The 57,087-nt window shown below is 71.3% G+C and carries 56 protein-coding genes (2 of these 56 cut by a window edge); 14 read left to right on the plus strand and 42 right to left on the minus strand.

Annotated elements, in window-relative coordinates; all coding sequences use genetic code 11:
* Together fmt and ggt are read right to left on the minus strand one after the other, a co-directional pair.
* On the minus strand, window positions 1-722 hold the 5' portion of the coding sequence (gene fmt / locus OG494_RS21695) for a methionyl-tRNA formyltransferase (RefSeq protein ID WP_328458487.1). 205 nt of this gene lie to the left of the window's left edge; the window shows 722 of its 927 coding nt (coding positions 1-722); the start codon lies at window positions 720-722; its stop codon lies off the left edge, out of view.
* A 372-nt stretch (window positions 723-1,094) separates the two neighbouring features.
* A complete protein-coding gene (gene ggt / locus OG494_RS21700) occupies window positions 1,095-2,894 on the minus strand; it encodes a gamma-glutamyltransferase (RefSeq protein WP_328458489.1) in 1,800 nt (599 codons plus the stop codon).
* Window positions 2,895-3,106: 212 nt separating this feature from the next.
* Between ggt and OG494_RS21705 the strand changes: the two genes are divergently transcribed.
* Window positions 3,107-3,931, plus strand: a complete 825-nt coding sequence (locus tag OG494_RS21705) for a lysozyme (protein ID WP_328458491.1) — start codon at window positions 3,107-3,109, stop codon at window positions 3,929-3,931.
* A 49-nt stretch (window positions 3,932-3,980) separates the two neighbouring features.
* Here OG494_RS21705 and OG494_RS21710 read toward each other — a convergent pair whose 3' ends face one another.
* Window positions 3,981-4,268 (minus strand): hypothetical protein, encoded by a 288-nt coding sequence (locus OG494_RS21710; RefSeq protein WP_328458493.1) that lies wholly within the window; start codon window positions 4,266-4,268, stop codon window positions 3,981-3,983.
* Between the two features lie 131 nt (window positions 4,269-4,399).
* On the opposite strand from OG494_RS21710, the gene OG494_RS21715 reads away from it, so the two are divergent.
* From OG494_RS21715 to OG494_RS21725, 3 genes are all read left to right on the plus strand, one after another.
* The gene (locus OG494_RS21715; RefSeq protein WP_328458495.1) at window positions 4,400-5,878 is read left to right on the plus strand and encodes a hypothetical protein; all 1,479 of its coding nucleotides are present in this window, start codon (window positions 4,400-4,402) and stop codon (window positions 5,876-5,878) included.
* Between the two features lie 95 nt (window positions 5,879-5,973).
* Window positions 5,974-7,320: a hypothetical protein gene (locus OG494_RS21720; RefSeq protein ID WP_328458497.1), complete on the plus strand. Its 1,347-nt coding sequence runs from the start codon at window positions 5,974-5,976 to the stop codon at window positions 7,318-7,320.
* A gap of 428 nt (window positions 7,321-7,748) precedes the next feature.
* Window positions 7,749-8,729, plus strand: a complete 981-nt coding sequence (locus OG494_RS21725) for a hypothetical protein (protein ID WP_328458499.1) — start codon at window positions 7,749-7,751, stop codon at window positions 8,727-8,729.
* Window positions 8,730-8,773: 44 nt separating this feature from the next.
* On the opposite strand, the gene OG494_RS21730 is transcribed toward OG494_RS21725, so the two are convergent.
* The 15 genes from OG494_RS21730 to pyrR all read right to left on the minus strand — a co-directional run bounded on the left by OG494_RS21730 (window position 8,774) and on the right by pyrR (window position 25,295).
* Window positions 8,774-10,891, minus strand: a complete 2,118-nt coding sequence (locus OG494_RS21730; protein ID WP_328458501.1) for a primosomal protein N' — start codon at window positions 10,889-10,891, stop codon at window positions 8,774-8,776.
* A gap of 117 nt (window positions 10,892-11,008) precedes the next feature.
* Entirely contained in the window at window positions 11,009-12,211 is a 1,203-nt protein-coding gene (gene metK, locus OG494_RS21735; RefSeq protein ID WP_328458502.1) for a methionine adenosyltransferase, read from the minus strand.
* A gap of 93 nt (window positions 12,212-12,304) precedes the next feature.
* Entirely contained in the window at window positions 12,305-13,525 is a 1,221-nt protein-coding gene (gene coaBC, locus OG494_RS21740; protein WP_328458503.1) for a bifunctional phosphopantothenoylcysteine decarboxylase/phosphopantothenate--cysteine ligase CoaBC, read from the minus strand.
* Window positions 13,518-13,787 (minus strand): DNA-directed RNA polymerase subunit omega, encoded by a 270-nt coding sequence (rpoZ, locus tag OG494_RS21745; protein ID WP_005152353.1) that lies wholly within the window; start codon window positions 13,785-13,787, stop codon window positions 13,518-13,520. The genes coaBC and rpoZ overlap by 8 nt, the downstream gene beginning before the upstream one ends.
* Window positions 13,784-14,452: a guanylate kinase gene (gmk, locus tag OG494_RS21750; RefSeq protein WP_442874448.1), complete on the minus strand. Its 669-nt coding sequence runs from the start codon at window positions 14,450-14,452 to the stop codon at window positions 13,784-13,786. Before gmk ends, rpoZ begins: the two co-directional genes overlap by 4 nt.
* Window positions 14,449-14,766 carry an integration host factor, actinobacterial type gene (mihF, locus tag OG494_RS21755; RefSeq protein WP_013224622.1) on the minus strand — a complete coding sequence of 106 codons (318 nt, stop codon included), beginning with the start codon at window positions 14,764-14,766 and terminating at the stop codon, window positions 14,449-14,451. Before mihF ends, gmk begins: the two co-directional genes overlap by 4 nt.
* A 107-nt stretch (window positions 14,767-14,873) precedes the next feature.
* The gene (pyrF, locus tag OG494_RS21760; RefSeq protein ID WP_328458504.1) at window positions 14,874-15,722 is read right to left on the minus strand and encodes an orotidine-5'-phosphate decarboxylase; all 849 of its coding nucleotides are present in this window, start codon (window positions 15,720-15,722) and stop codon (window positions 14,874-14,876) included.
* Window positions 15,719-19,033, minus strand: a complete 3,315-nt coding sequence (carB, locus tag OG494_RS21765; RefSeq protein ID WP_328458505.1) for a carbamoyl-phosphate synthase large subunit — start codon at window positions 19,031-19,033, stop codon at window positions 15,719-15,721. Before carB ends, pyrF begins: the two co-directional genes overlap by 4 nt.
* Window positions 19,033-19,629, minus strand: coding sequence for a DUF4276 family protein (locus OG494_RS21770; RefSeq protein WP_328458506.1), 597 nt, complete (start codon window positions 19,627-19,629; stop codon window positions 19,033-19,035). The genes carB and OG494_RS21770 overlap by 1 nt, the downstream gene beginning before the upstream one ends.
* Window positions 19,626-20,795 (minus strand): AAA family ATPase, encoded by a 1,170-nt coding sequence (locus tag OG494_RS21775; protein WP_328458507.1) that lies wholly within the window; start codon window positions 20,793-20,795, stop codon window positions 19,626-19,628. Before OG494_RS21775 ends, OG494_RS21770 begins: the two co-directional genes overlap by 4 nt.
* On the minus strand, window positions 20,792-21,913 hold the full coding sequence (gene carA / locus OG494_RS21780; protein ID WP_328458508.1) for a glutamine-hydrolyzing carbamoyl-phosphate synthase small subunit: 1,122 nt from the start codon (window positions 21,911-21,913) through the stop codon (window positions 20,792-20,794). Before carA ends, OG494_RS21775 begins: the two co-directional genes overlap by 4 nt.
* Window positions 21,910-22,404: a PH-like domain-containing protein gene (locus tag OG494_RS21785; RefSeq protein WP_328458509.1), complete on the minus strand. Its 495-nt coding sequence runs from the start codon at window positions 22,402-22,404 to the stop codon at window positions 21,910-21,912. The genes carA and OG494_RS21785 overlap by 4 nt, the downstream gene beginning before the upstream one ends.
* Window positions 22,404-23,690 (minus strand): dihydroorotase, encoded by a 1,287-nt coding sequence (locus tag OG494_RS21790; RefSeq protein WP_328458510.1) that lies wholly within the window; start codon window positions 23,688-23,690, stop codon window positions 22,404-22,406. Before OG494_RS21790 ends, OG494_RS21785 begins: the two co-directional genes overlap by 1 nt.
* 73 nt (window positions 23,691-23,763) lie before the next feature.
* Window positions 23,764-24,696 (minus strand): aspartate carbamoyltransferase catalytic subunit, encoded by a 933-nt coding sequence (locus OG494_RS21795; protein ID WP_328458511.1) that lies wholly within the window; start codon window positions 24,694-24,696, stop codon window positions 23,764-23,766.
* On the minus strand, window positions 24,693-25,295 hold the full coding sequence (gene pyrR / locus OG494_RS21800; protein ID WP_328458512.1) for a bifunctional pyr operon transcriptional regulator/uracil phosphoribosyltransferase PyrR: 603 nt from the start codon (window positions 25,293-25,295) through the stop codon (window positions 24,693-24,695). Before pyrR ends, OG494_RS21795 begins: the two co-directional genes overlap by 4 nt.
* Before the next feature lie 248 nt (window positions 25,296-25,543).
* On the opposite strand from pyrR, the gene bldD reads away from it, so the two are divergent.
* The gene (gene bldD, locus OG494_RS21805; RefSeq protein WP_020422358.1) at window positions 25,544-26,032 is read left to right on the plus strand and encodes a transcriptional regulator BldD; all 489 of its coding nucleotides are present in this window, start codon (window positions 25,544-25,546) and stop codon (window positions 26,030-26,032) included.
* Between the two features lie 115 nt (window positions 26,033-26,147).
* On the opposite strand, the gene nusB is transcribed toward bldD, so the two are convergent.
* From nusB to OG494_RS21820, 3 genes are read right to left on the minus strand one after another with little or no spacing between them, the layout of a single operon-like run.
* A complete protein-coding gene (gene nusB, locus OG494_RS21810; protein ID WP_328458513.1) occupies window positions 26,148-26,603 on the minus strand; it encodes a transcription antitermination factor NusB in 456 nt (151 codons plus the stop codon).
* Complete coding sequence (gene efp / locus OG494_RS21815) at window positions 26,603-27,166, minus strand: elongation factor P (RefSeq protein WP_328458514.1); 564 nt, start codon at window positions 27,164-27,166, stop codon at window positions 26,603-26,605. The genes nusB and efp overlap by 1 nt, the downstream gene beginning before the upstream one ends.
* A 55-nt stretch (window positions 27,167-27,221) precedes the next feature.
* Window positions 27,222-28,298 (minus strand): M24 family metallopeptidase, encoded by a 1,077-nt coding sequence (locus OG494_RS21820; protein WP_328458515.1) that lies wholly within the window; start codon window positions 28,296-28,298, stop codon window positions 27,222-27,224.
* A gap of 92 nt (window positions 28,299-28,390) precedes the next feature.
* Here OG494_RS21820 and OG494_RS48415 point away from each other — a divergent pair, with 92 nt between their 5' ends.
* A complete protein-coding gene (locus tag OG494_RS48415; protein WP_442874449.1) occupies window positions 28,391-29,197 on the plus strand; it encodes a B-4DMT family transporter in 807 nt (268 codons plus the stop codon).
* Window positions 29,198-29,587: 390 nt separating this feature from the next.
* On the opposite strand, the gene OG494_RS21830 is transcribed toward OG494_RS48415, so the two are convergent.
* From OG494_RS21830 to OG494_RS21875, 10 genes are all read right to left on the minus strand, one after another.
* Window positions 29,588-31,111, minus strand: coding sequence for a beta-xylosidase (locus OG494_RS21830; RefSeq protein WP_328458516.1), 1,524 nt, complete (start codon window positions 31,109-31,111; stop codon window positions 29,588-29,590).
* Between the two features lie 698 nt (window positions 31,112-31,809).
* Entirely contained in the window at window positions 31,810-32,727 is a 918-nt protein-coding gene (locus OG494_RS21835; protein WP_328458517.1) for a GNAT family N-acetyltransferase, read from the minus strand.
* Window positions 32,724-33,155, minus strand: coding sequence for a type II 3-dehydroquinate dehydratase (gene aroQ, locus OG494_RS21840; protein WP_247049129.1), 432 nt, complete (start codon window positions 33,153-33,155; stop codon window positions 32,724-32,726). The genes OG494_RS21835 and aroQ overlap by 4 nt, the downstream gene beginning before the upstream one ends.
* Window positions 33,152-34,261: a 3-dehydroquinate synthase gene (aroB, locus tag OG494_RS21845; RefSeq protein ID WP_328458518.1), complete on the minus strand. Its 1,110-nt coding sequence runs from the start codon at window positions 34,259-34,261 to the stop codon at window positions 33,152-33,154. Before aroB ends, aroQ begins: the two co-directional genes overlap by 4 nt.
* A 7-nt stretch (window positions 34,262-34,268) precedes the next feature.
* The gene (locus tag OG494_RS21850) at window positions 34,269-34,793 is read right to left on the minus strand and encodes a shikimate kinase (RefSeq protein WP_328458519.1); all 525 of its coding nucleotides are present in this window, start codon (window positions 34,791-34,793) and stop codon (window positions 34,269-34,271) included.
* Window positions 34,790-35,977, minus strand: coding sequence for a chorismate synthase (gene aroC / locus OG494_RS21855; protein WP_328458520.1), 1,188 nt, complete (start codon window positions 35,975-35,977; stop codon window positions 34,790-34,792). Before aroC ends, OG494_RS21850 begins: the two co-directional genes overlap by 4 nt.
* A gap of 761 nt (window positions 35,978-36,738) precedes the next feature.
* Entirely contained in the window at window positions 36,739-37,338 is a 600-nt protein-coding gene (locus tag OG494_RS21860) for a prepilin peptidase (RefSeq protein WP_442874486.1), read from the minus strand.
* Between the two features lie 255 nt (window positions 37,339-37,593).
* Window positions 37,594-38,253 carry an anti-sigma factor family protein gene (locus OG494_RS21865; RefSeq protein WP_328458524.1) on the minus strand — a complete coding sequence of 220 codons (660 nt, stop codon included), beginning with the start codon at window positions 38,251-38,253 and terminating at the stop codon, window positions 37,594-37,596.
* A complete protein-coding gene (locus OG494_RS21870; RefSeq protein WP_305879311.1) occupies window positions 38,250-38,762 on the minus strand; it encodes a sigma-70 family RNA polymerase sigma factor in 513 nt (170 codons plus the stop codon). The genes OG494_RS21865 and OG494_RS21870 overlap by 4 nt, the downstream gene beginning before the upstream one ends.
* A 4-nt stretch (window positions 38,763-38,766) precedes the next feature.
* Window positions 38,767-39,135 (minus strand): hypothetical protein, encoded by a 369-nt coding sequence (locus OG494_RS21875; RefSeq protein ID WP_247049123.1) that lies wholly within the window; start codon window positions 39,133-39,135, stop codon window positions 38,767-38,769.
* Window positions 39,136-39,248: 113 nt separating this feature from the next.
* Between OG494_RS21875 and OG494_RS21880 the strand changes: the two genes are divergently transcribed.
* Entirely contained in the window at window positions 39,249-39,686 is a 438-nt protein-coding gene (locus OG494_RS21880; RefSeq protein ID WP_328458526.1) for a QcrA and Rieske domain-containing protein, read from the plus strand.
* A 73-nt stretch (window positions 39,687-39,759) separates the two neighbouring features.
* Here OG494_RS21880 and OG494_RS21885 read toward each other — a convergent pair whose 3' ends face one another.
* Both OG494_RS21885 and OG494_RS21890 read right to left on the minus strand, forming a co-directional pair.
* Window positions 39,760-40,215 carry a PTS sugar transporter subunit IIA gene (locus OG494_RS21885; RefSeq protein ID WP_328458528.1) on the minus strand — a complete coding sequence of 152 codons (456 nt, stop codon included), beginning with the start codon at window positions 40,213-40,215 and terminating at the stop codon, window positions 39,760-39,762.
* A complete protein-coding gene (locus OG494_RS21890; protein WP_167379806.1) occupies window positions 40,212-40,451 on the minus strand; it encodes a glucose PTS transporter subunit EIIB in 240 nt (79 codons plus the stop codon). Before OG494_RS21890 ends, OG494_RS21885 begins: the two co-directional genes overlap by 4 nt.
* Window positions 40,452-40,694: 243 nt before the next feature.
* On the opposite strand from OG494_RS21890, the gene OG494_RS21895 reads away from it, so the two are divergent.
* From OG494_RS21895 to OG494_RS21915, 5 genes are all read left to right on the plus strand, one after another.
* A complete protein-coding gene (locus OG494_RS21895; RefSeq protein WP_328458532.1) occupies window positions 40,695-41,483 on the plus strand; it encodes a GntR family transcriptional regulator in 789 nt (262 codons plus the stop codon).
* A complete protein-coding gene (locus tag OG494_RS21900; protein ID WP_328458534.1) occupies window positions 41,480-42,721 on the plus strand; it encodes a PTS transporter subunit EIIC in 1,242 nt (413 codons plus the stop codon). The genes OG494_RS21895 and OG494_RS21900 overlap by 4 nt, the downstream gene beginning before the upstream one ends.
* 40 nt (window positions 42,722-42,761) lie before the next feature.
* Window positions 42,762-43,028 (plus strand): HPr family phosphocarrier protein, encoded by a 267-nt coding sequence (locus tag OG494_RS21905; RefSeq protein WP_247049117.1) that lies wholly within the window; start codon window positions 42,762-42,764, stop codon window positions 43,026-43,028.
* Window positions 43,029-43,120: 92 nt separating this feature from the next.
* On the plus strand, window positions 43,121-43,936 hold the full coding sequence (locus tag OG494_RS21910; RefSeq protein WP_328458536.1) for a serine hydrolase domain-containing protein: 816 nt from the start codon (window positions 43,121-43,123) through the stop codon (window positions 43,934-43,936).
* Window positions 43,933-45,417, plus strand: coding sequence for an alpha/beta hydrolase (locus OG494_RS21915; RefSeq protein ID WP_328458538.1), 1,485 nt, complete (start codon window positions 43,933-43,935; stop codon window positions 45,415-45,417). Before OG494_RS21910 ends, OG494_RS21915 begins: the two co-directional genes overlap by 4 nt.
* 163 nt (window positions 45,418-45,580) lie before the next feature.
* On the opposite strand, the gene OG494_RS21920 is transcribed toward OG494_RS21915, so the two are convergent.
* Both OG494_RS21920 and OG494_RS21925 read right to left on the minus strand, forming a co-directional pair.
* The gene (locus tag OG494_RS21920; protein WP_328458540.1) at window positions 45,581-46,510 is read right to left on the minus strand and encodes a D-2-hydroxyacid dehydrogenase family protein; all 930 of its coding nucleotides are present in this window, start codon (window positions 46,508-46,510) and stop codon (window positions 45,581-45,583) included.
* Between the two features lie 4 nt (window positions 46,511-46,514).
* Window positions 46,515-47,708, minus strand: a complete 1,194-nt coding sequence (locus OG494_RS21925) for an endonuclease/exonuclease/phosphatase family protein (protein ID WP_328458542.1) — start codon at window positions 47,706-47,708, stop codon at window positions 46,515-46,517.
* Between the two features lie 151 nt (window positions 47,709-47,859).
* Between OG494_RS21925 and OG494_RS21930 the strand changes: the two genes are divergently transcribed.
* Both OG494_RS21930 and OG494_RS21935 read left to right on the plus strand, forming a co-directional pair.
* The gene (locus OG494_RS21930) at window positions 47,860-48,303 is read left to right on the plus strand and encodes a hypothetical protein (protein ID WP_328458544.1); all 444 of its coding nucleotides are present in this window, start codon (window positions 47,860-47,862) and stop codon (window positions 48,301-48,303) included.
* A gap of 25 nt (window positions 48,304-48,328) precedes the next feature.
* On the plus strand, window positions 48,329-48,988 hold the full coding sequence (locus OG494_RS21935) for a TetR/AcrR family transcriptional regulator (protein WP_328458546.1): 660 nt from the start codon (window positions 48,329-48,331) through the stop codon (window positions 48,986-48,988).
* Here OG494_RS21935 and OG494_RS21940 read toward each other — a convergent pair.
* From OG494_RS21940 to OG494_RS21970, 7 genes are all read right to left on the minus strand, one after another.
* Complete coding sequence (locus OG494_RS21940) at window positions 48,975-50,231, minus strand: GrpB family protein (protein ID WP_328458548.1); 1,257 nt, start codon at window positions 50,229-50,231, stop codon at window positions 48,975-48,977. The genes OG494_RS21935 and OG494_RS21940 overlap by 14 nt on opposite strands.
* A 58-nt stretch (window positions 50,232-50,289) precedes the next feature.
* Window positions 50,290-51,156 (minus strand): shikimate dehydrogenase, encoded by an 867-nt coding sequence (locus tag OG494_RS21945; protein ID WP_328458551.1) that lies wholly within the window; start codon window positions 51,154-51,156, stop codon window positions 50,290-50,292.
* Window positions 51,146-53,404, minus strand: a complete 2,259-nt coding sequence (gene mltG, locus OG494_RS21950; RefSeq protein WP_328458553.1) for an endolytic transglycosylase MltG — start codon at window positions 53,402-53,404, stop codon at window positions 51,146-51,148. The genes OG494_RS21945 and mltG overlap by 11 nt, the downstream gene beginning before the upstream one ends.
* On the minus strand, window positions 53,401-53,829 hold the full coding sequence (gene ruvX / locus OG494_RS21955) for a Holliday junction resolvase RuvX (protein WP_230862612.1): 429 nt from the start codon (window positions 53,827-53,829) through the stop codon (window positions 53,401-53,403). The genes mltG and ruvX overlap by 4 nt, the downstream gene beginning before the upstream one ends.
* Window positions 53,830-53,902: 73 nt before the next feature.
* Window positions 53,903-56,563: an alanine--tRNA ligase gene (gene alaS, locus OG494_RS21960; protein ID WP_328458555.1), complete on the minus strand. Its 2,661-nt coding sequence runs from the start codon at window positions 56,561-56,563 to the stop codon at window positions 53,903-53,905.
* An 87-nt stretch (window positions 56,564-56,650) separates the two neighbouring features.
* Window positions 56,651-56,956: a hypothetical protein gene (locus OG494_RS21965; RefSeq protein ID WP_328458557.1), complete on the minus strand. Its 306-nt coding sequence runs from the start codon at window positions 56,954-56,956 to the stop codon at window positions 56,651-56,653.
* Window positions 56,953-57,087: the 3' end of a DUF948 domain-containing protein gene (locus OG494_RS21970; RefSeq protein ID WP_328458559.1), read on the minus strand. The gene runs 252 nt beyond the window's last position; 135 of the gene's 387 nt are visible here — the last part of the coding sequence; the start codon falls outside the window, past its right edge; the stop codon is at window positions 56,953-56,955. Before OG494_RS21970 ends, OG494_RS21965 begins: the two co-directional genes overlap by 4 nt.

The following is a 57,087-nucleotide window of genomic DNA, read 5'->3' on the forward strand; positions in this document are numbered from 1 at the left end:
TCCCCGCGGAACTCCGCCCACGCGCCCGGGTCCGGGGTGACCGACCGGATCTGGCGGTCGACCGCCGCGGCCGGGTCGGCGAACGACACCCGCGCGTCGTCGACCGTCACCTTCGGCGCGTAGCTGAGGCCCTCGGCGGGCTGCTCCTGCGCGCGCAGGGAGCCGTCGGCGAGACCGTCCATGGTGGACAGCAGCAGCTTCGCCCCCGACTCCGACAGCCGGCCGAGCAGCTCGCCCGCGGTGTCGGTCGCGGCGATGGTCTCGGTGACCACCCCGAAGACCGGGCCCGCGTCCAGCTCCTTGACGATCCGGAAGGTCGACGCGCCGGTGATCTCGTCGCCGGCGCGGATCGCGGCCTGCACCGGCGCGGCACCGCGCCACGCGGGCAGCAGTGAGAAGTGCAGGTTCACCCAGCCGAGCGACGGGATGTCGAGGGCGGACTGCGGCAGCAGCGCCCCGTAGGCGACGACCGGGCAGGCGTCCGGCGCGAGCTCGGACAGGCGCGCGAGGAAGGCCGGGTCGCCGGCGCGGGCGGGCGTCAGCACCTCGATGCCGTGCTCGTCGGCGAGCGCGCCGACGGGCGACCGGACGACGTGGCGACCGCGCCCGGCCTGGGCATCGGGCCGGGTCACGACGGCGACGACCTCGTGGCGCCCGGAGTCGAGCAGAGCGCGCAGGGCGGGGACCGCCGGGTCGGGGGTGCCGGCGAAGACGAGCTTCATCGGCCCACCCCCGGCGGGAGCAGGGAGGATTCACGTGGCTGCAACATCGGGCCTGAGTCTAGAAGGCCCCGTTCGGCCGGGCGCGCCAGTGCCCACCTTGGGCCGCGGTTGTCCACAGCAGGGCCGTGATGTGGACAACCGGACGGCCGGTGACCGTTTCCCGGCTTCTCGTCGGGCACCCCCGGTAAACTGGGAGCGGGGCCGGACCCCCGGTGAGGGCGGGGGCTGCTTTGGGGGGCGGGGGCTGCTTTGGGGGCTGAGTCGCGGCGGGCCGGACGTCGGGACGTCGTCACCGGCCGGACCGCGTCGGGACCGACCCGGCTCGCGAGCCGGCCCGCGTCGAGGCTGGGCCGCGCCGCGAGCCGGACCGCATCACCAGTGCGTGGGCCACACCACCTGGGCCGAGCCGATGCCGCGGCGGACCGGTTCGGCCGCCGCCTGCCAGCGGCCGTCGCGCAGACGCTCGACTCCGGTGGCCGCGCCGATCTCCGCGGGCGCCGTCGAGAAGGCCTGGCCGCGGGCCTTGAGCACGGCCGTCTCGGGCAGGTTCAGGAACTCCTGCTCGACCTGCGCCTGCGCCGAGTTCCGCTGGGACGCGCGCGGCGCCGCGATGGCGTCCTCCAGCGACAGGCCACGGTCGATCCGGCCGGTCAGCACCTGCAGCACCGTCGTGATGATCGACGCGCCGCCCGGCGAGCCGGTGGCGAAGAACGGGCGGCCGTCCTTGAGCACGATCGTCGGCGCCATCGACGAGCGCGGCCGCTTGCCGGGGCCGGGCAGGTTCGGGTCGGGCACTCCCGGCGTCACCGGGGTGAACGAGAAGTCGGTCAGCTCGTTGTTGAGCAGGAACCCGCGACCCGGCACGACGATGCCGCTGCCGCCCTCCTGCTCGATGGTCAGCGTGTAGGCGACGACGTTGCCCCACTTGTCGGCGACCGTCAGGTGCGTGGTGTTCTCACCCTCGTACGGCGTCGGCGCGCCCGTCGTGCCCGCGGCACACGGCGTGGGGTGCTTCGGGTCGGCCGGGGCGACCGGGCTGGTCGCGGCCTTGTCCTTCGAGATCAGGCAGGCGCGGCTGTCGGCGAAGCGCTGGCTCAGCAGTTCCTTGGCCGGGACGTCGATCACGGCCGGGTCGCCGATCCAGCGGTTGCGGTCGGCGAAGGCGAACCGCGTCGACTCCAGGAAGTACTGCAGGTAGTCGGCCTTGCTCGCGTGCTTGAGGTCGTAGTTCTCGAGGATGTTGAGCGCCTCGCCGACGGTGAGCCCGCCCGAGGACGGCGCCGGCATGCCGTAGACGTCCAGGCCGCGGTACTCGGCGTGGGTCGGCGTGCGCTCGATCACCCGGTAGTCGGCGATGTCCCGGGCGGTCAGCTTGCCGGGACGCACATTGAGCGTCGAGGCGGGATCTTTCGGCGGATTCTGCACGGTCTTCGCGATGTCCGCGCCGATCGGCCCCCTGTAGAGCGCGTCGACGCCGCCGCGTTCCAGCTGCGCGTACGTCGCGGCGAGATCCGGGTTCCGGAAGACGGTGCCGGGCGCGGGCGGCGCGCCGTTCGGCAGGTACAGCGAGCGCGTCGACGGGAACGCGGCGAACCGCGCAGCGTTGTTCGCGATCTGCGTCTGGAAGGTCGGATCGACGACGAATCCCTTGCGCGCCAGGTTCTCCGCGGGCTTCAGGGACTTCGCCAGTGAGCGCGTCCCCCACTTGCGGAGGGCCTCGGACCACGTCGCGGGGGTGCCGGGAACGCCGACGCTCAGCCCGCTCGTGACGGCGTCGTTGAACGGCAGCGGCTGGCCGTTCTCGACGAAGAGGTTCGCGTCGGCGGACTTCGGCGCGGTCTCGCGACCGTCCAGCGTGTGGACGCGACCGGTCTTCGCGTCGTAGTAGACGAAGAACCCGCCACCGCCGACCCCGGCGGAGAACGGGTCGGTGACGCCGAGCGCGGCTGCGACCGCGACGGCCGCGTCGACGGCGTTCCCGCCGTCGCGCAGGACCTGGGTGCCGATCGCGGTGGCGTCGGCGTCGATGCTGGCCACGGCGCCGCCGAAGCCGGTGGCGACCGGGCTCTTCGGGGTGGGCGTGGCGGCGGTGGCGGGTCCGGTCGCGACGGTCGTGAGGAGCGCGGCCGTGGCGGCGATGACGAGGGTTCGGCGACTCCGGAGCGCGGGCATGCGGGCGAGTCTGCCCCTTGCGTGAGGGCGCATCAAGCGCCAAAGGGCGCCGGGAATCCCTTTCGTCCGATCCGTTGGCGATTCACGAGCTCGGACGTAGCAAGAAATTGAATCACATGGAGCAGTGACATGACATGCGCAGATGTAACAGACTCATTCCGCGCGGCCCTGCACAGCCGCGCACCGCGAGGGCAACCCGAAAGGAACGCACGATGACAGCACAACGACGGGGGTGGCGGCGCCTGTTCGGCGCCGCGCTCGCGGTCTCGACCTCCCTGCTGGTCGTGACCGCCACCGGCGCGAACGCGGCGCCGGGGCTCCCGGACCAGGACGCCACCGGCAACCACGAGATGGGTGCGGCGATCCGCGCCCACGACGGCGTCGGCGTCGCACCCGCCGGCCTGGCCCCGGCGTCGGTGGACGCGAGCGTCCCCGGCATCGACGTCAGCTCCTACCAGGGCAACGTCAACTGGGCGTCGTACTGGAGCGCGGGCAAGAAGTTCGCCTACGTCAAGGCGACCGAGGGCACGGGCTACGTCAACGCCTACTTCAGCCAGCAGTACACGGGTTCGTACAACGTCGGCATGATCCACGGCGCCTACCACTACGGCCGCCCGGACCTCGCGGGCGGCGCGGCCCAGGCCGACTACTTCGTCGCCCACGGCGGCGGCTGGTCGAAAGACGGCAAGACGCTCCCGGGCACGCTCGACATCGAGTGGGGCCCGAACAACGCGTGCTACGGCAAGACCGCGGCGCAGATGGTCGCGTGGATCAAGGCGTTCAGCGACGAGTACCACAAGAAGACCACCCGCTGGCCGGTGATCTACACGGCGACGAGCTGGTGGAGCCAGTGCACCGGAAACACGGGCGACTTCAGCTCGACGAACCCGCTGTGGGTGGCGCGGTACGCGTCAACGGTGGGGACGCTGCCGTACAAGTGGGACTTCTACACGTTCTGGCAGTACAGCTCTTCGCCCATCGATCAGGATCAGTTCAGCGCGGACATCTCACGCCTGAAGGTCCTGGCGACCGGCTGACACCCGGGTCGGGAGCACGCCACGCGCCTGGCGTGCTCCCGCTCACTGATCAGAATGGTTTCCTGATCCGCTTCGCCAGATCGTCTTTGGCGGCCTTGACGTCACTGTCGGGGAGGTACGGCTGGTACTCCTCCAGCTTGTCGGATAAGACGGTGTACACGTGGTCGAGGTCCGCTACCCAGTTGTCTCCATTTCCTGCGACGCCGACAACCAAGCACTCCTTGCCGCCTTTGCCGTACTCCGGAATCAACACGACCACCCGCTCCTTGTTTCTGCGGGAAGTGAAATCATTGTTCAGGAACGGACATAAGTACACATACCCACGCTTCGGTGCCATGATCGGATTTCCTTTCGGGTGGACGGGAAACCGACCGTAAAGCGCGCGCTCGTCCCACAAGCCGTTTGCTGCGAAACCGGTGCACCCGTTCGGCGGCGTACCCCGGCGACGCGGCGCGTCAGAATCGGGTGATGCCAACGGCTCGGCGTGGACGTCAAACTTCGCTCGGCGACGACGAGACGGCCGATCCGTGGGCACGGGTGGAACGGGGTCAGCTCGCGGCCTGGCTGCTCAAGATGTGGCGCCTCTACGGGGACGACGTCGCTCTGACCATCCGCCGGCTGGCCGCCGCGATACGAACGCCACCGGTCCATGACGCCACGATTTCCCGCTGGGAGAACTCCCTGGTCACGGTCCCGACGTGGGCCCTGCAGCAGTACGAGCTGCTCTTCGACCTGCCGCCGGGCGAGCTGGCAGCCGTGGTGACCGCGCTCGGCCGGGAGCGCCCCACAGGGCGCCGGACCGCGCGGCCCTGCGAGGAGCTGCTCGAAAAATGCCTCGACCGTGCTCCCGTTTCCGCGGCGGAATGGGCGGACCTGACGATTTCCCTGACCCGACAGCGACGCAAGATCGCCCGGCCCGTGTGGGACACCCTGGCCCACCGGCTGCTCACCGAAATGTGCCTTTCCGTGGGCTGGCGATACCTGCTCCGGCTTTCCGCGTTGCAGCGGGTGCACGAGCACACGGAAGGAGGTGTCGCGCTCGTCGCGGCGACCGAAGAATTCGTCGCCGAGCCTTCCTGTCAGCTGATCATCGATCCGATCGCCTTGCTCGCGGCGAACCGGACGCTGCCGGCGTCCCGCCGGCTCCTTCACCTCCTTTGCGAGCCGCGGAACGAATCCGAGCAGCTCGGCGCGCTCTTCGCGTGGGCGGCCCGGCCGCCTGGTGACCACAGCACGGCCCACCGGCTCGAAGCCGTCACCCGCGAGCTGTGCGCCGGCGCATCGACCTCGCCTCCGGTCCGCGAAGCCGCTTCGGACGTGCTCGCGACACTCACCCGGTACCGCCCGCATCGTCCCGATGCGCGCACGGCAGATCTCGGCAAAGCGGGCGACGCAGCCTTCGACGAACTGATCCATGCCCTGGACAGCACCCAGAACCGCCGCCACGAACACGATCTCCTCGGCAAACGGATCATCCGGCAGGCACTGCTCAGCACCGACAGCGATCTGCGCATCCTCACGGTCAATGTCCTGCACGCGTCGCCGTTTCGCGGCGTCCTCGCCGACACTCTCGCGTCGCTGCTGACCAGCGGGCGCACGAAGAGCAGCTCGGCGGTCCACACTGTGCTGGTGGATCTGCTGGGCAGCCTGGGCGAAGCCCGGCACCGCCCGGTCGTCGAGGACCTGGTGCGGCGGGGCGCGGCGCGGGACACCGCGGCCGTGGCGCTGGCGCACCTCCCCGGCCGGACGGACCTGCGTCTCTGGCACCACGTGCTCACCCAGCGCCCGACCGGTGAGAGCACCCAGCGAGCCGCGCTCTACGCGGTCGGGATGAAGGGCGACCGCGACGGTCTGCGGCTCCTGCGGACCTACGCTCCCGCCGTCCGCACTCGCGCGAACTGGTGGCTGCGGCTGCCGGCCGAGGCATCCGCGGGCGCAGCTCTCTGACGATCGGACCGGCTGATCCCGACTTCCGCGGGTTCCGCGGGTGGCGCGGTCGACGGAAGACTCGGCCGCGTCACCCACGCCGTGGAGGGAAACCCGTGCGCCTGACCGCTCTGCTCCCCCTGCTCGCCGCCGTCCCGCTCTTCGCGTTCCCCGCCGTCGCCACAGCCGCGCCCGGCTGCTTCGACACCACCGTCCCGCTGACGGTGGAGGAACAACGGCTCACCGCCCCCATGCCGGCGGGTGGTCCCGCGGTCGGCCCCGAGCTCGTCCGGCTGGCCGGGTTGGATCCGTTGGTGGCCGGGGTGAAGCACGACCTCTGCGTGGCGCGTACACCGCGCCGGGCCGAACGCGTCGTCACCGAGGCCGGCGACCGGCTGTGGCGGACGGCCGTCGACCGCGCCCAAGGCCGTCGTCCGGATCTCGGCACACTCGACCGCTTCGACGACCGGCCGTTGTACTGGGCACGGCTGCAGCTCAGCAGCGCGGTGCGGCAGTGGACACCGGCGTTTCCGTTGCCCGGCCGCGCTTCTCTGCTCACGGCGTTCGACCGCGGCTCACGCGGCCTCGACGACGTCCGGTTCCCGCCCGGGAAGACGCGGCGGGTCATGGTGAGCGGGTTCGACCCGTTCCAGCTGGACGGTGCGGGCGTCCGGATCTCGAACCCGGCCGGGGCGTCGGCGCTGCAGCTGGACGGGCGCGTGCTGGACACGCCGTCCGGCCCCGCCGTGGTGCAGGCGGTGAGCTTCCCGGTGGTTTGGGGCTACTTCGACGAAGGCGTCGTCGAAGCGGCGTACGGCTCGGCGCTGCGCGACCGCGCGCGTCGGCCCGACGTGCTGATCACCATCAGCCAGGGCCGGCCGGGCCGGTTCGACATCGAACGCTGGGCCGGCGCCTGGCGCGGCGGCTTTCCCGACAACAACAACGCATCGGTGACCGGCGGCGTCCCGCCCGCGACGGGCTGGCCGCAGCCGGATGTCCAGTTCATCGAGACGACCCTGCCGTACCAACGGATGCTCGACGCGCCGGCCGGCGCCTATCCGGTGAACTTCAACCAGGCGTTCTGCGTCTGGCCGGACTCGGCGCACCCGGGCGCGGGCACGCCGGTGTGCCGTTCGGACGCCCCGGCGCCCGGCGAAATCGCGGCGTCGGGCGGCGGCGGGAACTACCTGTCGAACGAGTCGATGTTCCGCGCGAACCGGATCCGCTTGGGCCTGAACCTGACGGCCGTGGCCGGCGGCCACCTGCACACGCCGGTGCTGGGCCAGCCGACCGACCCGGCGGCGCTGACGGACCCGGACTTCGAGTCCCGCCGCCAGGCGATCGCGGCCCAGGTGATCACCTTGGCGACGGCCGCCGCGACGCCTTCCACCTCGGCAACCCCGTCCCCGGCAACGGAATCCCCGCGCGCCGCCCTCGAATCCCTCCCAGCCACAGTCCTCTGACCCACCGTGTCGTCCCGTCAATCACGAGTGATTGACGGGACGACACAACAAGCAGCGCCCGGACGCTAGGAGTACGGCCGCCGCCACCATGATCATCCCAGGCCGACCCACTGTGGCCGCGCGCCGACCAGTGGCAACTTGCGCAGATGCGCCCGTGTTCTCGCAATGCCGTGCGGTCCTTGGGCACCGCAGTTTCGTCCTGTACCAGAGCACATCGCTCAGGCTCGCCAAGCGGAGACCACCGATGACTTCCGCGTTGTCGATGCCCTCACGCACGGGCACTACGCAGAGCAACCAGGGAATTTCACTTGGTCAGCGGTAGGGCCCGAGCACCTGATCGCGGCATAGTCGATTTCTGCCTGCAAGGGGGATGTATGCGGCATTACCCGAACTGCGAGCGCGCACAGAGCCGAAGGTGCCAGTGCACGATGTGCTGGGGCACACAACACGGCTGGAAAGGCGCCGTCAGCCTCGCCAAGAATCCCGATCCCACCGTTCGCCACGAGTTTCGAACGAACGTGGACGAGGCCTGGCAGGCCGCCGTTGTGGGAAAAAGGAACGCGAATCAGCGCCCCTCGCAGAGGATCAGCTATCCGAAGAAGATCGCGGGAATCGACTCGGCGATCGCCGACCTCGTGGAGTGGCTGACACAAGACCTGGCCGCCTCGGAGACCGCTCCGGCCGAGAGACCACCAGCGATCGGCAGCGAACATCTTTCACAGTCCGAGGCGCCGCGGCCGCACCAGACGCTGCCCGACAATCCGACTGACGACATAGCACCTTCCGCCCGATCATCCATCGACGGAATACCTGGCACGCAAGCAGCACCGGACACCACTCCGCCGAAAGGCGGCTTGTCGACCGGCGGACCGGTTGTCACCAGAGTAGAAGAACTGGGCGACATTCTGGCCGCGCACGTCCTCAGTGACATCGAGCGAGCGTGGGGCGGCCCGGTACCGAAGGAAGTCAAGGTCGCGCTCGCGGATCATTTCTGGTGTGACTTGTTCGCGCATCTGGCACACGTCCTGGCCGAAGGCGCCAAGGCGTTCGACAAAGTGCCGGACAAGGTCACCGCCCTTATCATCAAGTCACGTAAGGCATCCGAACGCGCTCCGCTCACAGACTTCGTCATCAAAACCGCCGTCAATAGCATTTGGAAGTACGTACAAGGACTCTCCCTTTTTGGCTGGATCATCCAGGTTCGCAAGTTTCTTCCAGTGATTCGCATCCTTGCTGTATTAATCTGCAAGGCTCCCGAGCGACACAAAGCGGTCGTGGAGTACTGCCTCGACCCGCTGAAGGAGCAGTTGGCGTCGGAAACGAAGAAGCGGCTGGTCAAGGTGCTACGGGAGTGGCTGCCCGAGATCACCGCCGAACTCGCCCGGCGGAACGACCTGCCACCTGATTGACGTGCTGCGGTAACTTCCGGCCCATCGATCCGTTCGCTCACGCCCTAAATGAGTTCCATCGGGTCCAGTTGGATGCGGATCGGTTCCGTGGCCTTCCGGGCGTCACGCCGGGCCGCCGCTGCGTGGATTGCTGCTGCCAGCGCTTTTCCTTCGCTTCGGGAAACCCGGACCAGGGCGCGTTCTCTCTCCGCGTTGCCCTCCTCGTCCAGCTCGCCCAGCGGGACCGGGCCCAGGACCTCTCCGGATGGCGGCAACGGCAGATCGTCCAGAACGCCCGCTACCGCGTCCGGCGTGCCCTCGACGCTCGCCATCCGCATCGCCGGGGGGAAGCCCAGCTCTCGGCGCTCGGCCAGTTCCTGCGACGCGTGCCACGCCGGGTCCCAGCGGACCAGGGCCTGGACCACCGCCATTCCCGCCTCGGCTCCGACGATCACCCGGCCACCCGACGAGCCGGGGCGGACCAGGGCCGCCGCGGCCATCCAGCGGCGCAGTGTCTCCTCGCCCGCCCGCAGGTCCTGGCGGCCCAGCAAGGCCCAGCCGTCCAGCAGCAATGCCGCGCCGTAGCCGCCTTCGGCCACCGGTTCCGCTCCTGGCGTGCAGACCACCAGTGCGGGTTTGCCCGGTACCGATGCGAGGACCTCCGACGCGCCGGACGTGCGGACCGGGATGCCCGGGAACGCGCGGCCCAGCTCCTCCGCCGTCCGCTTCGCGCCGACGATCACCGCTCGCAGGCGGACCGAGCCGCACGCCGGGCAGCGGAACGCTGTTTCCGGGACGCCGCACCAGCGGCACCCCGGCGGTTTCGGCCGGCCGTCGATCGAGCCGCCGGGCAGCGCCAGCGGACCGGCGCAGCGGCGGCAATGCGCCGGGGTGCGGCAGTTTCCGCACGCCAACCCCGGCACGTAGCCGCGTCGCGGGACCTGGATCAGGGTCGGGACGCCCGCCGCGAACGCCTGGCGCGCCGCTTCGAACGCAACCGCCGGGAGGCGGGCGACGCGGGCGGCTTCGTCTCGGGCGACGTCGAAGTCCTCGCCGACCGGGGTGACGCGGGGGGCCGCCGCGCGCAGTTCCGCGCGGTCCGCCAGGACCGGGGCTGCCCAGCCCGACTCGACGAGCAGCTGGGCCTCGGCCGTCCGGGCGAAGCCGCCGACCAGCAGGGACGCCTTCGCCGTGTGCGCGCGGTCCATCAGCACGTCGCGGACGTGCGGGTACGGCGCGTGCTGGTCGAGGTGCAGGTCGTCGCCGTCGTCCCAGACCACGAACAGGCCCGGCTCGGCGACCGGCGCGAACATCGCCGCCCGGGTGCCGACCACCACCCGGACCGCGCCGCGCAGCACCGCGAGCCAGCGCCGGTACCGCTCGGCGGGACCGAGCCCGGCGATCAGGGCGACGACGCCGTTCTCCCCCACGAGCGCGGCGCACGCTTCGTGCACCCGCGTCAGGTCTCGGTGGTCCGGTACGACCAGCACGGCGCCGTGCCCGGCCGCGGCGGCGGTCGCCGCGGCCTCGGCCAGCCGGCGCGGCCAGTCCTCGCCCGGCAGGGCCTGCCAGACGGCGTTCGCGGGCTTCCCCTCGGCCAGCGCCTCCAGGAACGCCGGGCCGCGCTGGTAGCGCGCCCAGGCCGTGCTGTCGGGCGCCTCCGGGAACTCCGCCGTGACGGCGGGCGGCTCGCTCTCGACCTTCGCGTGCCGCGGTGGGATCGCGAGCCGCAGGACGTCCGAGAGGGTGCCGCCGTAGCGGTCGGCCACCGCGCGGCAGAGGGCGTGCAACGACGGCGTCAGCACCGGTTCGGCGGAGGTGACGCGGTCGAGGAAGGCCAGTTTGCTGCCGTAGTCGGTCGTCTCGGCGCGTTCGACGAGGTAACCGTCGACCAGTTGCCCGGCGAACCGGACGCGGACCCGGCAGCCCGGCACCGCGGTTTCGTGCAGCTTCTCGGGCACGCGGTAGTCGAAGGTGCGGTCGAGGTGCGCCAGCGGGATGTCGACGACGATCCGCGCCACGGACCGCTCGGGCGCGGGCTGCTGGGCGCCCTTCGCCTTCTCCCCCGGCTTCGGTGCCTTGGACGGCTTCTTCCGGGCACGCGACGGCACCACGGCTTTCGCGGCGGCGGGCGGCGGCTCCTCGGGAAGCTCCCAGAGGGCGGCGGGCTCGGAACTGCTCACCCCGAGATCTCTACCAGAACCCTCCGACAGGACCCGACAGCCCCGACGCCAGAACGCCGTGAAGGCCACCTTCAGGGACATAGAGTCCCTCAAGGTGGCCTTCACGGACCGGACGGATCAGGCTCCCGCGGCCGACTTCAGGTCAGCGGCGCGAGCGGTGCTCTCCCACGGCAGGTCCAGTTCCGGGCGGCCGAAGTGGCCGTACGCGGCGGTCGGGGCGTAGATCGGGCGCAGCAGGTCCAGGTCGCGGATGATCGCCGCCGGACGCAGGTCGAACACCTCGGTGATGGCCTGCTGGATCTTCGACGGATCCACCGTCTCCGTCCCGAACGTCTCCACGAACAGACCCACCGGCGCCGCCTTGCCGATCGCGTACGCGACCTGCACCTCAGTCCGCGTCGCCAACCCGGCGGCAACGACGTTCTTCGCGACCCAGCGCATCGCGTACGCCGCGGAACGGTCGACCTTCGACGGGTCCTTGCCCGAGAACGCGCCACCACCGTGACGGGCCATGCCGCCGTAGGTGTCGACGATGATCTTCCGGCCGGTCAGCCCGGCGTCACCCATCGGACCACCGATCACGAAGCGACCGGTCGGGTTGACCAGCAGCCGCGCGCTCGAGGTGTCGATGCCCAGGTCTTCCAGCTCCGGGCCGACGACGTGCTCCTTGACATCGACGCTGAGCATCTTGTCCAGGTCGATCCCGTCCGCGTGCTGCGACGAGACGACGACCGTGTCGAGGCGCACCGGCTGGTCACCGGCGTACTCGATGGTCACCTGGGTCTTGCCGTCCGGGCGCAGGTACGGCAGCACACCGTCCTTGCGGACCGCGGTCAGCCGCTTCGACAGCCGGTGCGCCAGCGCGATCGGCAGCGGCATCAGCTCCGGGGTGTCGGAGCACGCGTAGCCGAACATCAGGCCCTGGTCACCCGCACCCTGGCGGTTGATCTCGTCCTCATCGGACTCGACGCGGGACTCGTACGCGGTGTCGACGCCCTGGGCGATGTCGGCCGACTGCGACCCGATCGCGACGTTGACACCGCACGAGTTGCCGTCGAACCCCTTCGCCGACGAGTCGTACCCGATCCGCAGGATCACGTCCCGCACGATCGTCGGGATGTCGGCGTAGGCCTCGGTGGTCACCTCACCGGCGACGTGGACCTGGCCGGTGGTGATCAGGGTCTCGACCGCGACGCGGCTGCGCGGGTCCTTCGACAGCAGACCGTCGAGGATCGAGTCGCTGATGGCGTCGCAAATCTTGTCGGGGTGCCCTTCGGTCACCGACTCCGAGGTGAACAATCTGCTGCTAGACGCGGTCACGGTGGCCGTCACTTCCTCACCTTGTCGTCGGATGCCCCGAAACTTAGGCACCCCTTACCTGTGCAAGCGTACTGACTATCGCTCGGGGGACAGTCAATGCTTCATGAAGCTCACCACAGCGTCCCACAGGGTGGACGCCAGCTCGGCTTTCCGCGCCAGAGGTATAGGGATTTCCGTGCCGTCGGCGGCCAGTAGCCAGCCCGAATTGTCCTCGGTGCCGAACGCCTTGCCGTCGCCGACGGCGTTGACCATCAGCAGGTCGGCGCCCTTGCGCTTGAGCTTCACGCGGGCGTGGTCGAGGACGCTGCCGTGCTCGTCGCCGGTCTCGGCGGCGAACCCGACGACGACCTGACCGGCCCGCCGGTGCCGCACCAGCTCGGCGAGGATGTCGGCGTTGCGGTCGAGGGTGACGACCGGATCCGGCTGGTCGTCGGACTTCTTGATCTTGACCTCGGCGCGGTTCGCCGGCCGGAAATCGGCCACGGCGGCGGCCATCACGACGACGTCGGCCGAAGCGGCCGCCTCGTGCACCGCGACCCGCATCTCCTCGGCGGTCGACACGTGCTTCACGGTGCTGCCCGCCGGGTCCGGCAGGGCGACCGTGTGGGCCGCGACCAGGGTGACCTCGGCGCCGCGCTGGGCGGCGACGCGGGCCAGCGCGTAGCCCTGCTTGCCGGACGAGCGGTTGCCCAGGTAGCGGACCGGGTCGAGTGGCTCACGCGTCCCACCCGCTGAGACGACGACGCGGACGCCTTCGAGGTCGCGGGGCAGGGCGCCGGGCTTGGCCAGCAGCAACCGGGCGAGGTCGACGATCTCGGCGGGGTTCGCCAGCCGGCCCTTGCCGGTGTCGGCGCCGGTCAACCGGCCCGAGTCCGGCTCGGCGACCACCAGGCCGCGGGACCGCAGCAGCGCGACGTTGTCGCGGGTGGCGGGGTGCTCCCACATCTCCGTGTGCATCGCCGGGAAGAAGGCGATCGGGCACCGGGCGGTGAGCAGGGTGTTCGTCAGCAGGTCGTCCGCGATGCCGTGGGCGGCCTTCGCGAGCAGGTTCGCGGTGGCCGGGACGACGATAACGAGGTCGGCCTCCTTGCCGACGCGGACGTGCTGCACCTCGGGCACCTCGGTGAACACGCCGGTGTGCACCGGGTGCCCGGAGAGGGCTTCGAAGGTGGCCGCGCCGACGAAGTTCAGCGCGGCTTCGGTGGGCACCACGCGGACGTCGTGACCGGATTCGGTCAGCCCTCGCAGGACCTCACAGGCCTTGTAGGCGGCGATGCCGCCGCCTACGCCCAGGACGACGCGGGGTTTACTCACCCTCGGTGTGCTCGAGCAGGCCACCGTGGATCTCGCGCAGCGCGATCGAGAGCGGCTTCTCGCGCGGGCCCGGCTCGACGAGCGGGCCGACGTACTCGAGCAGGCCCTCGCCCAGCTGGGCGTAGTAGTCGTTGATCTGGCGGGCACGCTTGGCCGAGTAGATCACCAGCGCGTACTTCGAGCTGACCTTCTCGAGGAGGTCGTCGATCGGCGGGTTGGTGATGCCCTCGAGCTCTTCGTGCAGGGTCGCCTGAGTCGTCACTCGTGGTGCTCCGAATCCGTTGGGCTACCGGCGGCAAACTGCTCGCCGGTAATCAAGCTTAGCAAGTGCTCAGCGGCCTCACGCACGTCGGCGTTGACGAGGCGCTCGTCGAACTCCCCGGCGGCGGCGAGCTCACGCTCCGCTTCCGCCAGCCGGGCCTGCACCGAAGCTTCGCTCTCGGTGCCGCGCCCGGTGAGCCGGCCGACCAGTTCCTCCCACGACGGCGGCATCAGCATCACGAGCCGGGCCTCCGGCATCGCCACGCGGACCTGACGGGCGCCCTGGAGTTCGATCTCCAGGATCGCCGGCCGGCCGTCGGCGAGGGCCTTCTCGACGGGCTCGCGGGGAGTGCCGTAGCAGTTGCCCGCGAACTCGGCCCATTCCAGCAGCCGGCCGTCGGCGACCATCGCGTCGAATTCGACGCGATCGACGAAGTGGTAGTGCGCCCCGTCGATCTCGCCGGGGCGAGGCTTGCGCGTGGTGACCGAGACGCTGAAGTAGATGTCGGGCTCCAGCTTCCGCAGTTCGCCCACCACGCTCGACTTCCCGACACCGGACGGCCCCGATACGACCGTGAGCCGGTGCCGGGAGAGATCCCCCGTCACCGGCTCACTGCCGCGGTCGGCGCCCCGGCTCGCCGGGTTGTCCTGACCGACGCCGCTCACTCGCCGCTGAACTCGGCCAGCAGCGCCTTGCGCTGCCGGTCGCCGAGGCCGCGGAGACGACGGCTGGGGGCGATCTCCAGTCGTTCCATGGTCTGCTGAGCGCGGACCTTGCCGACGCCCGGAAGGGCCTCGAGCAGAGCCGAAACCTTCATCTTGCCGAGGACTTCGTTCTCCTCGGCCTGCTTCAGCACGTCGACCAGAGTGGTACCGCCCCGCTTCAGCCGCTCCTTCAGCTCAGCACGGATCTTGCGAGCAGCGGCGGCCTTCTCCAGCGCCGCAGCACGCTGTTCCTCTGTCAGCTGGGGAAGTGCCACGTTTTCCTCCGGTAGTTCTCAAATCTGGGTGGGTGACGCGACGGTACCCACCCGTGAGCACCGGCCACAATGCGGGGGTGGCTGGTGGGACTCGCTTCCGGGGCCTGCTATTGGCCGTTTTCCTGCGGGTCGGCGAGCACTTCGGCGACACGTTCGACCGCTTGGCGCAAAGCGGCTTGCTCCGGTCCGTGCCGTAAGAGATCGCGAGACGACGCGGGCAGCACTCCGTGCAGTCCCGGACCGAAAAGAGCACGCAAATCGGCCACAGTGGCGCCCTGGGCCCCGAAACCGGGCGCCAGCACGGGTCCGTTCAGCCGCGAAAGATCGAGTTCCCCCGGCGAAACGGTCGCGCCGACGACGACACCCACATCGCCGAACGGCCCCACTCCGTCGTTGAACGCCGCCGCGGAATCGACGATTCCCTGCGCCACGGTGCGTCCGTCGGGCAGCAGCGCGTTCTGCACGGCCGCCGCTTCGGGGTTCGAGGTCCGCGCAAGCACGAAGACGCCGCGTCCCGCGGACACCGCCGTCTCCGCGCATTGGGCCAAAGAGCCGAACCCGAGGTACGGCGAAACGGTGATCGCGTCCGCCGCGATGGCCGCGCCGTCGGCCACGTACGCGGCCGTGTAGGCGGCCATCGTGGAGCCGATGTCGCCGCGCTTGACGTCCAGCAGCACCAGCGCGCCGGCTTCGCGCGCGGTTTCCACCACCCGTTCCAGCACCCGGACACCCGCGGCGCCGAAACTTTCGAAGAACGCCGACTGCGGCTTCACGATCGCCGTGTGCGCCGCCAGGACCTCCGTGGCCGACAGCGCGAACCGTTCCAGGCCCGAGGCGTCCACCGGGAGCCCCCAGGCCTCGATGAGGCTCGGGTGCGGGTCGATCCCGGCGCACAACGGGCCCCGGGCGGCGACGGCCTTCGCCAGCCGCGCCCCGAACCGCTCGGGCGCGCTCACGACTTCGCCTTCAGCGCCGCCTGCAGCTCCTGCAGGGACTTGACGCCGATGTCGCCCCGGATCAGCGCCTCGATGCCGTGCACGGCCGCCGCGGCGCCCTGCACGGTCGTCACGCACGGGATGTCGCGTGACACCGCGGCGGTGCGGATCTCGTAGCCGTCGATCCGCGGGCCACTGTTGCCGTAGGGCGTGTTGATCACCATCTCGACGCCGCCCGCGAGGATGAGGTCGACGATGTTCGGCTCGGTCTCGCTGGAGCCCTCGTAGTGCTTGCGCACCACGGTGCAGCCGACTCCGTTGCGCCGCAGCACTTCCGCGGTCCCGGACGTCGCGAGGATCTCGAACCCGAGGTCCGCCAGGCGCTTCACCGGGAACACCAGCGAGCGCTTGTCGCGGTTGGCGACCGAGACGAACACGCGCCCGGACGTCGGCAGCGAACCGTAGGCCGCGCTCTGCGACTTGGCGAACGCCTTGCCGAAGGAGACGTCGACGCCCATCACCTCGCCGGTGGACTTCATCTCCGGGCCCAGCAGCGAGTCGACGCCGTGGCCTTCGGGCGTGCGGAAGCGGTGGAAGGGCAGCACGGCCTCCTTCACCGCGACCGGCGAGTCGGCCGGCATCCGCCCGCCGTCACCCTCGGCCGGGAGCACGCCGCTGCCGCGCAGGTCCTTGATCGTCGAGCCGGTCATGATCAGCGCGGCGGCCTTGGCCAGCGGCACCGCCGTGGCCTTCGACACGAACGGCACCGTCCGCGACGCGCGCGGGTTGGCCTCCAGGACGTAGAGGACGTCGTCCTTGAGCGCGTACTGGACGTTCAGCAGCCCGCGGACGCCGACACCGCGCGCGATCGCCTCGGTGGAGCGGCGGACGGCCTCGAGGTCGGTGTGGCCGAGCGTGATCGGCGGCAGCGCGCAGGAGGAGTCGCCGGAGTGGATCCCGGCCTCCTCGATGTGCTCCATGACGCCGCCGAGGTAGAGCTCCTCGCCGTCGAACAGCGCGTCGACGTCGATCTCGATGGCGTCGTCGAGGAACCGGTCCACGAGCACCGGGTGCTCGGGGTTGATCTCGGTGGCGCGGCTGATGTAGCCGGAGAGGGTCTGCTCGTCGTAGACGATCTCCATGCCGCGCCCGCCGAGCACGTACGACGGCCGCACCAGCACCGGGTAGCCGATCTCGTCGGCGATCCGCTTCGCGCCTTCGAAGGACGTCGCGGTGCCGTAACGCGGCGCGGGCAGCCCGGCCTCGCTGAGCACCTCGCCGAACGCGCCGCGGTCCTCGGCCAGGTGGATCGCCTCCGGCGGCGTCCCGACCACCGGCACCCCGGCGTCCGCGAGCCGCTTGGCCAGGCCGAGCGGGGTCTGGCCGCCGAGCTGGACGATGACGCCCGCGACGGTGCCGGACGCCTGCTCGGCGTGCACCACCTCGAGGACGTCCTCGAACGACAGCGGCTCGAAGTACAGCCGGTCCGAGGTGTCGTAGTCGGTGGACACGGTTTCCGGGTTGCAGTTGACCATGACGGCCTCGAACCCGGCCTCCCGCAACGCGATCGCCGCGTGGACGCAGGAGTAGTCGAACTCGATGCCCTGGCCGATCCGGTTCGGGCCGGAGCCGAGGATGAGCACCTTCGGCTTTTCGTTCTGCGGCGCGACTTCGGTCTGCGCGTCGGGGTCGGACTCGTAGGCCGAGTAGTGGTACGGCGTGTTCGCCGCGAACTCGGCCGCGCAGGTGTCGACGGTCTTGAACACCGGCCGCACGCCGAGCCGGTGGCGCAGCGCGCGGACGCCGTCCTCGCCGGCCAGTTCCGGGCGCAGCGCGGCGATCTGGCGGTCGGCCAGGCCGGTGCGCTTGGCGCGGCGCAGCAGGTCGCCGTCCAGCACGGGCGCGTCGCGGACTTCGGCGCCCACTTCGCCGATGAGTGCGATCTGGTCGATGAACCACGGGTCGATGCCGGAGGCCTCGTGCACCTGCGCGACGGTGCCGCCCAGGCGCAGCGCGCGTTCCACTTCGTAGAGCCGGCCTTCGTGCGGCGTGCGCAGAGCGTCCAAAGTGGACTCCAGCGTGACGCCCTCGGGGTCGGGCAGCGTCCAGAACCCGGTGGCCTTGGTCTCGATCGACCGCATCGCCTTGCCGAGCGCCTCGGGGAAGCTGCGGCCGAACGACATCGCCTCGCCGACGCTCTTCATCGTCGTGGTCAGCGTCGGGTCGGCGCCCGGGAACTTCTCGAAGGCGAACCGCGGGATCTTGACGACGACGTAGTCCAGCGTGGGCTCGAACGCCGCCGGGGTCGCCTTGGTGATGTCGTTGGTGATCTCGTCGAGCGTGTAGCCGATGGCGAGCTTCGCGGCGATCTTGGCGATCGGGAAGCCGGTCGCCTTCGACGCCAGCGCGGAACTGCGCGACACCCGCGGGTTCATCTCGATGACGACCATCCGGCCGTCCTCCGGGTTGATCGCGAACTGGATGTTGCAGCCGCCGGTGTCGACGCCGACCGCGCGCAGCACGTCGATGCCGACGTCGCGCATCACCTGGTACTCGCGGTCGGTGAGGGTCATGGTCGGCGCGACGGTGACCGAGTCGCCGGTGTGCACGCCCATCGCGTCGACGTTTTCGATCGAGCAGACGACCACGACGTTGTCGCTGCGGTCGCGCATCAGCTCGAGCTCGTACTCCTTCCAGCCGAGCACGCTCTCCTCGATGAGCACCTCGGTGACCGGCGACTCGTCGAGGCCGGTGGAGGCGAGCCGTTCCAGGTCCTCGGGCGTGTGCGCCATGCCGGACCCGAGCCCGCCCATGGTAAACGACGGCCGGATGACGACCGGCAGGCCGAGCTCTTTTACCGTGTCCCGGACCTCGTCCATGGTGTTGCAGACGCGGCTTCGCGGAGTCTCGGCACCGACCTCGGCGACGATGTTCTTGAACTTCTGCCGGTCTTCACCGCGCTGGATCGCGTCGATGTCGGCCCCGATCAGCTCGACGCCGTACTTGGCCAGCACCCCGCGCTCGTGCAGCGCGACGGCGCAGTTGAGCGCCGTCTGCCCACCGAGGGTCGCGAGGATCGCGTCCGGCCGTTCGACGGCGATGACCTTCTCGACGAAGTCCGGCGTCACCGGCTCGATGTAGGTCGCGTCGGCGAACTCGGGGTCGGTCATGATGGTGGCCGGGTTCGAGTTCACCAGGGACACGCGCAGGCCTTCGCTGCGCAGCACCCGGCAGGCCTGGGTACCGGAGTAGTCGAACTCCGCGGCCTGCCCGATCACGATCGGCCCGGAGCCGATCACCAGCACGTGCTGGATGTCCGTCCTCTTCGGCATCAGTTTCCTTCTTTCACCAGGCGCCGCAGACCGTCGCGGAAGACCTGAAAGCTCTTGGATCGGTTGTTCTCGATGTCCATGTGGGGCGCGATGGCCTCAGCCGCCGCCACTTTCGGCAAGCGGTCCCGGAGATATCCCTTGGACCGCAGGAGGTCCTCCAGCGCGCGCGACGCCTTGCCGGTGCCGTCGGGATCGCGATAGCGCGCTCGTTTGTCCAGATCCTTCGGAACCTTGTCATATGCCGCGCACAAGGCCGGGACATCCCCGAGAAACCAGGACTCCAGCTCGTCGATCACCACGCGGTGCAGGACGAACTCGGACGGAAGTCCCGCTTCCTCACTCACCCCGACCAGGTGGCGCTTGAGTTCCCGGCAGTCCTGGGCGTCCCGGTCGATGACCACGACGACCCGAAGCGCTTCCCACGAGATCCGGGCCGCGAAACCTCGCAGAATTCCCGGCAGCCGCTTCAGCAGATCCTGCTTGCCCTGGAAGCGCCGGACGGCGAAGGACACGTCCTCACCGACGATCTTCGGAACCAGCGTCTTCAACGCTGCTTCCGCCGAAGGCTCCTCCACCAGGATCTCGACGTGGATCACCGGGGCCGCCCGGGCCGGTCGAGGGGATCACCGAGGCCGAAGAACCCCTCGGTCCAGAGACTCCCCAGCAGGCCCCCGCTGTCGACCATGGCCATCAACTGAGGGATGTCCGCCGCTCGCCGGGCCCGGGCGAAGCCGGATTCGTCACGGAAAAGCATCCAGACCTCATCGGGCCGCAGAGCGTCGACGAACTCGGGAGCGTGAGTGGCAACCATGACCTGGCCGGCGGCTTCCATACCTCGCATATCCTCGGCGAGCCGATAGTGCAGTCTCGGATGAACCTGCTTCTCCGGCTCCTCGACCAGCAGCACTGAGGCATCGCTCTGGAGCGCGACCAGATAGCCGAGCAGTTGCAGCGTTCCGTCGGAGATGTTCTCCGGGGCGATGAGCTCGTCCGAACCCTGCTCGCGCAGGAGGACGGTCCAAGCTCCGTCGCCCTGCCGCAGGGGCGCGATGTCATCGAAGCCCGGCACATACCTCCGCAGCGAAGCCTGGATGCCCTCCCACTCGCGGGGGGACCCGTCGCGGAGGTGCCGGACGACGGCGCCGAGGTTCTGGCCATCCGGCTTCAGCCTGGATGTTTTGTCGTCTTTCGCGCCTTTGCGCATCGAGTCGAGACTCAGATCCGAGAGGTCAATTCCGGTCATGAATCGGTGGAACCTACGGATTTCAGCGTCTGTGGCGAGCTGGCTGACCACACCCACGCCGAGTAGGTCGGAGCCGGACAGCTCAATTAGTTCCCACGCGCTGGCACGGGCGACTCCGCCCGCTCCGCGCCGGAAGTGCAGGAGGTCGTAAGGAGCCTCGGCACCCTCTGGCTGCCAAGTCAGCTTCTCTTCGGCCACCACCGGCACGTCATCGTCGTGCTCGATGACGAGCCGGTACCTGCCCACCGCGTCCTCGATGCGGCAGGTCAGTTCGATCTCGACGGGACCGGCCGCGCCATGAGTGACAATATCGGCCGCACCCCCGCGCTCCTCCCACACTGTGCGGAGCCCACCGCGAAGTGAGTCGGCGAGAAAGTCCAGCGCGTCGAAGACCGTGGATTTGCCGCTGCCGTTCGGCCCCAGCAGCGCCGTCACCGGCGTCAGGCCGTCCAGCTCGATGTCCCGGAGCACCCGGTAGTTCCGGATCCGGAGCCGCTCGATGCCGGTCGTCAGCGTCACGACCGCTTCTCCATGAGCGTCACGAAATCGTCGAACAGGGGCGCGGCGTCGTGCGGGCCGGCCGCCGCCTCGGGGTGGTACTGCACCGAAAACGCCGGCACGTCGAACGCCCGCAGGCCCTCGACCGCGCCGTCGTTCGCGCAGTAGTGGCTGACCTGAGCCGCGCCGAAGGGCGACTCGAAGCGCTGCCCGGGCTCGCCTTCGAGGGCGAAGCCGTGGTTCTGCGCGGTGATCGCGACGCGCTTGGTCACGACGTCGATCACCGGGATGTTGATGCCGCGGTGGCCGTAGCGCATCTTGTACGTGCTCAGGCCGAGAGCGCGGCCCAGGACCTGGTTGCCGAAGCAGATGCCGAACAGCGGGATCTCGCGGCCGAGGACCTGCTTGGTCAGCTCGGTGGCGTGCACCGTGGTGGCCGGGTCGCCCGGGCCGTTGGAGAGGAACACACCGTCCGGCTCGATCGCCAGGACCTCCTCCAGCGACGCGGAAGAGGGCAGCACGTGCACCTCGATGCCCCGCTTGACCATCTGCCGCGGGGTGTTGGACTTGATGCCCAGGTCCAGCGCGACCACGCGGAAGCGCGCCTCACCGGCAGGCGAGACGACGTACGGCTTCGGCGTCGAGACCTGGCCGGCCAGGTCGGCGCCCGCCATCTGCGGGCTGGCGAGGACCTCGGCGACCATCTCGTCGACCGTGCCCAGCGCGTCACCGGAGAAGACGCCGGCGCGCATCGCGCCGAGCTCGCGCAGGTGCCGCGTCAGCGAGCGGGTGTCGACCTCGGCGATGCCGACGATCCCCTGGTTCACCAGCTCGTCGTCCAGGGTGCGCTTCGAGCGCCAGTTGGACGGCGTGCGCGCGGGGTCGCGCACCACGTAGCCGTTGACCCAGATCCTCGACGACTCGTCGTCCTCGTCGTTCCAGCCGGTGTTGCCGATCTGCGGCGCGGTCTGCACCACGATCTGCCCGTGGTAGGACGGGTCGGTCAGCGTCTCCTGGTAGCCGGTCATGCCGGTGCAGAAGACCGCCTCGCCGAGGCTCCGCCCCCGCGCGCCGTACGCCGCGCCGCGGAACACCCGGCCGTCTTCGAGCACCAGTGCGGCTTGAGCGCGCGCGTTCACTGGGCACCTCCCTTGATCTTCAGCTGTTCGATCCAGTGTGGATAGTCGTCGAGCTCGTCGCCGCGGAAGCCGGTGTCGAGCTCGGTCTCGCCGGCGCGCCAGGTGAGCACCAGCAGGGCGTCGGTGCCCATCACCTTCCCGGCGATCTTCGAGTCCTGCCGGACCCCGGTGACGGCGTCGCGCGGGATCCAGAAATCGGGGGCGCCGCCGCGTTCGACCGCGACGCCGCTTTCGTACAGGCGCCAGACCGCGCCGGAGCGCAGGCCGGCGCCGCGGGTGACGACCCGGTTCTGCCACTCCCCCGCGATCGTCGTCGCGATGTAGACGCCGGTGGACTCGAGCAGGACCTCGCCCGGGTCACCGGGGATCCGCTCGAACGGCGGCACCCGCACGCTCTGCGAGCGCGCCTTGCGGCGCCAGCCGAGGTACATGCCCCACAGGCAGAGCAGGAAGAAGGCGACGATCGCCAGCACCAGCCACAGGCGTTCCATCAGCAGATCTTCCCGTCCCGGGCGGTGATCCGCCCGCGCAGCAGCGTCGCGGTCACCACGCCGGGCAGCCGCATTCCCTCGTACGGGGTGTTCGCCGCGATGCTGGCCAGCTCGGCACCCCGGACCGTCCACTCGGCGTCCGGGTCGACCAGGGCCAGGTTCGCCGGCTCGCCCACCGCGATCGGCCGGCCGTGGTCGGCCAGGTTCCCGATCTCGGCCGGGCGCTCGCTCAGCACGCGGGCGACGCCGCGCCAGTCGAGCAGCCCGGTGCGGACCATCGTCTCGGCCACGATGGACAGGGCCGTCTGCAGCCCGAGCATGCCCGGCCGCGCGGCCGCCCACTCGGTGTCCTTGTCCTGCACCGCGTGCGGGGCGTGGTCGGTGGCGACGCAGTCGATGACGCCCTCCGCCAGTGCGGCCCGCAGCTTCTCGGTGTCGGATGGGGTCCGCAGCGGCGGGTTCACCTTGTTGACCGGGTCGTAGGTCGCCAGGCGCTCGTCGGTGAGCAGCAGGTGGTGCGGCGTGACCTCGGCCGACACCTTGGTGCCGCGGTCCTTGGCCCAGCGCAGCACGTCCGCGGTGCCCGAAGTGGACACGTGGCAGACGTGCAGCCGGGCGTTCGCGTGCAGCGCGAGCAGGCAGTCGCGCGCCACGATGGACTCCTCCGCCGCGGCGGGCCAGCCGGTGTAGCCGAGCCGGGCCGCCTGTTCGCCCTCGTGCGCCTGGGCGCCGACGGTCAGCCGCGGTTCCTCGGCGTGCTGCGCGATGACGACGTCCAGCGCGGTCGAGTACTCCAGCGCGCGGCGCATCAGCAGCGGGTCGGCGACGCAGAGGCCGTCGTCGGAGAACACCTTGACCCGCGCCTGCGACGCGGCCATCGTGCCGAGTTCGGCGAGGCGTCCGCCCTTGAGCCCGACGGTAACGGCGCCGACCGGGTGGACATCGACCAGGCCGACCTCCTGCCCGCGCCGCCACACGTGCTCGACGATGACGGCGTTGTCGGCGACCGGATCGGTGTTGGCCATGGCGAACACGGCGGTGTAGCCGCCGAGCGCCGCCGCGGCCGAGCCGGAGTCGATCGTCTCGGTGTCTTCGCGGCCGGGCTCGCGCAGGTGGGTGTGGAGGTCGACGAAGCCCGGCAGCAGAACCTGGCCCGCCGCTTCGATGATTTCGGCGTCTTCGGGGACGTCCACCGCGCCGATGGCGGTGATCACGCCGTCCTCCACCAGGACGTCGACGGGATCACCCTCGCCGTAAGGGCGGGCGCCCTTGATCAGGGTGCTCACGCGCGCACCTCGCTGACGCTCGGCGCCTGCTGAGCACAAAGCGCTGTGCCGAATGGTTCGCTCGCAGGCTCGCTCACGCGGCGGCTCCTTCACTGGCCAAGAGGTGGTAGAGGACCGCCATCCGGACGTGCACGCCGTTGCGGACCTGTTCGGTGATGGCCGAGGCCGGGGAGTCGGCGACCGCGCTCGCGATCTCCATCCCGCGCAGCATCGGGCCGGGGTGCAGCACGACCGCGTGGTCGGGCAGCAGCTTCTGGCGCCGTTCCGAGAGGCCGTAGGCGATCGAATACTCGCGCGCGGAAGGGAAAAACCCGCCGTGCATGCGTTCCGCCTGGACCCGCAGCATCATCACCGCGTCGACCGCGGGCAGCTCGGCGTCCAGGTCGTGGGAAACGGTCACCGGCAGGCTTTCCACTCCGTAAGGCAGCAACGTCGGCGGCGCGACGAGCACCACTTCCGCGCCCAGGGCCGAAAGCAGGTGCAGGTTCGAGCGGGCGACGCGGCTGTGCAGGACGTCACCGACGATCGCGATGCGACGGTCCTTCAAGGACCCGAGCCGCTCCCGCAGCGTCGCCGCGTCGAGCAACGCCTGGGTCGGGTGCTCGTGGGTGCCGTCGCCGGCGTTGACCACCGACGTGCCCGGCTCGGCGAGCCAGCCCGCGAGCCGCTGGGCGGCGCCGCTGGCGGGGTGCCGGACGATCACGCAGTCGGCGCCCGCGGCGGCCAGCGTCAGCGCGGTGTCCCGCAGGGATTCCCCCTTGTTGACCGAGGAGCTGGACGCCGAGACGTTGATCACGTCGGCGCTCATCCACTTCCCGGCGATCTCGAACGACACCCGGGTGCGCGTCGAGTTCTCGTAGAACAGGGTGATCACCGTGCGGCCGCGCAGCGTCGGCAGCTTCTTGACCTCGCGGCCGAGCAGGGTGTGCTTGAGCTCGTCGGCGGTGTCCAGCACGGCGGTGGCCACTGCCGGGTCGAGCCCGTCGGTGGCGAGCAGGTGCTTCACGAATCTTCTCCAGGGACGTCTTCGGTCGCGCGGAGCAGCACGGAATCGCGGCCGTCGATCTCCGCCAGCAGCACGGATACGCCTTCGGTGCGAGCGGTCGGCACGTTCTTGCCCACGTAGTCGGCGCGGATCGGCAGCTCACGGTGACCTCGGTCGACGAGCACCGCCAGCTGCACCGAGCGGGGGCGGCCATGATCACGGAGGGCATCGAGCGCGGCCCGGATCGTGCGCCCGGAGAACAGGACGTCGTCGACCAGGATCACCACCCGGTCGTCGATCCCGTCCGGCGGCAGCTGCGTCTGTTCGAGCGCGCGGGGCGGGCGGCGGCGCAGATCGTCCCGGTAGAGGGTGACGTCGAGAGCGCCGGTCGGCGGGCGGACGCCGGAGAACTCGCCGATCTTGCCGGCGAGGCGGGCCGCGAGGGGCGTGCCGCGGGTGGGGATCCCCAGCAACACGGGCGGGGTAGTGCTCTCCGCACCGTTCGCGGTCTTTTCGATGACCTGATGGGCCATTCGGGCGATCGTGCGCGCGACGTCGCCGGCCGTCAGGAGCTCGCGCTCCCCGGCCGAACCAGCCGCGTCACGAGGACGTGACGACACTGCGGACTCCTTCCCCGCCTCACCGGACGGGTCCTTAAAGGACGTCTGTTCCCCTGCTGGTCGGGGCTTTCGCACCGACAGTAGCAGGCACTTTGGTCAGTCTTACGGGTGGTGTGGCGTGATTCGCGACAAGCTGCTGCTTGACCTGGTGACAACAATGCGTAACCATTACTCTGAGTATTCGACTCTCAGAGTCCCCTGGACCGGTCACCCCGACCGGGAGGGGGTGAAGAACGGAGAACGACCAGATGGGCGATTACGCCAAGGCGCTCGGGGCCAAGCTCCGCGGGATCCGCCAGCAGCAGGGCCTGTCCCTGCACGGGGTCGAGCAGAAGTCCGGTGGGCGCTGGAAGGCCGTCGTGGTCGGCTCGTACGAGCGTGGCGACCGTGCCGTCACCGTGCAGAAGCTGGCCGAGCTGGCCGACTTCTACGGCGTGCCGGTGGTCGAGCTGCTGCCCGAGGGCCGAGTCCCCTCCGGTGCCGAGCCCGCCACCAAGATCGTGATCAACCTGGAGCGCCTGCAGCAGCTGCCGGCGGAGAAGGTGGGGCCGCTGGCCCGCTACGCCGCGACCATCCAGAGCCAGCGCGGCGACTACAACGGCAAGGTGCTCTCGATCCGGACCGAGGACCTGCGGTCGCTGGCGATCATCTACGACATGACGCCGGGCGAACTGACCGAGCAGCTCATCGACTGGGGCGTGCTCCCGCCGGAGGCCCGTCCGGCCAAGGAGGACTGATCACAGGTGTGCTGCGCCGACGCAGTGAGCGTTCCCGGTGGGGCACCGGAGACGCTCACTGACAAGTCGTCGGGGGGCTCGCAGCACAGAGGCGGACGCGCCGCCGGGATGATCGCTACAGCACGGCGCGCAGGCGGTCGGCGATCGTGCCGATCCGGCCCAGCACGCCGTTGACGAACCGCGGCGAGTCGTCCGTGGACAGTTCCTTCGCCAGGCCGACGGCCTCGTCGATCGCGACCGGGTCCGGCACGTCCTGCGCCCACAGCAGCTCGTAGACCCCGACCCGCAGCACCGCGAGGTCGACCTTCGGCATCCGCTCCAGGGTCCAGCCCTGCGCGTGCTCGGCCAGCAGCTCGTCGATCTGCCCGCGGCGCGTGGTGACGCCCTCGACCAGGCTGATCGTGTAGTCCCCGATCGGGTCGACCTCGGTCGCGCCGACGCGGTCGGCCAGCAGCGTCACCGGATCGGTGTCGCGCTGCGCGGCCTCGTACAACATCTCCACGGCACGGCGGCGCGCTTGCCTGCGGCTGATCGCGCCGCCGCGGTTCGGGTGGGGCTTCGACGTCGGCATCAGCTGGAGACGCGGCCCAGGTAACGGCCGTCGCGGGTGTCGACCTTGATCTTCTCGCCGGTGGACAGGAACAGCGGGACCTGGATCTCCGCGCCGGTCTCCAGTGTCGCCGGCTTGGTGCCGCCGGTGGAGCGGTCGCCCTGCAGGCCCGGGTCGGTGTGCTGCACGAGCAGCTCCACCGAGGTCGGGAGCTCGATGTAGAGCGGCACGCCCTCGTGCACCGCGACCTGCACCTCGGTGTTCTCCAGCAGGTAGTTCGCGTTGTCGCCGACGGTCTCGGCCAGCACGGTGATCTGGTCGTAGGTGTCGGCGTCCATGAACACGAAGTCCTGGGCGTCCTTGTACAGGTAGGTCATGTTCCGGCGGTCCACCGTGGCCGTCTCGACCTTCGTGCCCGCGTTGAACGTCTTGTCGACCACCTTGCCGGTGAGCACGTGCTTGAGCGTCGTGCGCACGAAGGCACCGCCCTTGCCCGGCTTCACGTGCTGGAACGCGGTGACGGTCCACAGCTGGCCCTCGAGGTTGAGGACGAGCCCGTTCTTCAGGTCGTTGGTCGTGGCCACGAGCTTGCAGTCTCCTGTGTCGATCTTCGGGTCGATCTTCGGTTCGGGGCCGCCGTCAGACGACCACGAGGTTCTTGGTGCTCAGGGTGAGGAGTTCGGGTTCCCCAGCCCGCACGACGAGCGTGTCCTCGATGCGCACGCCACCGCGCCCCGCGAGGTAGACGCCGGGCTCGACGGTGACCGCCATACCGGCGGACAGTGTACCGACGCCCGTCGCGGCGAGGCTGGGCGCCTCGTGGATCTGCAGGCCGACGCCGTGGCCGAGGCCGTGCGCGAAGTGCTCGCCGTGGCCCGCCCCCGCGATCACCTTCCGCGCCGCGGCGTCCACTTCGGACACCTCGGCGCCCGGCGCGACGGCCCGGGTGCCCGCCGCCTGCGCGGTGCGCACGAGGTCGTACACCTCCCGCTGCCAGTCCGCGGGCTCGCCGAGGACGAAGGTGCGCGTCATGTCCGAGTGGTAGCCGTCGACGGTGGCGCCGAAGTCCAGCTTGAGGAAGTCGCCGCGCTTCAGCTCGGCGTGCGTGGGCCGGTGGTGCGGGATGGCCGAGTGCGCGCCGGTGGCCACGATCGAGGCGAAGCTCGGCCCGGCCGAGCCGTGCTCCAGCATCCGGTTCTCCAGGTCACGGGCCACTTCCAGCTCGGTCCGCCCGGGCCGCAGGCCGCCGGTGGCCACCAGGTCGTCGAGCGCCCGGTCGGCCGCGGCGCACGCCTGCCGCAGCGCCTCGACCTCGGCGTCGTCCTTCACCAGCCGCAGCTTCTCGACCAGCCCGGGGGCCCGGACGAGTTCCGCCTGCTTCCGGAAGGCTTCGTACTCCTCGACGCTCACGTGCTGGCTCTCGAAACCGACCTTCCAGTCCTTCGCGACGCCCTTGACGAGCGCGGCGGCGCTCGCCCGGTCGACGACCGTCTCCAGGTCGGGCACCTCGGCGGCGGCCTGCGTGGTGTAGCGGCCGTCGGTGCAGAACAGGGTCTTCCCGTCCCCGTCCGCGTGCAGCAGCACGGCGGCGTTCGAGCCGGTGAAGCCGGTCAGGTAGCGGATGTTCAGCAGGTCGGTGACCAGCAGCGCGTCGAGGCCCGCGTCGGTGAGCGAGTCCCGCAGCGCCGCGCGGCGGCGTCCATGGGTTTCAGGCACTTCCCCACCCTAGTGGGGGCGGGGTGGGACCTTCGTCGGTTCCGGCGCCGGCCGCTAAGCGACTCGCCAGTAGGCGGCCTAGAATCCGCAGGATGAGTGCCTGGGTGTTGCGCGGACTCGAGATGGCGGTGCTGCACGGCGCGGCCATCACCCTCCTCGCCAAGTACGCGGTCTACCACCCCACCGACCAGACGCTGGTCATCTCGGTGGCGCTCGCCGTACTGGTCGGAGCCGCCGCGCTGTGGAGCGCGCTGGACGCCTGGCGCGGCCTGCCCGAGCGCGGCAAGGTCTGGTTCATCGCGGCCCTGATCGCCGGCCCGGTCGCCGGGATCCTGTACGTCATCGGACGCGCGGTGTTCGTCGACCAGACGGGCGTCTCGGAACTGGGCGGCGCGCTCACGGGCGGCGCGGCGTTCTCGGCGCTGCTGGTGCTGATCCCGGCGGGCCTGGGGTTGTTCGTGGGCGGCCGCATCGGCGGTCGCGAGCAGCCCGGTGACGCCGACGCCGACTCGGTCGAGTCCGGCGCCGCGGGCTCCCGCCGTGTCCGGACGGACCCCGTCGGCGCTCGATCCGGCCGCCGCCCGCGGCCCGGCCGTGCGCAGCCCGAATCCGCCGAACCCGCCGAAACCCCGACCCCTCGGCCCCGGCCGGGTCGTCCTCGGCCCGGTTCCGCCGAGCCCGCCGACGCTCCGTCCGGCGCGGCAGAGTCCGCCGGCGCTCCGTCCGGCGCGGCAAAGTCCGCGAGCGCCCAGGCCGGCGCCGTTCGGGCCGGCGCTGCCGAATCCGCCGGTCCTCAGGCCGGGCGGCCTCGGCCCGGCCGGGCTCGGCTCGGCCGTCCGCAGTCCGGCAGTGCTCCGGGCGGGCGTGTTCAGCCGCCTAGTGAGGGGCCCGGCGCGTAGCCGCCCTTCGGCTGTCGTGCCGCTGGGCAGTCACGAGCCCGTACTTCCTCAAGCAGCGCCCAAACGCCCCAATGTGGCGTTGGGTGCGTCCAGTGCACCCAACGTGGCATTGAGGCGCTGGCCGGGCGTGTTCAGTCACCGAGCGACGGTCCGCACGTAGCCGTCCCACCGCACGGCCATGACTCTGAGCGGTGATGAGCGGCGCGTTCACCCACCGGGCGAGAGCCAGGCGAATAGCTATTCCGGTGGACGGTCGTGACCGTATGCGGTCGTGAGCCGGCGCTCAGGCCGGGCGTGTTCAGCCGCCGAGTGAGGGGCCCGGCGCGTAGCCGTCCCACTGGCCGGTCGTGACCGTATGCGGTCGTGAGCCGGCGCTCGGGCCGGGCGTGTTCAGCCGCCGAGTGAGGGGCCCGGCGCGTAGCCGTCCCACTGGCCGGTCGTGACCGTGTGCGGTGGTGAGCCGTTGTTCAAGGCCACGCCGCCGTCCGGGATTCGCCACAGGCGGTGGTCGTCGAGCACCAGCGCGAACCCGCGGCCCGGCGTCTGCACCGCGTCCACGCCCGGCTTCAGCCGCGCCGAGACCGGCAGGACCGCCACCGCGGGCGGCGCCTTGTCCAGCAGCTCGCCGGCCAGGGACAGCGCCACCACCCGCCGGTCGACCCGCACCCGTTTCCCGGCCCGGACCAGGTCCATCGTCCGTTCCGGGGAGGGCATCGTGACGCCGTCGAAGGTGGCCGCCACCCGGCCGGGGTTGCCGCAGGCCTGGCTGCCGAGCAGGTCGAGCCCGAAGTGCCGCAGGCCGGTCGGCGCGGCCGCGCCGCCGATCGCGGTGGCGCGCACGACGTCGAACGGCACCCGGTCGCACGGGTCGGCCGTCGACAGCGGTGCGTGGCCGTCGGCGCGGCGCACCAGGCCCGGCCCTTCCTTCCACGGCCCGGCGATCACGGCCGGCCGGAACGGGTGCTCGGCGAAGTCGGCCGTCCAGTAGGTGAGCGTGGTCCCGTCGTCGGTCTCGTGCGCGATGACCCACGCGTCGAGCGCGCCGACCCACATCAGGTCCGCGCTGAAACCGTCGACCACCGAGCGTGTGCGCGGCGTGGCGGTCGACGCCACCGGCACGAACCCCCCGACGTCGAGCGCCTGCACCCCGGTCGCGAACGCCGGGTCGTGCGAGCGGAGCACGAACTGCCCGGCGCCGTTCCAGCCCGCCGCGCGGCCGGTGGTGTCGGTGAACATCAGGTAGAACCAGCCGTCGAGGTAGACGGCCGAGGGCTGGCCGGCGCCGTAGACGTTGGCGCGGTGCACGTCGTGCGACGGCCCGAGGATCGGTTTCCCGCCGGCCGCGCGGGTCCAGTGGACGCCGTCGGGGCTGGTCGCGAGCCCGACGGCGTTGCCGAGCGCGTGGTCGCCCGCCGCGCCGGTGTAGTACAGGTAGTACGTCGAGCCGACGCGCAGCACCGACGGGTCGCAGGTGTGCGTGCCGTCGAAGTTCCCGGGAGCGCCGGAGAAGACGGCGGCCGGGATCCCGCCGCCGGGCCCGGTGAACGGGCCGTCCATGGACTGCGCCTGGGCGTAGAGGATGTCGTCCCCGGGCGGGCCGGCGCCGCCGTACTGGCTGCACCACCACATCCGGGTCTGCCCGCGGTCGAGCATCACGGTCGGCCCGTAGTTGTAGACGGCGTCCGCGCCCCCGGCGGCGATCACACCGCCACTCTGTCGTGGGTCACCCGAAGCGAGCTTGACATCGGTGGGCCGGGACGGCGCGGTGGTCTGGCCCCCAGCGATGGCGGGTTTGTCCCCGGCGGCTTGAGGCTGGGCGTAACCCTCGGTACAGCCCGCGAGCAGGAGCCCGGCCAGCACGCCGGCGAGGAGGGCACGAGCGGGTCGCCGACCCCCACGACGAAACGGGCTCACGACGCCGAAGTGTAGCGAGACCCACCCCACACGGGTGAGGACGCTCCCCTTCGAGGGTCCCCCGATCGCGATCGGTTGACGCTTGACCCGCGCCTGTCACAAGGCTTTGGCCAGCGGTTTTCGATCACCGGTTCGCGGCCGGTCCCCTGAACCGCCCCGGTCACGACGCCTGAACGGCGGTCCCGGCCACTGACCGTCGACCGCCGACACCCGGCCGGGCCGACTCACGACACTCGGGCGGCGACGCTCGGCGGACGATCGTCGACTGGCACGTCCCGGCAAGCAGACCTGGCTCAGCCGACCCGGCCCTCGACTGGCGACCGTCACGTCCCGCAGGAACACCTCGCGCGGCCAATCACGACGCTCGGTCAACGGCCTCAGCCTGCGATCGTCGACTGTCATGTTCGCCGCAAGGAGACCTCCCTCGACCGACTCACGACGCCTGGCCAGCGGACCCGGCCAGCGACCATCGCCAGTCACGTTCCCAGCAAGAACACCTCGCGCGGCCGACTCACGACGGCCGGCCGGTGGCCCCAGCAGGTGATCATCGGCAGTCACGTTCCCGGCCGGAACACCTGACCCCCGCCGAGTCACGACGCTCGGCCAGCGGCCCTCGAACGTGACCTGAGCTGCCCGAGCCGACGCATCGGCAGCGAGTTGTCCCCTGTCGCGCGACCCTCACCGGTGCCGGGCCGGGGTCATTTCCCCTTGGCCGGCGGGCCTTCGATCGCGACCAGCTCGACCTCGAAACCGGCGTCGTTCTCCAGGTACGCCGCGTAGTGGGTGTCGCCGCCGGCGTGCGGGTAGCGGTCCGCGAACAGCGGGCGCCAGCCGTACTCGGCCGAGCGGGTGGCCAGGTCGTCGACTTGCCGGCGGGTGTCCACGTGCAGGGCCAGGTGGTTCAGGCCGGGGCGGGTGCGCTCGTGCTCCGGCGCGCTCATCGCCGGCGAGGCCTCGACCACCAGGTACGTGGCGCCGAGCCGCCAGCTGACCCCGGCGGGCCAGCGCTGGAACTCGCGCCAGCCGAGTTCGCCCAGCAGCCAGCCCCAGCTCCGCTCGGCCGCGGCGAGGTCCGGCACCCACAGTTCGATGTGGTGCGGCCGCCCGTGCGTGGCGGGCAACGCCACCAGTACGCGGTGGAGGTCGCCGTAGTGGACGCCGCTGCCGACGTCCAGGAAACCCAGGCGCCCGGCCACTTTCCGGCTCGCCGCGTTGTTCTCGTGCACCAGCGCCCAGACCGCCGGCAGGCCGAGGCCGTCGAGGCCGTGGTCCAGCACCGCGCGGGCGGCCTCGGACGCGAGGCCCTGCCCGGCGTGTGCGCCGGTGACGTAGTAGCCCAGTTCCGGCACCCCGCCCGGCAGTTCGGACGACGGGCGCAGGTGCGCGACGCCGATCACCTCGCCGTCGCGCTCGATGACCCAGTGGCCCTGGCCGGCCGGGCCGTCGTAGGCCAGCCTGCGGTCCACCATCCCGCTCGCCGCGGCCGGGTCGGAGAAGTCCGCGGCGAAGTAGCGGCTCATCTCCGGGTCGGAGAACACCTTCACGACGCTCTCGCGGTCTTCCTCGACCAGCGGCCGCAGCGTCAGCCGCGGCGTGGTCAGCGTCGGCAGGCTCATGCCGGGTGCGCGGCGAGCCAGCGCAACGCCAGCGGGTAACCGTCGACGCCGAGGCCCGCGATCACCGCTGTCGCGATGTCCGACAGGACGCTGTGGTGCCGGAACTCCTCGCGCTTGTGGACGTTCGAGATGTGCAGCTCGATCAGCGGCGCGGACAGCTGCGCCGCGGCGTCGCGGACCGCGATCGAGTAGTGCGTCCAGGCGCCGGCGTTGAGGACCACCGGATTGCCGCCGTCGGCGGCTTCGTGCAGCCAGCCGACCAACTCGCCTTCGTGGTCGGTCTGCCGGACCTCGACCTCGATCCCGAGCTCCTCACCGGCTTTCACGCACAGCGCGGCGAGGTCGTCGTGGGTGGTCGAGCCGTAGACCGACGGCTCGCGCTTGCCGAGCCGCCCGAGGTTGGGGCCGTTGAACACGAACGCCTTCACAGCAAGACACTCCCGCCGCTCTTCGGGGCATCCGCGGCGATCGCCGAGTAGGCCGCCGCCAGCAGCGACGGGTCCGGGCCTTCGAGCCGGCCGGGTTTGCCGAGGCCGTCGAGGACGACGAACCGCAGCACGCCGGAGCGGGTTTTCTTGTCGCCCTTCATGGTTTCCAGCAACTGCGACAAGGCGTCGGCGTCGTAGGTCGTCGGCAGGCCGAGCAGCTTCAGGACGGCCGCGTGCCGCTCCGCCGTCGCGTCGTCGAGGCGCCCGGCCAGCCGCGCCAGCTCGGCGGCGAACACCAGGCCGACGCTCACCGCGGCGCCGTGGCGCCACCGGTACCGCTCGCGGCGCTCGATCGCGTGACCGAGGGTGTGGCCGTAGTTGAGGATCTCGCGCAGGTCGGACTCGCGCAGGTCGGCGGCCACGACGTCGGCCTTGACCTGGATGGACCGGCGGACCAGCTCGGCCAGTACGTCCCCGGCCGCGTCGAGGGCCGCCGCCGGGTCGGCCTCGATCAGCTCGAGGATCCGCGGGTCGGCAATGAAGCCGGTCTTGACGACCTCGGCCATCCCGGCGACCAGCTCGTTCGGCGGCAGCGTCTCCAGCGTCGCCAGGTCGACGAACACCGCGCTCGGCTCGTGGAACACCCCGACGAGGTTCTTGCCCGCCTCAGTGTTGATGCCGGTCTTGCCGCCGACGGCGGCGTCGACCATGCCCAGCAGCGTGGTCGGCACGTTGACCAGCCGGACGCCGCGCATCCAGGTGCCCGCGACGAACCCGGCGAGGTCGGTGACCGCGCCGCCGCCGAGACCGACGACGACGCCGCGCCGGTCCAGCCCCATCCGGCCGAGCACCTCCCAGCAGAAGCTCGCGACGGTCAGCGCCTTGCCGTCCTCGGCGTCCGGGATCTCGACGCGGTGCGCGTCGAGGCCGGCCGCCACCAGCTCCTCGCGGATGGCCTCGGCGGTGGTGGTCAGCGTCGGGGGGTGGATGAGCGCGATCTTGGACGCGTCGGCCAGCTGCGCGGTGAGCTCGCCGAGCAGGCCGCGCCCGATGACGACGTCGTAGGGGCGGGCGGTGGCGACGGTGATGCGCACCGGTTCGGACACGGGTGACTCACTCCTTGGCTTCGGCGGGGACGACGAGCCCCGCGCTGAGGTCCGCGACGATCTCGGCGGGGGTGCGGTCGTCGGTGACGACCTCGACGGTGGCGACCTCGCGGTAGACCGGCACGCGCTCGTCGAGCAGTTTCTTGAACGTGGCGCGGGGGTTCACCCCGGCCAGCAGCGGCCGCGCGCTCGACAGCCCGGTGCGCTGCACCCCGGCGGCGAGGCCGACGTTGAGGAACACGACGGTGTGCGCGGCCAGCCGGGCGCGGGTGGCCGGGGTGAGCGGCGCGCCGCCGCCGAGCGAGAGCACTCCGTCGTGCTCCGCGAGCGCGGTGGCGACCGCTTCCTCTTCCAGCGCACGGAAAGCGGGCTCGCCGTCTTCGGCGAAGATGTCGGAGATGCTGCGCCCGGTGCGGGCGACGATGTCGGCGTCGCTGTCCCGGAAGACGAGGCCGAGCGCCTCCGCCAGCAGCGGCCCGACGGTGCTCTTGCCCGAGCCCGGCGGGCCGACGATGATCGCGCGCGGACTCACCAGCGCTCCTCGAGGGCCTTCAGGTACGCCTCGGCGTTGCGCTTGCTCTCGATCAGGGAGTCGCCGCCGAACTTCTCCAGCGCGGCGTCGGCGAGGATCAGCGCCACCACGGACTCCAGCACGACCCCGGCGCGCGGCACCGCGCAGACGTCGGACCGCTGGTGGATGGCGACGGCGGCCTCGCCCGTCCGGACGTCCACTGTGGACAGTGCCTTGGGGACGGTCGAGATCGGCTTCATCGCGACGCGCACGCGCAGCGGTTCGCCGTTGGTGATGCCGCCTTCCAGACCGCCCGCGCGGTTGGACCGGCGGGTGACGCCGACCGGGCCGGAGCCGCGGTCGATCTCGTCGTGCGCCTGGCTGCCCCAGCGGCGGGCGGTGGTGAAGCCGTCGCCGACCTCGACGCCCTTCATCGCCTGGACGCCCATCAGCGCGCCGGCCAGCCGCGCGTCGAGCCGGCGGTCCCAGTGGACGTGCGAGCCGAGGCCCGGCGGCAACCCGTAGGCGATGACCTCGATCACGCCGCCGACGGTGTCGCCCGCCTTCCGCACGGCGTCGACCTCGGCGACCATCGCGTCGGTGCCTTCCTTGCTGAAGGCGCGCACCGGGCTCTCGTCGATGGCGGGCAGGTCCGCAGCGACCGGCAGCGGCCCCTCGGGCGCGTCCGCGGCGCCGATGGACACGACGTGGCTGAGGATCTCGACGCCCAGCAGCTGCCGCAGGTAGTTCCGCGCGACGGTGCCCAGCGCGGTCCGCGACGCGGTCTCGCGCGCGCTCGCCCGCTCGAGGACCGGGCGCGCCTCGTCGAAGCCGTACTTCTGCATGCCCGGCAGGTCCGCGTGGCCCGGCCGGGGGCGGGTGAGCGGCTCGTTGCGGGCGAGGCCTTCGAGGATCTCCGGGTCGACCGGGTCGGCCGCCATCACCTGTTCCCACTTGGGCCACTCGGCGTTTTCGATCTGCACGGCGATCGGGCCGCCCTGGGTGAGCCCGTGGCGGACGCCGCCGAGGAAGGCGATGTGGTCGGTCTCGAAGCCCATCCGCGGGCTGCGCCCGAACCCGAGCCGGCGGCGGGCCAGCTGCCCGGTGACGTCGGCGGTGGTGACCTCCACCCCGGCGGGCATGCCTTCGAGCACGGCGGCCAGCGCGGGTCCGTGCGATTCACCTGCGGTGATCCAACGCAACATGTCCTCAATCCTGTCACGGGCGCCGAGGGGGCCGGAGAAGCGCCCCGGCCCGCTCGCGGAGACCGCAGGAAGGGACAAGCGCGCACAACCGGACGGCGGATGGCCGCTGCGCCGAAGGGTCGCCACGGCGGGCGCCTCCCGGCCGTAGGACGCCTCGACGACACGGGTGAAAGCCGGGTGCCGAGCAGCGCGGGGCGGACCATCGCGTGGGACCGGGCGGCACGCCCCCTCAAGACGCGAGCGGGAAGGCCGCGCACAACCAAGCCACGGCGTTGAGTGCGGAAACGCGCTCCTTCCTGCGGATAGCCGCCGCGGTGGGCGCCTTTGGTCGTGCGACGCCTCGACGACGCCGGTGAAGCCAGGTCGGAGGGCGGACAGTGCAGGGTGGACCACCACGAGGACCGGGCCACGCGACCCATCGCAACGCCAGCGGAAGACCACGCGCGACCAAGCCGCGACGAGGAACGCCAACCCGCGCAGAACGCGGCCCTTCCGGCGGACAGCCGCCACGGCGAAGGCCGGCACCTCCCCCAACGGACACCTCGACGACACGGGTGAACTCAGGCCGGGTACCGAACAGCGCAAAGCGGACCACCACGTGGACCAGGCCACGCGACCCATCGCAACGCCAGCGGAAGACCACGCGCGACCAAGCCGCGACGAGGAACGCCAACCCGCGCAGAACGCGGTCCTTCCCGTGAAACAACCGCCACGGACGCCTCGACGACCCGGGTGAAGCCAGACCGGGCCGCACGACCCCCTCACAACGCCAGCGGGAAGAGCACGCACAGCCAAGCCGCCGCGAGGAGGGCCGGTCCGTGCGGGACCCGCTCCCGGCGGCGGACGGCCGCCACGGCCAGGGTGAGCAGGGCCGCTGTGAGAGCCGCCAGGGCCAGGGCGGGCCAGCCCGCCGCGCCCAGGACCGCACCCAGGCTGCCGGACAGCTTCACGTCCCCTGCGCCGAGGCCGGCCGGGGCGAAGTGGTGCACCGCCGCGTGTGCGCCGCCGAAGAGCAGCCCGCCGGCCGCCGCTCGGAGGGCCAGGGACGGTCCGCCGCCGCCCAGGGCGGCCGCGCCGATCGCGGCGCCGAAGAGCGGGTACGCCGGCAGGGTCAGCACGTCGGGCAGGCGGAGGTGGCGCAGGTCGGCCAGGGCCAGCGGTACCGCCACGACCGTGAGCAACGCGGGTACCGGCAGCCACCAGCCGGGCCAGGCGCCGCTCAGCCAGCGGGCGGCGACGGCCGTGGCGCCGAGTGCGGCCAGCCCCGCTGCGGTGCCGGCCGGGATCGGGGCGGCCGCGCGTCGCAGTGCCCAAGCTGCCGCCGGAGCGGTGGCGGCCGTAAGAGCGATGAGGATGAAGATCACCGCACCAGCCTGCGGCGACCGGGATGACCAGGGCAACTGCCCGGCGTCACGAACGGTCCGTTCGCGACGCTCCGGCGCCGGTTTCACTCCGGTGGGCGACAAGCCACCCGGATCACGGCGGCACGGCGGCACAGCGCGCCCGCCGTGAGCGGAGCCCGAATCACCACTCACGACGGGCGCAGCACGGCGAGGCGAACACCGTGAGGAGGGTGGCTCATCCGGGACCCCCTGCGTCCCGGATGAGCCACGGCTTCACAAACTCAGCCGCAGCAGCGCACGCCCACTGCCGCCGCGCACCTCCAGGGCCGCCATCTCCGGCGTCTTCAACGCCGTGCCCACCACGATGCGGGCCGTGTTGTCCGGCAGCGCCTTCCACGTCGCCAGCTGGGTTTCCTTGCCGTCGCGGCCGATCGCCACCAGGACGTAGTCACCGCCGCTGCGGCCACCCGTGTAGCTGCATGACATGTCGACTTCGGTGCCCCACTCGTGGTCACCGAGACGCGCGTCCGCACGGACCGGGAACTGGCCCAGGGCCGTCAACGCCAGCGGCTGCGGGCCGCCGGCGGGTGCGGCGGGCGCCGGCAGCGCCGCCACCACGCCGAGCGCCACGCACGCCGCCACCGCGACCGCGGCCGACAGGGACGTCACCGCGTTGCGGATCCGGCGCCCGCGCCGTACCCGCTTGAGCACCGACGGCAGCAGCTCCGGCGGCGGCGGTCCGGCGTCCACGATCCCGGTGACCTGCGGCGGACCGGCCTGGGCGAGCAGCCCGGGCAGTCCCGCCAGGTCACGCACCGCGGCCGCGCACCGCTCGCAGCCACGCAGGTGCTGTTCGAAGCGCTGCCGGTCCTCGGGGGACAGCGCCCCGAGCACGTACGCGGCGTCGAACGTCGCGAACGGGTCCTCGCTCACTGGGTCACCCCCCTCTCCTCGAGCACCAGGCGCAGCGCGCGCAACGCGTAGTGCGTGCGCGACTTGACCGTTCCCTCGGCCACCCCCAGCCGCACCGCCGCGTCCGCGACCGAATACCCCTGGAAGTAGCACAGCACCAGCACCTCGCGGTGCCGTTCCGAGAGCTCCGCGAGCGCCTCGGCGACCAGCCAGCCCTGCACGGCGCGGTCGGTGCCGTCCGCGACGGCCCGCTCCGGCGGCTGGTCGGTCATCACCTCGGAGCGCGCCGACGCCGAGCGCCAGCCGTCGATCGCGATCCGCCGCGCGACCGTGAACAGCCACGCCCGCGCCGACCCCTGGGACTGGTCCAGCACCGTCGTCGAGCGCCAGGCCCGCAGCAGCGTCTCCTGGACGACGTCCTCGGCGCGGATCCGGTCACCGGAGGTCAGGTGGAGCGCGTAGGACCACAAAGCGGCCGCGTGCTCCTCGTGCAGCGCGCGCATCAGCGCGTCTTCCGCGACTTCGCCCACGGGGTCAGACCGCGACTTTGCGCCGGTCCTTCACGACCATCAGCGCGAGCCCGCCGATGATGCAGATCACCTCGGTGATCACGCCCCAGTACTCCGGCTGGCTGTTGAACTGGTCGTGGTTGCCGGCGAACCCGACCGTCGCGGCCAGCACGTACGCGCCGAGCGTCAGCGCCCCGAAGCCGAACGCGCCCAGCGCGGGCAGCCAGTGCCGCCAGGCCAGCACGGCGATCGCGAGGACCAGCCCGGCGATCGCGTCCAGCAGGAACAACGGGCCGACGATGCCCGGGTAGTCCTCCGTCCACAGCACGTAGTGCACACCCGCCGAACCCAGCAGCGCCACCGCCGTGACGATCCGCAGAACCCAACCCACCATGATCGTTCCTCCGCTCCACACCCACTCGGGTAGATACACGGATCAGGGGCCGTTCCGGTTCACCCGGCCCGGTGGGAATTGAACCGAAGCGATGTCGATCTCGTTTAGTAGGCATGACTGCCGAACTTCATTCCCGCCGCACCGTCCTCACCACCGGTGCCACTGTCGCCGGCGTCGCCGTGGGCACCGTGGCGCTCGCCGCCTGCGGATCCTCGGACGACTCGAAGTCGGGCACCGCCCAGGCGCCCATCGCCGCGGGCACCCCGCTCGTCGCGCTCGCCGACGTCCCGGTCGGGCAGGCGAAGGCGGCCAAGGCGCCGGACGGCTCCGACGTGATCGTGGCCCGTACCTCGGACGCGGCCGTCGCCGCGTTCAGCGCGATCTGCACGCACCAGGGCTGCACCGTCGCGCCGAAGGGCGCCGACCTGGTCTGCCCGTGCCACGGCTCCGTGTTCAACGCCCTCACCGGCGAGGTCAAGCAGGGACCGGCGAACAAGCCGCTGCCGTCCGTGCCGGTGAAGGTCGAGAACGGGAAGGTCGTCACCGGCTGACGGGCCGGGAGACACCGAAGGGCCCTTGTGGACGATCACCGTCCACAAGGGCCCTTCGCGTGACAAATCCGACTCAGGCGTCCCACGCGAACAGCGGCTCGCCCGCGGTCACGTCGCGCTCGGCGTCCAACCCGGACAGCACCTCCGCGCCGGCGTCCAGCGCGACGACCGGCACGATCGCCGAGTAGCCGGCCGCGGTCACCGCTTCCGGGTCCCAGCTGACGATCGGCTGCCCGGCCCGCACCTGCTCGTCCTTGACGACGTGCAGCGTGAAGCCTTCGCCCTTCTCCTTCACCGTGTCGATCCCCAGGTGCACGAGCACGGCCTGGCCGTCGTCGGTCTGGACGACGAAGGCGTGCGGGTGCAACGTCTTGATCGTGCCGTCGACCGGCGCGACCGCGTCCGACCGGCCGCCCGTCGGCTGGACGGCGATGCCCGGCCCCACCATGGCCTGTGCGAACACCGGGTCCGGGACCTCGGTGATCGGCACCACGCGCCCGGCGACCGGGCTGAGGATCTCCAAGCTCACAGCAGGTCCTCGATGTCGCTGGCGATCGTGTCCGCCTCCGGCCCGACGATCACCTGCAGCGCGCTGCTCCCCATCTTGACCACGCCCATCGCGCCGGCCTTCTTCAGCGCCGCCTCGTCGACGAGGCTCATGTCCTCGACCTCGCACCGCAGCCGCGTGATGCAGCCCTCGATCTCGGTGAGGTTCTCCGTGCCGCCGAGAGCGGCGAGGATCTTTTCGGGCCTGTCATCCGCCATCGCGGTCTCCTTGATCACTGTTTGTTCCCAACCTGACGCGCACCGCGTGTCCACCTGTACTACGCCGTTCGTCGGCATGCACGCCGCCGCGGGCCACGAACGGATAACGGTGGGTTGACACCCGTCCGCGCGGCGGAGCATCCTGCCCCATCAGATCATTGGTCTAGACCGGAACGTACCAATGTTCCGGGCCGGACGCGAGCACCGGTCCCCGGTGACGCGAGAACGAGGAGGGTGACGCCGATGAGCGCGGCAGCGCACGTCCCGCCACCCGACCGGGTCGTCAACGGGCCCACGCCCAAGCACGCCCAGCTGCGGGAGATCCTCCGCCGCACGGTGGAGCGCGAGCTCCCGCCGGGTGCGCCGATCCCGTCGGAACGTGAACTCGCCCAGCGCTACGGCGTGTCGCGGCTCACGGTCCGGTCGGCGATCGGCAAGCTGGTCGAGGAGGGTCTGCTCGCCCGGGTGCGCGGCAAGGGCACGTTCACCGCGGCCCGGCGGATGGAGCTGCAGCTCTACCTGATGTCGTTCACCGACGACATGCGGCGGCGGGGGCTGACCCCGACGACCGAGGTGGTCTCCGCGGCCACCGAGGTCCCACCCACCGCCTCCGCGCACGCCCTCGGCCTGGCCGAGGGCTCCCCCGCACACCACCTCGTGCGGTTGCGCCACGCCGACGGCGTACCCCTGGCCGTCGAACGCGGCTGGTACCACGCGGGCCGGGCTCCCGGCCTGCTCGAGCTCGACCTGACCCAGTCGCTCTACGCGCAGCTGGCCGAGACGTACGACGTACGTCCCGACCAGGCGTGGCAGACGGTCTGGGCCGAAGGAGCGGACCGCGAGACGGCCCGGCTGCTCGGCATGCGCGCCGGCAGTCCCCTGCTCGTGTTCCGCCGGGTCTCCAGCGCGAACGGCGACCCGATCGAAGACATCACGTCCTGGTACCGGGGAGATCACTACCAGGTGACCATGCAGTTGGACCGGAACACCCCGGAACCCGGTCAACAACCCCACTATGGAGGATCCAGATGAGCTCCACCACCGCGGAGGGGGCGACGAAGAAGAGCGGCGGAGGCCTCGCCGGTCTTCAGCGCTTCGGCCGTAGCCTCATGCTTCCCATCGCCACGCTCCCGGCCGCCGGCCTGCTGCTGCGTCTCGGCCAGGACGACCTGCTGGGCAAGGACGGCCTCGGCTGGGACAAGGTCGCGGCCGTCCTCGGCGCCGCCGGCGGTTCGCTCTTCAACTGGCTGCCGCTGCTCTTCGCGGTGGGCATCGCGGTCGGCTTCGCCCGCAAGGGCGACGGCTCCACCGGTGTCGCCGCGGTCGTCGGCTTCTTCGTCTTCACCAGCGTCATCCAGGTGTTCGCCCCGCTGAAGGACCTGCCCGGCTACAAGCCGAACGGCGGCTTCGAGCTGGCGCCCATCAAGTGGCCCTACAGCGTGCTCGCCGGCGTCGTCGTCGGCCTGGTCGCGGCCGTGCTGTGGCAGCGCTACCACCGCATCAAGCTGCCCGCCTACCTGGCGTTCTTCGGCGGCCGCCGGTTCGTCCCGATCATCACCGCCTTCGCGCTGCTGATCCTCGGCGTGATCTTCGGCCTGCTCTTCAAGTACGTGAACACCGGCATCGAGAACGTCGGCGACGCGGTCACCGGCGCCCCGGTCGTCGGTGGCGGCATCTACGGCCTGCTCAACCGCCTGCTGATCCCGGTCGGCCTGCACCAGCTGATCAACGTGCCGGTCTGGTTCATCTTCAAGGGCGGTGACATCACCAACTTCTTCAACGGCGACCCGAACGCCGGTGCCTTCACCACAGGCTTCTTCCCGATCTTCATGTTCGCGCTGCCCGCGGCGGCGCTGGCGATCTGGCAGACCGCCCGCCCGGCGCAGAAGAAGGTCGTCGGCGGTGTGATGATCGCGGCCGCGCTGACCTCGTTCATCACCGGTGTCACCGAGCCGATCGAGTTCTCGTTCATGTTCGTCGCGTGGCCGCTCTACATCTTCCACGCGGTGATGACCGGCCTTTCGCTGGCGATCGCCAACCTGCTGAACGTGCACTTGAGCTTCTCGTTCTCCGCCGGCGCGATCGACTTCGCGCTCAACTCGAGTTCGAAGGCGGCCCACAACACCTGGATCCTCATCGTGATGGGCCTGGTGTACGCGGTGATCTACTACGTGGTGTTCCGCTTCGCGATCACCAAGTGGAACCTGAAGACGCCGGGCCGCGAGGACGACTCGATCGAGTCGGACCTCGAGTCGACCGCCGCGAAGTAAACTCCGTACCGACGTAGATTCCAGTAGCGAGAGGACGAACATGCCGGAGAAACGCGTCGCCGTCGCGAGCAAGGTGGGCCTGCACGCCAGGCCGGCCGCGCTGGTGGCGAAGGCGGCCGCGGCGCAGCCCGTCGCGGTGCAGATCGCCAAGGCCGGGGGAACCCCGGTGGCCGCCGGCAGCGTGCTCAACCTGATGACCCTCGCCGCCGGGTACGGCGACGAGGTCGTCATCAGCGCCGAGGGCGAGGGCGCCGAGGAGGCCGTGGAAGCGGTCGCCCAGCTGGTCGCCACCGACCTCGACGCCTGAGAAACACCCCCGCTGTAACACTCCATGAAGGCCCTCGCACCGGTCCCCGACACCGGTGCGGGGGCCTTCGCGGCGTTTCGTAGGGTGGACGCATGGAGAGCGTGCGCCTGATCGACGAGTGGCCGGTGGACAACGCCGCGACGGCCGTGGTGAAAGCGGACGGGACCGTCGTGGGCCGCCACGGCGACACCACGCGGAAGTTCCGGCTGGCCTCGGTCAGCAAGCCGCTGACCGCCTACGCGGCGCTGATCGCGATCGAAGAGGGCGTCGTCGAGCTCGACACCCCGGCCGGGCCCGAGGGCTCGACCGTGCGGCACCTGCTCGCCCACACCTCCGGCCTCGCCTTCGACGCGCACAAGGCGATGGCCGCGCCGGGCACCCGCCGCCTCTACTCCAACGCCGGCTTCGAGGAGCTGGCCGACGCGCTGGCCGAGCACTCCGGCATCCCGTTCGCGCAGTACCAGGCCGAGGCCCTGTTCGGGCCGCTCGGCATGACCGGCACCTCCCTGGACGGCTCGCCCGCGGCCGGCGCGGTGTCCACTGTGGACGACCTGGCCGCCTTCGCCGCCGAGCTGCAGGCGCCGAAACTGCTCGCACCGGCGACCGTCGCCGAAGCCACGAACGTCGTCTTCCCCGGGCTTTCCGGGGTGCTGCCCGGGTTCGGCCACCAGAAGCCGAACGACTGGGGCCTCGGGTTCGAGATCCGTGACCACAAGAGCCCGCACTGGACCGGCTCGGCGAGCTCACCGCGGACCTTCGGGCACTTCGGGCAGTCGGGCACGTTCCTCTGGGTCGACCCGGACGCGGGCGCGGCCTGCGTCGCCCTGACCGACCGCGCCTTCGGCCCGTGGGCCGCCGAGGTCTGGCCGCGCTACACCGACGCCGTGCTGGCGGACCTCGGCGCGTGAAACGGCTTCTCCTCGCACTCCTGCTCCTGCTCGCCGCCTGCAGCGCACCCGCCGCCGCACCCGCCCCTCCCGTGACGCCGCAGCCGACGGCCGACCCTCCCCCGGCGCTCGGCACCAACGGCGCCGCGGTGCCCGCGCTGCACTGGGCGCCGTGTCACGGCGGTTTCCAGTGCACGCCCGCGTCCGTGCCGCTGAGCTACCGCGAGCCGAAGGGCAAAGCGATCACGCTTTCGGTCATCCGGCTCCCGGCGAGTGACCCCAGCCGCCGGATCGGCTCGCTGTTCTTCAACTTCGGCGGCCCGGGCACCGACGGCGTCGGCGAGCTGACGCGGTTCGCCGCGCGCTACCCCGACGAGCTGCGCGCCCGGTTCGACCTGGTGGGCTTCGACCCGCGCGGGATCGGCGGATCGGCGCCGATCAGCTGCCCGGGCGCGGACCACCCGCCAGCGATCCCGTCACCGTTGCGGCAGCCGGACGCCTTCTTCGCGGCGAGTGCCGCGCCCGGGAAGGCGTGCGCGGCCGGTTCCGGCGACCTGCTCGCCCACCTCTCGACGGCGAACGTCGCGCGGGACATGGACCTGCTGCGCCAGGCCGTCGGGGATCCGGCGCTGAACTTCTACGGCTACTCCTACGGGACGTACCTGGGCGGCACCTACGCGAACCTGTTCCCGGACAAGGTCCGCGCGATGACCCTCGACGGCACGCTCGACCTGGTCGCGAACGCCACCGGGAAACCGGGCCAGGAGAAGCAGCCGGTCGACGTCCGTGCCGACGTCGCCACCGCGCAGCAGCAGGAGCTGGACCAGTTCTTCACGGTGTGCGCCGCGGCCGGGCCGAAGTGCGCGTTCGCCGGCGGCGACCTCAAGGCGAAGTTCGCCGGCGTCTTCGCCCACGCGTCGCGCGGGCCGGGCGTGTCCTCCCTGATGCGGACGATCGACAGCGCGCTGTACCAGTCCGGCCGCTGGAAACGCCTGGCCGAGACCTTCGCAGCCCTGACGGCGGGTCCTGGAGCCGCGTCGCCGGTGCTCGATCCGTACGTGCCGACGCACTCCCCGAACTTCCTGGCCGTCCAGTGCGTCGACAGCGACAACCCCTCGAGCCCGGCCGACTACGCGGCGCTCGCGGCGAGCGAAAGCAAGCGGCAGCCGTACTTCGGGCTCGGTGCGGTGTTCTCGATGGCCCAGTGCGTCGGCTGGCCGGCCCACGACGCCGACCGCTACACCGGCCCGTGGAACCGGGCGCGCAAGAACCCGGTCCTGGTGCTGAACAACCGCTTCGACCCGGCGACCCCGCTGCACAACGCCCAGGCGACGGCGGCGGAACTCGGCGACGGCCGGGTGCTGGTCGTCGACGGGTACGGCCACACGTCCCTCGACGTCCACAGCGCCTGCGCCACGGCGGCGGTGGTCCGGTACCTGGCGGACCTGGCCGTGCCGGCGGAGGGAGCGAGCTGCGCCCCGGACACGGTGCCGTTCCCCTGACTCCGCGCTCGTGGGTGAGAAACCGTTTTCCGCTCCGGTTTCGCACTCACCACCAGCCACGGCCGCGTGTTCAGCCGGATGGCCGCGCCGGGTGATGTCATCTAGGGGTGCGGGCCCGCCCGGGCCGGTGCGGGGACCTCGGGCCCCGGCGGGCCGCACACCACTACTCCATGACGCGGATCGGCGCTCCCGCCTGGTAAGCCGCGATGTCCTCGACCGCGTCACCGTAGAAGATCTCGTAGACCTCCCGCGTGACGAACCCGATGTGCGGCGTCAGCGTCGCGTTCCCGAGTGTCCGCAGTGGATGGTCCGCCGGGAACGGCTCGGTGTCGTAGACGTCGATCGCCGCGCGGATCGCCTTGCGCCGTAACGCGTCCAGCAACGCGGCTTCGTCGACGATCGGGCCGCGCGAGGTGTTCACCAGCAGCGCGCCCGGCTTCATCGCCGCGATTTCGTCCGCCCCGACCAGGCCGCGGCTGCGGTCGCTGAGCACGAGGTGGATCGACAGCACGTCCGAGCGGGCGAACAGCTCCTCTTTGGACACCGCGGTGACGCCGTGCGGCTCCGCCTTCTCCGGCGTCAGGTTCTGGCTCCAGGCGATGGTTTCCATCCCGAAGACCTGCCCGATCTTCGCCGCGCCCGCGCCGAGCCGGCCCAGGCCGAGCAGGCCGAGCGTCTTACCGTGCAGCATGGTGCCGACGCTCGTCTGCCAGCCGCCCTCACGCATGGAGCGGAACTCCTGCGGCAGGTTGCGCGACGCCGCGAGGATCAGCGCCCACGTGTGCTCCGCGGTCGGCTCGCCGATGTAGCCGGTGGCGGACACGACGACGCCGTTGCGGCGCGCGGCCGGGACGTCGATGGCCGCATTGCGCTTGCCGGTGCTGACGAGCAGCTTCAGGTCGGGCAACCGGTCGAGCACCTCGGCGGTGAACCGGGTCCGCTCGCGCATCGCGACGACGGTTTCGAAGCCCTGCAGCTGTTTGACGACGTCTTCCAGCGGCTCGGTGAAGACCGTGATGTCGGCCTCCAGCGAGTCCCAGTCCCCGAAGGTGAGGGCGACGTTCTGGTAGTCGTCGAGAATGGCGATCCGCATGATCTCACCGTAGCCCGACGAGGACGTCCACGCGGACCAGGTGGTGGTCGGAGGTGTCGTTCAGCCGGGACAGCGGGTCCGACGGCACCGGCCAGAACACCTCGGCGTGCCAGGGCAGCAGGCCCTTCGACGGCAGCACGTAGTCCGTGCGCAGGTTGCCCGGCGTGACGTCGTTGAAGTCGCCGGTGTCGTAGAACGGGTCGCTCTTCTGTCCGACGTTGGCACCGCCCTGGGCCTGGGCGGCCAGCACCGCGCCGCGGCTGCCCGGGTGCGTCCGGACGACGCGCGGCGCGTCGAGCAGCTGCTGGATGGCGCCGGGCACGCTGTCGCCGTCGAGCGGATCGGAGTTGTTGTCGCCCGCGACGACGAACCGCTCCCCCGCGCCCAGCCCGCCGCGGTGCCCGCGGTCGTCGTAGAGGTAACCGCCCTTGCCGGGCGTCGTGTAGTCGGCCCAGAAGCGGATCTCGTCGTGGTTGCGGGTGCCGTTGTGGTCGTCCGGGCCGTCGAAGCTCGGCGGGGTCGGGTGCGACACCAGGAAGTGCACCCTCGAGCGGCCGATCTTCAGCGGCAGGTCCCAGTGCGACTTCGACGACAGCCGCAGCACGTTCAGCTCGGCCGGGCTGTACCAGTCGTGCGGCGCCGGTGTCGCCGGGTCGTCCGGCAGGAGCGCGCCCGGCATGTCCTTCCAGAGGAACTTCTGGAACGTGCGGACGTGCGCGACGTCGATCGGGTACTTCGAGAGCACGAGCAGTCCGTACTGGCCCTCGAAGGTGCCGAAGCCCTGGGCGTCGTTGCCGCCGCCGACGGTGCCGTCGCGGTCGAGGTCGAAGCCGGTGGGCACGCCGGTGTTGACCGGCGCGGTGTAGGCGTACGGGTAGTCGATCGGCTTGGCGCCGTGCTGGCCGACGGCCAGGTAGTTCTTCCGGAACGCGTCGGCCGCGGCGTTGCCGGGCACGTAGTCGAACTCGTTGATCAGCTGGACGTCGGCGCGGTTGCGCTGGACGACCTCGGCGACCTTCTGCGCCTGGACGTTGCCCGGCGTCGACAGGTCGCTCAGCAGCTGCCCGGCGGCGGCGCGGTTCAGCGAAGCGTTGAAGGTGGCGAAGCGGACACTCTGCCCGAAACTCGCGGAAGCGGAAGCGGGCACGGCCAGCGCGACGAGCGCAGCCACCGTAAGCCCTGCGGCGATGCGTTTCACGGTCTTACCTCCCGGTCGGCGGACACCTTATGCGGGAAAGCGCCCTGCCGGGTGAGCACCAGGTGAACTGCCGACGTGACCCCGCTCTCTTGAACACGTTCAAAACTAGGCTTACAGTCCGTCTTGAACACGTTCAAAACTTGGAGGGACCATGGAACCCGTTGTTGTCGCCTACGCGCTCTACCTGCTGATCAGCATTCCGTTGACGGTGCTCGTCGCCCGGACGCTCAGCAAGCACGGCCGCACCTTCCTCACCCAGGTCTTCGAGGACAGCCCCGGCCTGGCCAACGCCGTCAACCAGCTGCTGGTCGTCGGCTTCTACCTGATCAGCCTCGGCTTCGTGACGCTCTTCCTGACCAGCCGGGCCGACGTGGACAACGCCCGCCAGGTGTTCGAGGTGGTCTCGGTGAAGGTCGGCGTCGTCGCGCTCGTGCTCGGCGTCATGCACCTGTTCAACGTCCTGGTCTTCAACGGCATCCGCCGCCGGCACCTGGCCCCGAAGCCCGCACCCGCGCCGCAGCCCGTGTTCGCCGGCCGGCCCGTCCCCTACCCCGGCGCGCCAGGCCCGCAGGTCCCGCCCTTCCCCGCGCCCTGACGTGCCCGGCGCTAACGTGCTGCGGGTGCCCAAGAGCGAGGAAACGCGGTCCCTGATCGTCACCACCGCCATGCGGTTGTTCACCGAGAACGGGTACGACCGCACGACGATGCGCGCGATCGCCACCGAGGCCGGGGTCTCGGTCGGGAACGCGTACTACTACTTCTCCTCGAAGGAACAGCTGATCCAGGGGTTCTACGACGAGATCGCGCGGCTGCACCTCGACGCCGCCCGCGCTCAGCTCGTGCACGAAACCCGCTTCGCCGACCGCCTGAAGACGGTTTTGCTGTGCTGGCTCGAGCTCGCCGAGCCCTACCACCGCTTCGGGACGCAGTTCTTCGTCAACGCGGCCGACCCGGAGTCCCCGCTGAGCCCGTTCAGCGAGGAGTCCTCGGCCGCCCGCACCGCCTCGATCGAGCTGATGCGCGAGGTCGTCGACGGCTCCGACGTCAAGCTCGACCCGGAGCTGCGGGCGCAGCTGCCCGAGCTGCTGTGGCTGTTCCAGATGGGCGTGGTGCTCTTCTGGGTGCACGACCGCTCGGCCGGTGAGAAGCGCAGCAAGATGCTGGTCGAGCGCAGTGTCCCGCTGCTCGCCCGGCTGGCCGCGCTCTCCCGGCTGCGGGTGTTCCGCCCCGTCAGCCGGGAGATCGTCGACCTGATCCAGGACCTCGCTAAGCGGGATTGACCGCCCGGAAGTACAGGAACCGCGGCTTGGTCCGCAGGTTCTTCGCCCACTTCGGGTCGGCCTCGTCGGCTTCGGGCACCGGCATCGGCTCGACCAGCCGGTCGACCGCGAAGCCGGCGTCGCGGACCGCGCCGAACATCCAGCTCAGCGGGCGCCGGTAGAACCGGACCGGGTGCGGGCGCCCGCCGAGCCCGAAGTCGTCTTCGAGCAGCTCGACCTCGAAGTAGTTCTCCTTGTCGAACCAGTGCCAGTCCTCGCCGGGGTGGTGCACCGAGAACACCAGGGCGCCCCCGGGCCGCAGGACCCGGCGGAACTCGGCCAGGGTGGCGTCCCAGTCCTTCAGGTAGTGCAGCACGAGCGACGCGGTGATCACGTCGATCGAGCCGTCCGCCAGGTCGAGCGGCCGCGAGACGTCGGCGTGCTCGAAGCGCGCGACGTCGCCGAACTTCTTCCGCGCGACGGCGACCATGCCCGCGCTGGCGTCGACGCCCAGCACGTCGGCGCCCCGCTCGGCCAGCAGCGCGCTCAGGTGCCCGGCCGCGCAGCCGACGTCCAGCACGCGCTTGCCTTCGACGTCCCCGGCGAGGTCCACGATCGCGGGCCGGTCGTAGAGGGCGTTGGTGACGGACTTCCCGGCGTGCTCGGCGTAGGCCTCGCTGTAGTCGTCGTACTGCTCGGCGCGGGCCCGGCCGAGGATCTCCTCGACCACCTCGGTCTTGGCGTCGGCGTAGTTCTGGATGTACTTCCACGCCCGCGCGGCCAGCTCGCGCTTCTTCGCCGCGTACCGCTCCAGCTCCTCCGGGTGCGACCGCAAGCGGTCGCGGAAGAGCCGGTAGCGCGACGCCTGGCCGTTGCCCGGCGAGTAGGTGTGCAGGTTGATGTTCGTGTCCGGGCCCTTGAAGCAGCGGTGCTTCTCCCAGCCCGGCTCGCGGATGACGAGCCGGTAGCCCGCGCCCTCCAGCGCCGGGACGTAGAAGCTCTCGTCGTCGGAGTCCGGCACCTCGAGGTAGATGTCGACGCACGGCTTCGCGCACAGGCCCGGCACCGACGTCGACCCGACGTGCTCCAGGGCGAGCACCTGCTCCCCCAGGACACCGCGGATCCGCTCGACCTCGCGCTCGAAAGCTTTCGGCCACTCCGGGTCGTAGTCGACGAGCGTCACGGTCGAGTCGAGCTTGGGCGGCTCACCGCCGACCCAGGCACTCTCCAGTTGGTCGTCGCTCAGCGCTTCTTGACTGGTCATCTCGGTAGACCCCCTCATTCAAGGCAGTCGACCAGACTATCAACCCGGGCAAGCGGTTTTACCCGATCGGCAGCGGCAGCAGGTTCCCGGTGGCCTCGCGCAACGCGTCCCGCATCGCCGCGCGCGGGGCCGGCCGGCCGGTGAAGTGCTCGGCCTGGCCGAACGCCTGGTGCAGCAGCATGTCCAGCCCGGTCGCGAGCTTGCCGCCGCGGGCCGCGACGGCTTCGGCGAGCGGCGTCGGCCACGGGTGGTAGATGACGTCGAGGACGTGCGCGACGGCTGCGAGGCCGGCCACGTGCGGCAGCACGGCGTCCGGCGGGACGGTGTTCACCAGCACCGCGGCTTCGGCGGCCAGCGCCGCGAAGTCCGTTTCAGACCACCGAAGCACGTCGATGTCGAGCGAAGCCCGCTTCGCCGCGTCGAGCGTTTCGCCGGCCCGCGCGGGTTCCCGCACGACCAGCCGCACCCGACGCACGCCCAGCGCCGCCAGGCCGACGACCGCCGCGGCCGCGGTACCGCCCGCGCCGAGCACGATCGCCGTGTCGGTGTTGTCCCCGGACGTCGGCGTGTACCCGCCCGCCGCGCGCAGGGCCCCGGTGACGCCGTCGACGTCGGTGCAGTCCGCGAGCCAGCCCTTCGCGGTGCGGACCAGCGTGTTGGCCGCGCCGACCGCGGCCGCGCGCGACGTCACCTCGTCCGCGTGGTCCAGCGCCGCGCGCTTGCCCGGCATGGTGACCGAGAAGCCGGCCCACTCCGGGCCGGCGCCGTCGACGAACGCCGGGAGATCCTCGGTGGCCGTCTCGATCCGCTCGTAGGTCCAGCCGGTCAGGCCGAGCGCTTCGAACGCGGCGCCGTGCAGCACCGGGGACAGCGAGTGGGCCACCGGCTTACCCAGGACCGCCGCCCGGCGGGGCTCAGAAGGCACCGTTCGCCTTGGCCTTCTCGACGTTCTTCTTGTGATCGTCGAACGTGACCGCGAAGCACGACAGGCCGTTCTTCTCGCACTTGACGAAGTACACCCAGTCCCCCGCGACGGGGTGCACCGCGGCCTGGATGGCCTCGGGGCTGGGCACCGAGATCGGCGTCGGGGTCAGGCCCGCGTTCTTGTACGTGTTGTACGGCCCGGCCCGGAGCCGGTCGGCGTCGTTGGTCGCCAGGGTGGGCCGGTCGAGCACGTAGTTGACCGTGGAGTCCATCTGCAGGCGCATGTCGATCGCCAGCCGGTTGTAGATGACCCGGGAGAGCTTCCCGAAGTCGGCCTTCACCGCTTCGCGTTCGATGATCGAGGCGATGATCAGCGTCTGGTACGGCGTCTTGCCCGGACCGGTCGACTGCGGGCTCAGGCCGGCGTTCTGGATCGCCTCGGTCGAGCTGCGGACCAGCTGGCCGATGATCTCCTGCGGGCTCGCGCCGGGCCGGACGTCGTAGAGCCCGGGCGCGATCAGGCCTTCCAGCCTGCGGTCCTTGCGGTCGGCCTTGTTCGCGTCTTCGACCGCCCATTCGGGCACGCCGAGCGTCTTGAGGTCCGCGGCGTCGACGACCTTGCGCAGGTCGTCGGAGGTGACGCAGGTGCTCTTGCCGTTGAGCTGCGCGCACGACGCCTTCGCCATCAGGCTGTACACGCCGGGCGTGACCTTGCCGTCGGGCTGGGTGATGTCGTCGAACTGCGTGTAGGGACGGACCTCCAGCTGCCCGACCCGCGAGGTCGGCGCGACGATCCGGTCGACCGCGCTGGCCCCGGACATGTGCGACTTCATCACGTAGAAGCCGTGCTGGATCTTCGACAGCTTCGGGTTGTCCGCGCCGGCCTTCACGAAGGCCTTGCTGCTGGCGACGACCCCGGCCGTGGTCAGCTTGGCGCCGATCGCCGACGTCGAGTCGCCGTCGTCGACCTGGAACAGGACGTCGCCGTCACCGGCGCCGTCGTAGTCCTCGTAGCCGAAGAACCTGTTGAAGCCGTAGTAGGCGCCGCCGGCGAGCAGGACGATCACCGCGACCGCGGCGATCCAGCCGAGGGCGCGCTTGCCCTTCTTCTTCCGCGGCTTCTTCGGCTCTTCCTCGTAGTCGTCGTAGTCCTCTTCGTACTCCGGCTCGTCGTAGCCGTCTTCGGCGTACTCGCCGTCGTACTCGTCGTAGTCCGCGTACTCGTCGTACTCGTCCTCGGCGAAGAGGGCGTCCTCGGCCGGCTGCTCCTCGTGGAGGGCGCGGACAGGTTCGGGCGCGGCCGGCGGCGGGGGTGGCGGGGCCTGCGCGGGGATGATGTCCGTCACCGGCTCCTCGCGCACCGGCGGGGGCGGCGGGCGGCGCCGGCGCGGCGGCTCGGCGCCGGGCGCGGGCACGCCGACAGAGCGGTCACCCGGCTGGACGGACCGCCGCGCGGGAGGCTGGGCGGCGGCCGGCGGCTCGCCGGCCGCACGGCGACGCTGGGGAGCTTCGCCTTCGACCGGTTCCGGGGCGGCGCGACGCCGTCTCGGGGCCTCGGCCGGCTCTTCGGGCTCCGGAGCCGGACGACGCCGGCGTGGCGCCTCGGCGACTTCTTCGGGCTCCGGAGCCGGACGACGCCGGCGTGGGGCCTCGGCGACTTCTTCGGGCTCCGGCGCGGGGCGACGCCGGCGGGGGGCCTCGGGGGCCACCGGGGCTTCGTCGGGCTCGGGGGCCGCGCGGCGCCGGCGGGGGGCCTGGACCTCGGATCCCTCGTCGAGGCCGTGGCGGGCGTGCGCCGCCCGGGCCGGCGCGGCCCGGCGGGCCTGCGGGTCGAGCTCGTCGTCGACCGGGGGCAGCGTGTCCGGCGGTTCGAGCCGGCGACGGCGCCCGGTCTGCGGGGCGTCCCGGCGCGGGTCGGCGGCCGGGGGTTCGGCGGGCCGGCCCCGCCGGGAAGGCTGGGACGGCTGCGGCAGCTCGTGGTAGCCGCTGGCCGGCTGCGCGCGCCGGGCCGGCGGGGGCGGCACCTCGTGCCGGTCGCTCGGCTGCTGCGGACGGCGGGTCGGCTGGGGCAGCTCGTGGTAGCCGCTCGGCGCCTGGGCACGGCGGGCTTCGGCCGCCCGGGGATCACGCGGATCACGAGGATCACGCGGGTCGCCGTGGCGGGGCGCGGGGCGGGCCAGGGGCGGGGTCGCCTCGTCCGGCTCCCGCAGCCTCCGGCGGCCGCGCTCAGGTGGCTGCTCGTCGTTCATCGGTCTCCCTCCCGGGCGCGGTGCGCAGCAGCGGCGTCGATCCAGGCCTGCAGGATCTCGACGGCGGCGGCCTGGTCGACCACCGCTCGCTGCTTGCGGCCTTTGACCCCGCGCTGGGAGAGGATGCGGGATGCGGTGACCGTGGTCAGCCGCTCGTCGCCCAGCCGGACCGGCACGGGCGCGACGCGCCCGGCCAGACGTTCAGAATACGCGATCGCCAGCTCGGCCGCCGGACCCTGCCGGTTGGCGAGCGTTCGCGGCAAGCCCACGATCACCTCGACCACCTCGTGCTCGGTGACGAGGGCGGCCAGCTGGTCCAGATCACTGTCGTCGGTCGCATCGCGGGAGAGGGTAACCAATGGCGACGCGAGCACGGGGGCCGGATCGCTCAGGGCGACGCCGACCCGGACGGATCCGACATCCACCCCGAGCCGCCTGCCGCGCCCCGGATCGCCGGGACCAGGCCGATCCGGGCCGCGGTTTCCGCGGTTTCCGCGGTTAACCAATGCCGGCAATCGCCGAGCGCAGGGCCGAGACCGCGTCGGCCGCGCCGGCCGGGTTCGTGCCACCGCCCTGGGCCATGTCCGGCTTGCCGCCGCCGCGGCCGCCGATCTTCTCCGCGAAGGACGGCACCAGCTTGCCCGCCGCGATGCCCTTGTCCTGCGCCGCCTTCGTCGTCGCGACGACGAAGCTCAGCTTGTCGCCGGCCGGCGAGAACAGTGCCACCACACCGGGCCGCGAGCCGAGCCGGCCGCGGATGTCCGAGGCGAGCGCGCGCAGGCCGTTGCCGTCGACGTCCGGGACGACCTCGGCGACCACCGAGACGCCGTTGACGTCGACCGCCTTGTCGGCGAGCGCCCCCGTCGACCCCAGCACCTGCTGGGTCTTGAGCTGGGCGATCTCCTTCTCGGCGTTCTTCAACCGGGTCAGGACGTCCTCGATGCGGCCGGGCAGCTGGTCCGAGGGCACCTTGAAGGTGTTCGCCAGCTGGGAGACCAGCAGCTGCTCCTTGCGGACGTACTTCAGCGCGTCCGTGCCGACCAGCGCCTCGACGCGGTGCACGCCCGAGCCGATGGACGCGTCGGAGACCAGCTTGACCAGGCCGAGCTGACCGATCCGGTCGACGTGCGTGCCACCGCAGAGCTCGCGGGAGTACTCGCCCATGTCGACCACGCGGACGTCGTTGCCGTACTTCTCGCCGAACAGCGCGACCGCGCCCAGCTCGAGGGCCTTGTCCTTGGTCGTGGTGAAGCTCCGCACCTCGACGTCGGTCTGCAGGTAGTCGTTGACCTCCTGCTCGACCTCGGTCAGCACGTCCGCCGAGACCGAGCCGGGCGTGGTGAAGTCGAACCGCATGCGGCCCGGCGAGTTCAGCGAGCCCGCCTGCGCCGCGCGCTTGCCGTAGGCGCCGCGGACCGCCGCGTGCACCAGGTGCGTCGCGGAGTGCGAGCGCTCGATGGAGAGCCGGCGGTGCGCGTCGACCGAACCGGTGACCTTGGAGTCGAGGCCGACCTCGCCGTCGAGCACCTCGACGCGGTGCACGAACAGCCCCGGGACGATCTTCTGGACGTCCAGGACCTTCAGCTCGACGCCGTCGCCGAGCAGCACGCCGGTGTCGGCGACCTGGCCGCCGCTCTCGGCGTAGAACGGCGTGCGGTCGAGCACCAGCTCGGCCTTCTTGCCCGCCGAGACGCTGCGGACCGGCTGCCCGTCCTCCAGCAGCGCGACGACCTTCGCCTCGGCCTGCAGGTCGGTGTAACCGAGGAACTCAGTCTCACCGTGCTGCTCCAGGACCTTCCGGTACTCCGAGAGGTCGCCGTGGCCGGTCTTGCGCGACGCCGCGTCCGCCTTCGCGCGGGTCCGCTGCTCGTTCATGAGCGTGCGGAAGCCGTCCTCGTCGACGCTCAGGCCCTGCTCGGACGCCATCTCCAGGGTCAGGTCGATCGGGAAGCCGTACGTGTCGTGCAGCTGGAACGCCTTGTCGCCGGCCAGCACGTCACCGCCGCCGCGCTTGGTCTCCTCGGCCGCCATGTCGAAGATGCGCGAACCGCTGGTCAGCGTCGCGAGGAACGCCTCCTCCTCGATCCGGACGACCTCGTTGATCCGGTCGAAGCCGCTGACGAGCTCGGGGTAGGTCGGGCCCATCGTGTCGCGCACGACCGCCGCGAACGACTGCAGCACCGGCTCGTGCACGCCCAGCAGGCGCGAGGAGCGGACGATGCGGCGCAGCAGGCGGCGCAGCACATAGCCGCGGCCGTCGTTGCCCGGGGTGACGCCGTCGCCGATCAGCAGCACGCCGGTGCGGGCGTGGTCGGCGATCACGCGGAAGCGGACGTCGTCGGCGTGGTTGCCGCCGTAGCGGCGGCCGGAGAACTCCTCCGCGCGGCCGATCACCGGGCGCACCAGGTCCGTCTCGTAGACGTTCTCGACACCCTGCAGGATCGTCGCGACCCGCTCGACGCCCATGCCGGTGTCGATGTTCTTCTTCGGCAGCTCACCGATCGGCTTGTGCCCGAGCTTGGGGCTCAGCTCGCCGCGGATGTCCTGCATGAAGACGAGGTTCCAGATCTCGATGTACCGGTCCTCGTCCGCGACCGGACCGCCCTCGCGGCCGTACGCCGGGCCGCGGTCGTAGTAGATCTCCGAGCACGGGCCGCCGGGACCGGGCACGCCCATGTCCCAGTAGTTGTCCTTGCCGTCGCGCACCTGGATGCGCTCGCCGGGCAGGCCGGTGAGCTTGCGCCACAGGCCGGCCGCCTCGGCGTCGTCCTCGTAGACCGTCGCCCACAGGCGGTCCGGGTCGAGGCCGTAACCGCCTTCGCTCTGGGGCTTGGTGATCAGCTCCCAGGCGTACTCGATGGCGCCTTCCTTGAAGTAGTCGCCGAAGGAGAAGTTGCCGGCCATCTGGAAGAACGTGTTGTGCCGGGTGGTCTTGCCGACCTCGTCGATGTCCGGGGTGCGCACGCACTTCTGCACGGAGGTCGCGCGCGGGTACGGCGGCGGCGCCTCACCGAGGAAGTACGGCTTGAACTGCACCATGCCGGCGTTGACGAACAGCAGGTTCGGGTCGTCGAGGATCAACGGCGCGCTGGGCACGCGCGTGTGCCCTTTGCTCTCGTAATGGCGCAGGAAACGGTCGGTGATTTCGTGTGTGTCCACGGGTCAAGGTCCTTGTGAGTGGTGCCGGAGTACGGGACGACGACGGCGGCGGCGGAGCGGCTTCGGCGGTCGCGCGGGCGCGGCCGGTCAGCCCTCCGCCCGGCGAGCTCGCCGGGCGGGCCGCCGGGCTTCGGCGGCGTGCCGGCCCGAGGCCTGCGGCGTCACCACGCCCGTCCGCTGCTCGACCATCTCGTGCAACTCCTGCTCCCGCTCGCTCATGCCCGCGCGCACCTCGGCGCCGAACGAACCCACGGCGCCCGCCAGCTCGCGCACGGCGTCACCCAGGTTCGATGCTAACCCCGCGGGAGTGGCCTGACGAGCGGTTTCGGCGGCCTTGCGGGACAGCGCGACCCCGGCGACCACGCCGACGCCGAGCCAGAACAGCCGCTTCACTTCGCGGCCTTCTTCGCGGCCTTGGCGGCGTTCTTCTTCTTGCGCGCCCGGATCGCCTTGCTGAGCCCGTAGGACAGCGCCGCGGTCTTGACCAGCGGGCCGCCCAGCGTCGCGGTGAACACCGACGTCAG

This window comes from Amycolatopsis sp. NBC_00438 (genome assembly GCF_036026695.1).
Classification (GTDB): domain Bacteria; phylum Actinomycetota; class Actinomycetes; order Mycobacteriales; family Pseudonocardiaceae; genus Amycolatopsis.

Bases quoted from the DNA above. Each gene is read 5' to 3' on its own strand.
- ggt (WP_328458489.1), bottom strand. From the start codon at position 2,894: ATGCCCGCGCTCCGGAGTCGCCGAACCCTCGTCATCGCCGCCACGGCC.
- OG494_RS21705 (WP_328458491.1), top strand. From the start codon at position 3,107: ATGACAGCACAACGACGGGGGTGGCGGCGCCTGTTCGGCGCCGCGCTC.
- OG494_RS21710 (WP_328458493.1), bottom strand. From the start codon at position 4,268: ATGGCACCGAAGCGTGGGTATGTGTACTTATGTCCGTTCCTGAACAAT.
- OG494_RS21715 (WP_328458495.1), top strand. From the start codon at position 4,400: ATGCCAACGGCTCGGCGTGGACGTCAAACTTCGCTCGGCGACGACGAG.
- OG494_RS21725 (WP_328458499.1), top strand. From the start codon at position 7,749: ATGTGCTGGGGCACACAACACGGCTGGAAAGGCGCCGTCAGCCTCGCC.
- carB (WP_328458505.1), bottom strand. From the start codon at position 19,033: ATGCCGAAGAGGACGGACATCCAGCACGTGCTGGTGATCGGCTCCGGG.
- OG494_RS21785 (WP_328458509.1), bottom strand. From the start codon at position 22,404: ATGGAACGCCTGTGGCTGGTGCTGGCGATCGTCGCCTTCTTCCTGCTC.
- bldD (WP_020422358.1), top strand. From the start codon at position 25,544: ATGGGCGATTACGCCAAGGCGCTCGGGGCCAAGCTCCGCGGGATCCGC.
- nusB (WP_328458513.1), bottom strand. From the start codon at position 26,603: ATGCCGACGTCGAAGCCCCACCCGAACCGCGGCGGCGCGATCAGCCGC.
- OG494_RS48415 (WP_442874449.1), top strand. From the start codon at position 28,391: ATGAGTGCCTGGGTGTTGCGCGGACTCGAGATGGCGGTGCTGCACGGC.
- OG494_RS21835 (WP_328458517.1), bottom strand. From the start codon at position 32,727: ATGAGCCTGCCGACGCTGACCACGCCGCGGCTGACGCTGCGGCCGCTG.
- aroC (WP_328458520.1), bottom strand. From the start codon at position 35,977: ATGTTGCGTTGGATCACCGCAGGTGAATCGCACGGACCCGCGCTGGCC.
- OG494_RS21875 (WP_247049123.1), bottom strand. From the start codon at position 39,135: ATGGTGGGTTGGGTTCTGCGGATCGTCACGGCGGTGGCGCTGCTGGGT.
- OG494_RS21880 (WP_328458526.1), top strand. From the start codon at position 39,249: ATGACTGCCGAACTTCATTCCCGCCGCACCGTCCTCACCACCGGTGCC.
- OG494_RS21890 (WP_167379806.1), bottom strand. From the start codon at position 40,451: ATGGCGGATGACAGGCCCGAAAAGATCCTCGCCGCTCTCGGCGGCACG.
- OG494_RS21895 (WP_328458532.1), top strand. From the start codon at position 40,695: ATGAGCGCGGCAGCGCACGTCCCGCCACCCGACCGGGTCGTCAACGGG.
- OG494_RS21900 (WP_328458534.1), top strand. From the start codon at position 41,480: ATGAGCTCCACCACCGCGGAGGGGGCGACGAAGAAGAGCGGCGGAGGC.
- OG494_RS21905 (WP_247049117.1), top strand. From the start codon at position 42,762: ATGCCGGAGAAACGCGTCGCCGTCGCGAGCAAGGTGGGCCTGCACGCC.
- OG494_RS21910 (WP_328458536.1), top strand. From the start codon at position 43,121: ATGGAGAGCGTGCGCCTGATCGACGAGTGGCCGGTGGACAACGCCGCG.
- OG494_RS21920 (WP_328458540.1), bottom strand. From the start codon at position 46,510: ATGCGGATCGCCATTCTCGACGACTACCAGAACGTCGCCCTCACCTTC.
- OG494_RS21930 (WP_328458544.1), top strand. From the start codon at position 47,860: ATGGAACCCGTTGTTGTCGCCTACGCGCTCTACCTGCTGATCAGCATT.
- OG494_RS21940 (WP_328458548.1), bottom strand. From the start codon at position 50,231: ATGACCAGTCAAGAAGCGCTGAGCGACGACCAACTGGAGAGTGCCTGG.
- mltG (WP_328458553.1), bottom strand. From the start codon at position 53,404: ATGAACGACGAGCAGCCACCTGAGCGCGGCCGCCGGAGGCTGCGGGAG.